59 protein-coding genes and 1 pseudogene (2 of these 60 running past the window's edge) are annotated in these 57,671 nt (G+C 42.4%); 29 read left to right on the top strand and 31 right to left on the bottom strand.

What is annotated here, in order from left to right:
• The 3 genes from FTU29_RS07295 to FTU29_RS07285 all read left to right on the top strand — a co-directional run.
• Positions 1–252, top strand: the 3' end of a protein-coding gene (locus FTU29_RS07295) for a TDT family transporter (protein ID WP_180121142.1). It extends 897 nt beyond the left edge of the window; the window shows 252 of its 1,149 coding nt (coding positions 898–1,149); its start codon lies off the left edge, out of view; its stop codon occupies positions 250–252.
• Positions 253–512: 260 nt separating this feature from the next.
• On the top strand, positions 513–1,589 hold the full coding sequence (locus tag FTU29_RS07290; RefSeq protein WP_078193281.1) for an aromatic ring-hydroxylating dioxygenase subunit alpha: 1,077 nt from the start codon (positions 513–515) through the stop codon (positions 1,587–1,589).
• A gap of 118 nt (positions 1,590–1,707) precedes the next feature.
• Positions 1,708–2,274 carry a 5'-nucleosidase gene (locus FTU29_RS07285; protein WP_180110314.1) on the top strand — a complete coding sequence of 189 codons (567 nt, stop codon included), beginning with the start codon at positions 1,708–1,710 and terminating at the stop codon, positions 2,272–2,274.
• A 69-nt stretch (positions 2,275–2,343) separates the two neighbouring features.
• Here FTU29_RS07285 and FTU29_RS07280 read toward each other — a convergent pair whose 3' ends face one another.
• The 14 genes from FTU29_RS07280 to ubiG form a co-directional block, all read right to left on the bottom strand.
• Entirely contained in the window at positions 2,344–2,964 is a 621-nt protein-coding gene (locus tag FTU29_RS07280; RefSeq protein ID WP_078190649.1) for a TetR/AcrR family transcriptional regulator, read from the bottom strand.
• A gap of 347 nt (positions 2,965–3,311) precedes the next feature.
• Complete coding sequence (locus FTU29_RS07275; RefSeq protein ID WP_180121140.1) at positions 3,312–4,118, bottom strand: ABC transporter ATP-binding protein; 807 nt, start codon at positions 4,116–4,118, stop codon at positions 3,312–3,314.
• A gap of 10 nt (positions 4,119–4,128) precedes the next feature.
• Positions 4,129–4,944, bottom strand: coding sequence for an aliphatic sulfonate ABC transporter permease SsuC (gene ssuC / locus FTU29_RS07270; RefSeq protein ID WP_180121138.1), 816 nt, complete (start codon positions 4,942–4,944; stop codon positions 4,129–4,131).
• Positions 4,944–6,119, bottom strand: coding sequence for an FMNH2-dependent alkanesulfonate monooxygenase (gene ssuD, locus FTU29_RS07265; RefSeq protein WP_180116183.1), 1,176 nt, complete (start codon positions 6,117–6,119; stop codon positions 4,944–4,946). The genes ssuC and ssuD overlap by 1 nt, the downstream gene beginning before the upstream one ends.
• 33 nt (positions 6,120–6,152) lie before the next feature.
• Positions 6,153–7,142 (bottom strand): aliphatic sulfonate ABC transporter substrate-binding protein, encoded by a 990-nt coding sequence (locus tag FTU29_RS07260; protein WP_180121137.1) that lies wholly within the window; start codon positions 7,140–7,142, stop codon positions 6,153–6,155.
• Between the two features lie 26 nt (positions 7,143–7,168).
• Positions 7,169–8,131 carry a sulfonate ABC transporter substrate-binding protein gene (locus tag FTU29_RS07255; RefSeq protein WP_180121135.1) on the bottom strand — a complete coding sequence of 321 codons (963 nt, stop codon included), beginning with the start codon at positions 8,129–8,131 and terminating at the stop codon, positions 7,169–7,171.
• Positions 8,132–8,469: 338 nt separating this feature from the next.
• Positions 8,470–9,822, bottom strand: a complete 1,353-nt coding sequence (argA, locus tag FTU29_RS07250) for an amino-acid N-acetyltransferase (protein ID WP_180121133.1) — start codon at positions 9,820–9,822, stop codon at positions 8,470–8,472.
• A 131-nt stretch (positions 9,823–9,953) separates the two neighbouring features.
• Positions 9,954–10,364 (bottom strand): RcnB family protein, encoded by a 411-nt coding sequence (locus tag FTU29_RS07245; protein WP_168379728.1) that lies wholly within the window; start codon positions 10,362–10,364, stop codon positions 9,954–9,956.
• A gap of 242 nt (positions 10,365–10,606) precedes the next feature.
• Positions 10,607–11,017, bottom strand: coding sequence for an RcnB family protein (locus FTU29_RS07240; protein WP_078193274.1), 411 nt, complete (start codon positions 11,015–11,017; stop codon positions 10,607–10,609).
• A gap of 311 nt (positions 11,018–11,328) precedes the next feature.
• Complete coding sequence (locus FTU29_RS07235) at positions 11,329–11,484, bottom strand: hypothetical protein (RefSeq protein WP_168379727.1); 156 nt, start codon at positions 11,482–11,484, stop codon at positions 11,329–11,331.
• A gap of 232 nt (positions 11,485–11,716) precedes the next feature.
• Complete coding sequence (locus FTU29_RS07230) at positions 11,717–12,136, bottom strand: hypothetical protein (RefSeq protein WP_180121132.1); 420 nt, start codon at positions 12,134–12,136, stop codon at positions 11,717–11,719.
• Between the two features lie 168 nt (positions 12,137–12,304).
• The gene (locus tag FTU29_RS07225; RefSeq protein ID WP_180022987.1) at positions 12,305–13,054 is read right to left on the bottom strand and encodes a YciK family oxidoreductase; all 750 of its coding nucleotides are present in this window, start codon (positions 13,052–13,054) and stop codon (positions 12,305–12,307) included.
• A 36-nt stretch (positions 13,055–13,090) separates the two neighbouring features.
• Complete coding sequence (locus tag FTU29_RS07220; RefSeq protein WP_078193272.1) at positions 13,091–13,789, bottom strand: HAD family hydrolase; 699 nt, start codon at positions 13,787–13,789, stop codon at positions 13,091–13,093.
• Positions 13,789–14,499: a bifunctional 2-polyprenyl-6-hydroxyphenol methylase/3-demethylubiquinol 3-O-methyltransferase UbiG gene (gene ubiG / locus FTU29_RS07215; protein WP_078190637.1), complete on the bottom strand. Its 711-nt coding sequence runs from the start codon at positions 14,497–14,499 to the stop codon at positions 13,789–13,791. Before ubiG ends, FTU29_RS07220 begins: the two co-directional genes overlap by 1 nt.
• Before the next feature lie 182 nt (positions 14,500–14,681).
• Between ubiG and FTU29_RS07210 the strand changes: the two genes are divergently transcribed.
• A complete protein-coding gene (locus FTU29_RS07210; RefSeq protein WP_078193271.1) occupies positions 14,682–15,299 on the top strand; it encodes a thiol:disulfide interchange protein DsbA/DsbL in 618 nt (205 codons plus the stop codon).
• 60 nt (positions 15,300–15,359) lie between these two features.
• Here FTU29_RS07210 and FTU29_RS07205 read toward each other — a convergent pair whose 3' ends face one another.
• Positions 15,360–16,037: a TetR family transcriptional regulator gene (locus FTU29_RS07205; protein WP_180121129.1), complete on the bottom strand. Its 678-nt coding sequence runs from the start codon at positions 16,035–16,037 to the stop codon at positions 15,360–15,362.
• 176 nt (positions 16,038–16,213) lie between these two features.
• On the opposite strand from FTU29_RS07205, the gene rph reads away from it, so the two are divergent.
• Complete coding sequence (gene rph / locus FTU29_RS07200) at positions 16,214–16,930, top strand: ribonuclease PH (protein WP_111885099.1); 717 nt, start codon at positions 16,214–16,216, stop codon at positions 16,928–16,930.
• A gap of 150 nt (positions 16,931–17,080) precedes the next feature.
• Positions 17,081–17,320, top strand: a complete 240-nt coding sequence (locus tag FTU29_RS07195) for a hypothetical protein (protein ID WP_180121127.1) — start codon at positions 17,081–17,083, stop codon at positions 17,318–17,320.
• Positions 17,321–17,392: 72 nt separating this feature from the next.
• Here FTU29_RS07195 and nadC read toward each other — a convergent pair whose 3' ends face one another.
• A complete protein-coding gene (nadC, locus tag FTU29_RS07190; RefSeq protein WP_180121126.1) occupies positions 17,393–18,238 on the bottom strand; it encodes a carboxylating nicotinate-nucleotide diphosphorylase in 846 nt (281 codons plus the stop codon).
• Positions 18,239–18,436: 198 nt separating this feature from the next.
• Between nadC and ampD the strand changes: the two genes are divergently transcribed.
• Together ampD and murJ are read left to right on the top strand one after the other, a co-directional pair.
• Entirely contained in the window at positions 18,437–19,009 is a 573-nt protein-coding gene (gene ampD / locus FTU29_RS07185; RefSeq protein WP_180121124.1) for a 1,6-anhydro-N-acetylmuramyl-L-alanine amidase AmpD, read from the top strand.
• An 86-nt stretch (positions 19,010–19,095) separates the two neighbouring features.
• The gene (gene murJ, locus FTU29_RS07180; RefSeq protein ID WP_180121122.1) at positions 19,096–20,637 is read left to right on the top strand and encodes a murein biosynthesis integral membrane protein MurJ; all 1,542 of its coding nucleotides are present in this window, start codon (positions 19,096–19,098) and stop codon (positions 20,635–20,637) included.
• A 165-nt stretch (positions 20,638–20,802) separates the two neighbouring features.
• On the opposite strand, the gene FTU29_RS07175 is transcribed toward murJ, so the two are convergent.
• Positions 20,803–20,961: a DUF1328 domain-containing protein gene (locus FTU29_RS07175; RefSeq protein ID WP_005006601.1), complete on the bottom strand. Its 159-nt coding sequence runs from the start codon at positions 20,959–20,961 to the stop codon at positions 20,803–20,805.
• A gap of 167 nt (positions 20,962–21,128) precedes the next feature.
• Here FTU29_RS07175 and FTU29_RS07170 point away from each other — a divergent pair, with 167 nt between their 5' ends.
• Complete coding sequence (locus FTU29_RS07170; protein WP_180121168.1) at positions 21,129–21,581, top strand: YcgN family cysteine cluster protein; 453 nt, start codon at positions 21,129–21,131, stop codon at positions 21,579–21,581.
• Between the two features lie 27 nt (positions 21,582–21,608).
• Here FTU29_RS07170 and FTU29_RS07165 read toward each other — a convergent pair whose 3' ends face one another.
• Together FTU29_RS07165 and FTU29_RS07160 are read right to left on the bottom strand one after the other, a co-directional pair.
• Positions 21,609–22,085 (bottom strand): DUF523 domain-containing protein, encoded by a 477-nt coding sequence (locus FTU29_RS07165; RefSeq protein ID WP_180121120.1) that lies wholly within the window; start codon positions 22,083–22,085, stop codon positions 21,609–21,611.
• 20 nt (positions 22,086–22,105) lie between these two features.
• Complete coding sequence (locus tag FTU29_RS07160; protein WP_180121118.1) at positions 22,106–23,902, bottom strand: EAL domain-containing protein; 1,797 nt, start codon at positions 23,900–23,902, stop codon at positions 22,106–22,108.
• 252 nt (positions 23,903–24,154) lie between these two features.
• On the opposite strand from FTU29_RS07160, the gene FTU29_RS07155 reads away from it, so the two are divergent.
• Complete coding sequence (locus tag FTU29_RS07155) at positions 24,155–25,423, top strand: replication-associated recombination protein A (RefSeq protein WP_180121116.1); 1,269 nt, start codon at positions 24,155–24,157, stop codon at positions 25,421–25,423.
• A gap of 338 nt (positions 25,424–25,761) precedes the next feature.
• On the opposite strand, the gene purC is transcribed toward FTU29_RS07155, so the two are convergent.
• The 3 genes from purC to dapA are packed head-to-tail and all read right to left on the bottom strand — an operon-like array spanning position 25,762 to position 28,038.
• On the bottom strand, positions 25,762–26,481 hold the full coding sequence (gene purC, locus FTU29_RS07150) for a phosphoribosylaminoimidazolesuccinocarboxamide synthase (RefSeq protein ID WP_078190626.1): 720 nt from the start codon (positions 26,479–26,481) through the stop codon (positions 25,762–25,764).
• A gap of 36 nt (positions 26,482–26,517) precedes the next feature.
• Positions 26,518–27,123, bottom strand: a complete 606-nt coding sequence (locus FTU29_RS07145) for a lipoprotein-34 precursor (NlpB) (RefSeq protein WP_078193263.1) — start codon at positions 27,121–27,123, stop codon at positions 26,518–26,520.
• Between the two features lie 15 nt (positions 27,124–27,138).
• Complete coding sequence (gene dapA, locus FTU29_RS07140) at positions 27,139–28,038, bottom strand: 4-hydroxy-tetrahydrodipicolinate synthase (protein ID WP_180121114.1); 900 nt, start codon at positions 28,036–28,038, stop codon at positions 27,139–27,141.
• 723 nt (positions 28,039–28,761) lie between these two features.
• On the opposite strand from dapA, the gene mhpT reads away from it, so the two are divergent.
• From mhpT to ppk1, 5 genes are all read left to right on the top strand, one after another.
• Entirely contained in the window at positions 28,762–29,973 is a 1,212-nt protein-coding gene (gene mhpT / locus FTU29_RS07135; protein WP_078193261.1) for a 3-(3-hydroxy-phenyl)propionate transporter MhpT, read from the top strand.
• A gap of 153 nt (positions 29,974–30,126) precedes the next feature.
• A complete protein-coding gene (locus FTU29_RS07130) occupies positions 30,127–30,516 on the top strand; it encodes a hypothetical protein (RefSeq protein WP_180121112.1) in 390 nt (129 codons plus the stop codon).
• Between the two features lie 70 nt (positions 30,517–30,586).
• On the top strand, positions 30,587–31,237 hold the full coding sequence (gene pncA / locus FTU29_RS07125; RefSeq protein ID WP_180121166.1) for a bifunctional nicotinamidase/pyrazinamidase: 651 nt from the start codon (positions 30,587–30,589) through the stop codon (positions 31,235–31,237).
• A gap of 73 nt (positions 31,238–31,310) precedes the next feature.
• Positions 31,311–32,279, top strand: coding sequence for a bile acid:sodium symporter family protein (locus FTU29_RS07120; protein WP_180121110.1), 969 nt, complete (start codon positions 31,311–31,313; stop codon positions 32,277–32,279).
• Between the two features lie 205 nt (positions 32,280–32,484).
• Positions 32,485–34,548, top strand: a complete 2,064-nt coding sequence (ppk1, locus tag FTU29_RS07115; protein ID WP_180121109.1) for a polyphosphate kinase 1 — start codon at positions 32,485–32,487, stop codon at positions 34,546–34,548.
• Between the two features lie 49 nt (positions 34,549–34,597).
• Here the strand turns inward: ppk1 and FTU29_RS07110 are convergent, their stop codons facing one another.
• Positions 34,598–35,854 (bottom strand): hypothetical protein, encoded by a 1,257-nt coding sequence (locus FTU29_RS07110; RefSeq protein ID WP_078190618.1) that lies wholly within the window; start codon positions 35,852–35,854, stop codon positions 34,598–34,600.
• Between the two features lie 77 nt (positions 35,855–35,931).
• Between FTU29_RS07110 and serB the strand changes: the two genes are divergently transcribed.
• The 4 genes from serB (at position 35,932) to FTU29_RS07090 (ending at position 39,111) form a co-directional block, all read left to right on the top strand.
• Positions 35,932–37,152, top strand: a complete 1,221-nt coding sequence (gene serB / locus FTU29_RS07105) for a phosphoserine phosphatase SerB (RefSeq protein ID WP_180121107.1) — start codon at positions 35,932–35,934, stop codon at positions 37,150–37,152.
• A gap of 413 nt (positions 37,153–37,565) precedes the next feature.
• A complete protein-coding gene (gene aciT / locus FTU29_RS07100; protein WP_078193317.1) occupies positions 37,566–37,898 on the top strand; it encodes an AciT family ciprofloxacin tolerance protein in 333 nt (110 codons plus the stop codon).
• A gap of 156 nt (positions 37,899–38,054) precedes the next feature.
• Positions 38,055–38,534 carry an SCP2 sterol-binding domain-containing protein gene (locus FTU29_RS07095; protein WP_078190615.1) on the top strand — a complete coding sequence of 160 codons (480 nt, stop codon included), beginning with the start codon at positions 38,055–38,057 and terminating at the stop codon, positions 38,532–38,534.
• A gap of 67 nt (positions 38,535–38,601) precedes the next feature.
• Positions 38,602–39,111: a hypothetical protein gene (locus tag FTU29_RS07090; protein WP_111885110.1), complete on the top strand. Its 510-nt coding sequence runs from the start codon at positions 38,602–38,604 to the stop codon at positions 39,109–39,111.
• Between the two features lie 61 nt (positions 39,112–39,172).
• On the opposite strand, the gene dtd is transcribed toward FTU29_RS07090, so the two are convergent.
• The gene (gene dtd / locus FTU29_RS07085; protein ID WP_180036027.1) at positions 39,173–39,613 is read right to left on the bottom strand and encodes a D-aminoacyl-tRNA deacylase; all 441 of its coding nucleotides are present in this window, start codon (positions 39,611–39,613) and stop codon (positions 39,173–39,175) included.
• Positions 39,614–39,842: 229 nt separating this feature from the next.
• Here dtd and FTU29_RS07080 point away from each other — a divergent pair, with 229 nt between their 5' ends.
• The 5 genes from FTU29_RS07080 (at position 39,843) to asd (ending at position 45,247) form a co-directional block, all read left to right on the top strand.
• On the top strand, positions 39,843–41,360 hold the full coding sequence (locus FTU29_RS07080) for a catalase (RefSeq protein ID WP_180121105.1): 1,518 nt from the start codon (positions 39,843–39,845) through the stop codon (positions 41,358–41,360).
• A 181-nt stretch (positions 41,361–41,541) separates the two neighbouring features.
• Positions 41,542–42,042, top strand: a complete 501-nt coding sequence (locus tag FTU29_RS07075; protein WP_180121103.1) for an ankyrin repeat domain-containing protein — start codon at positions 41,542–41,544, stop codon at positions 42,040–42,042.
• A gap of 146 nt (positions 42,043–42,188) precedes the next feature.
• Positions 42,189–43,397, top strand: a complete 1,209-nt coding sequence (gene pncB, locus FTU29_RS07070; protein WP_111885113.1) for a nicotinate phosphoribosyltransferase — start codon at positions 42,189–42,191, stop codon at positions 43,395–43,397.
• Positions 43,398–43,550: 153 nt separating this feature from the next.
• A complete protein-coding gene (locus FTU29_RS07065) occupies positions 43,551–44,399 on the top strand; it encodes a sulfurtransferase (protein WP_180121164.1) in 849 nt (282 codons plus the stop codon).
• Positions 44,396–45,247, top strand: a complete 852-nt coding sequence (gene asd / locus FTU29_RS07060) for an archaetidylserine decarboxylase (protein ID WP_180092672.1) — start codon at positions 44,396–44,398, stop codon at positions 45,245–45,247. Before FTU29_RS07065 ends, asd begins: the two co-directional genes overlap by 4 nt.
• Positions 45,248–45,392: 145 nt before the next feature.
• On the opposite strand, the gene FTU29_RS07055 is transcribed toward asd, so the two are convergent.
• Both FTU29_RS07055 and argS read right to left on the bottom strand, forming a co-directional pair.
• Positions 45,393–45,992 carry an SPOR domain-containing protein gene (locus FTU29_RS07055; RefSeq protein WP_180041413.1) on the bottom strand — a complete coding sequence of 200 codons (600 nt, stop codon included), beginning with the start codon at positions 45,990–45,992 and terminating at the stop codon, positions 45,393–45,395.
• 245 nt (positions 45,993–46,237) lie between these two features.
• On the bottom strand, positions 46,238–48,028 hold the full coding sequence (argS, locus tag FTU29_RS07050; protein ID WP_180024652.1) for an arginine--tRNA ligase: 1,791 nt from the start codon (positions 48,026–48,028) through the stop codon (positions 46,238–46,240).
• 177 nt (positions 48,029–48,205) lie between these two features.
• On the opposite strand from argS, the gene FTU29_RS07045 reads away from it, so the two are divergent.
• Positions 48,206–48,493 (top strand): DUF2798 domain-containing protein, encoded by a 288-nt coding sequence (locus FTU29_RS07045; protein ID WP_372491143.1) that lies wholly within the window; start codon positions 48,206–48,208, stop codon positions 48,491–48,493.
• 59 nt (positions 48,494–48,552) lie between these two features.
• On the opposite strand, the gene FTU29_RS07040 is transcribed toward FTU29_RS07045, so the two are convergent.
• The 4 genes from FTU29_RS07040 to FTU29_RS07025 form a co-directional block, all read right to left on the bottom strand.
• Positions 48,553–49,146 (bottom strand): hypothetical protein, encoded by a 594-nt coding sequence (locus tag FTU29_RS07040; RefSeq protein WP_180121101.1) that lies wholly within the window; start codon positions 49,144–49,146, stop codon positions 48,553–48,555.
• 106 nt (positions 49,147–49,252) lie between these two features.
• The gene (locus FTU29_RS07035) at positions 49,253–50,563 is read right to left on the bottom strand and encodes a DUF445 domain-containing protein (RefSeq protein WP_180121099.1); all 1,311 of its coding nucleotides are present in this window, start codon (positions 50,561–50,563) and stop codon (positions 49,253–49,255) included.
• Positions 50,564–50,589: 26 nt separating this feature from the next.
• Positions 50,590–51,147 (bottom strand): hypothetical protein, encoded by a 558-nt coding sequence (locus tag FTU29_RS07030; RefSeq protein ID WP_180121097.1) that lies wholly within the window; start codon positions 51,145–51,147, stop codon positions 50,590–50,592.
• A 59-nt stretch (positions 51,148–51,206) separates the two neighbouring features.
• On the bottom strand, positions 51,207–51,746 hold the full coding sequence (locus FTU29_RS07025) for a DUF924 family protein (RefSeq protein WP_078190604.1): 540 nt from the start codon (positions 51,744–51,746) through the stop codon (positions 51,207–51,209).
• A 210-nt stretch (positions 51,747–51,956) separates the two neighbouring features.
• On the opposite strand from FTU29_RS07025, the gene gshA reads away from it, so the two are divergent.
• Both gshA and FTU29_RS07015 read left to right on the top strand, forming a co-directional pair.
• The gene (gshA, locus tag FTU29_RS07020) at positions 51,957–53,534 is read left to right on the top strand and encodes a glutamate--cysteine ligase (protein ID WP_180121095.1); all 1,578 of its coding nucleotides are present in this window, start codon (positions 51,957–51,959) and stop codon (positions 53,532–53,534) included.
• A 21-nt stretch (positions 53,535–53,555) separates the two neighbouring features.
• The gene (locus FTU29_RS07015) at positions 53,556–54,083 is read left to right on the top strand and encodes a disulfide bond formation protein B (protein WP_180073350.1); all 528 of its coding nucleotides are present in this window, start codon (positions 53,556–53,558) and stop codon (positions 54,081–54,083) included.
• Positions 54,084–54,151: 68 nt separating this feature from the next.
• On the opposite strand, the gene FTU29_RS07010 is transcribed toward FTU29_RS07015, so the two are convergent.
• A complete protein-coding gene (locus tag FTU29_RS07010; protein WP_180121094.1) occupies positions 54,152–55,483 on the bottom strand; it encodes an alpha/beta hydrolase in 1,332 nt (443 codons plus the stop codon).
• Positions 55,484–55,726: 243 nt separating this feature from the next.
• Here FTU29_RS07010 and FTU29_RS07005 point away from each other — a divergent pair.
• Positions 55,727–56,327 (top strand): annotated as a pseudogene (locus tag FTU29_RS07005) (YqiA/YcfP family alpha/beta fold hydrolase).
• A 187-nt stretch (positions 56,328–56,514) separates the two neighbouring features.
• On the top strand, positions 56,515–57,671 hold the 5' portion of the coding sequence (parE, locus tag FTU29_RS07000) for a DNA topoisomerase IV subunit B (protein ID WP_180066486.1). Its footprint extends 724 nt past the window's final position; only the first 1,157 of its 1,881 coding nucleotides appear in the window; the start codon lies at positions 56,515–56,517; the stop codon falls past the right edge of the window.

Raw genomic sequence — 57,671 nt, 5'->3', positions numbered from 1 at the left:
TTACGAGATTTACCCTTTAATCTCGGGTGGTGGGCGATGACGTTTCCATTCGGCGTTTTTAGTTTGGCGGTCATCCATTTGGCGGAACAAACGCAGTTACACGCTATTCAACAGTTCGGTACTTTTTTTGCAGTATTGCTCTGTACGCTTTGGACATTGGTGATGCTGAAAACCATACAAGGGTTTTATCGCGGCAGCTTATTTTTTTCTCCGTGTTTAAAAGCGTATTGTGATGCTCAGCGCGCATCTTAAATGATGTCGGGTGAATGTAAATCCGTTGAAGAAAAATATAGCGCGATGGCTTTGACGGATTTCAGCAAACAAATATAGAGCTTCTGCAAGCGTGTGATGCAGTTACGTTATTTTGCTATCCAAGCAAAACATTCATGTATAAAATTTGCGCGTATTTTCGAGAGATCAACTGGCTTCGAGATATAAACTTGCTTGTAGTAGTAGGTGCTAGAGCAAGGCATATGGATTAAAACAAAAAAGATAAAAATAAGGATCGAATTATGTGTAATCAAACCAGTTTTTGGGATGATGCCAAAGGATTATTAGAAGAATGGTACGTTGCTTGTACCTCTAAAGAACTCAAAAAAGATCAACCTTTTTCAGCCACCCTGTATGGTAAAAAAATTGTCCTGTTCCGACAAAAAGATGGAACAGCCGCTGCATTGCTTGATCAATGTGTGCATCGTGGCGTACCTTTGTCTCAGGGTAAAATGACTGATGGCTGCGTGACATGTCCATATCATGGTTGGTCGTATCAGGGTGATGGGCATGTGGCGCATATTCCTAGTGTCAATGGACAATTTTTTCCAGAAAAACCGCATCCTTTTAAACAGCGTAGTTTTGATGTGTGTGAGCAAGATGGGGTGGTATGGATTTATCTCGGTGAAAAGCCAAAACAAGAACGCCCAGAAATATTTAAATTACCGTTTTATGATCAAGCCGGCTGGGTCAGCTATTACATGGTCGGCAGTTATGATGGCGAGATGGGCGCTGTTGCACAAAATATTATGGATGTGACCCATACCATATTTGTCCATGAAGGCTGGTTTCGTTCAGAGTCGGGAAAAGCCGTGGATGCCACCATAGATGTCGGGCCGCGCAAAGTAGTCGTTGACTATCATGACCATGATGCAGATGTTGGCATGATGCCATGGCTGACCAATCCGCATGGTGCTGAACAAGTCCACCGCGACAGTTTTATCGCGCCGAATATTACCTTGGTGGAATACCATTGGGGAGAGCCGTCGGGCATGGTGTTTAATAGTCTGATTAGCCCTGTGGGACCGTATGAGTCAAGGGTTTATACCTGTGTTAGTTATAAATTTCCGATTCCAAAATTGTTGTCTAAGGCATTGATGCCGGCTGTGAATGCCTATACTTGGGTGGTCAACAAACAAGACATTAAAATTTTGTCAGCGCGAAGAGCTGGCATCGAGCATATGCCGATGACCCATTCGCATAGTGTACGAGGGGATATGGCACATATTGCCTTAGAGAAGATTTTAGATGCCTTACGTCACGACCAACAATTGGCACCATCTTTTATTGGCAAACGTCCGATGCAATTTCAAATTTGATAGCAGTTGAATCTGCTTGAGGAGTTTATTTTTCTGAGCAATGTGATTTTTGAAGCTGATTTTTTCTGCGCACGTGCAAATGTATGCTATATGAAGGCATCAATTTGAGGAGACCGCTATGCGTCAGCAAATCGCTTTAATTATGGCACTGCCGAGTGAATCTAAAGGCTTGTTTGAAGCCGCAGGCATTGAAGTGCATTACAGTGGTATTGGTAAAGTCAATGCCGCATTTAAAGCCTTTGATGTGATTCAAAAAACCGGATGTCGTACTTTACTGAATTTGGGCACAGCGGGAAGTTCACATTTTGATGCACATGCTTTGGTTGAAGTGGCTCAATTTGTACAACGGGATATGGATGTATCGCCTTTGGGTTTTGATGTCGGGGTGACGCCGATGGATACCGATCATCCTGCTGAAATTCAGCCAGAGAGCATGTTTAGCCATTTGCCTAAAGGAATTTGTGGTACAGGCGACAGCTTTGAAACTGGGCTGCCGAAAGTACCGTGTAATCTTGTCGATATGGAAGGCTACGCAATCGCTAAAGTATGTAAAAAACTGGGTGTTCGCTTTGTGTCGGTAAAATATATTACCGATGGTGCGAATGACACAGCACATCTGGATTGGGAAGAAAATTTATTATTCGGCGCAAAGAAATTATTGGAATTATATCAAACAGTAAAATAAGGCATTCAGCTAATTTCGGTCGGCGACCATAGAATGCTATGGTCGTATGCCAATTCGACCCAATTCAATTTACTTTTCTGGGCGTGGAATTACACCGTAAAGCATCATATGGACGGTATGTTGAATAATCCGTTGTTGCATACTGCGATTACGTAAGGTTTTTCCAGTGACCATTTCCATTTGGGTTGCAAAGTCAGCATAGTTTTGCGTGATTGCCCAAATGTTCAGAATTAAAAGTTCTGGATCAATATCTTTTGAAATTTTGCCTTGTTCTTGCCAGTTGCTAATGACTTTGGCTTTGCGTTTCACTAATTTTTTTAGTGGACCTTTTAAAATTTCAAGAATGTGTGGTGCGCCCTGAATGACTTCAAGTGCGAACAAACGTGAGGCTTTCGGTTGGGTACGAGATACTTCAATTTTCTGCAATAGATAATTGGTGATCGCTTCTTCAGGCTCAAGGTCTGCTTCCAACATTTGTAGCGGAGCAAGCCACTTTTGTAGAACCGTTGTCAGAACTTCAACATAAAGCGCTTCTTTATTTTCATAGTAATAGAAAATATTCGATTTATGCATTTCTGCAATCTGTGCGATCTCATCCAAGCTGGCGCCATTGAAGCCATACAGGGAAAAGACATCCAGTGCTGCATTAAGCAACTGGTGGCGTTTCTGGGTACTCTTTTTTTGTTCCATTAGCTCTTTTAAGAAAATGAAAAGGGAATATTGAATTGTACGGCAAATCAACAGATTTGTGCACAATCATCGTTTTTAATTTTATGAATTTTGGCAGTTTATTCTGTTCAACGGTCAAATAAATACGACGAATGCCATAATATTTCAAATAATCATTTTAGGGTGAAATTTAAATAAATCATTATTTTTAGTCATGGATTTATATGATTTGTCGTAATTTTTGTGATGTATTTGTCAACAGGCGATAAATCTACCCTCAATGCTAAATATGGTTTTGTTGCGATATTGTTCTTGAATAGTACAGGAAGTCACACGGTTTAAGTGATGATTTCCTGCACAAGTACAGCTTAAGTGGCCAAGACCGCTTGTAAGACTTGTTGTTCAAGTTCAGTAAATTCAATGTCTTTTTTTCGTGGGCGGGTCAAATCGACACTAAATTCTTTGGCAATATGGCCTTTATCGAGCAAGATTATACGGTCTGCCAACTGCACGGCTTCACTTACATCATGCGTGACCAAAATCGCGGTAAACCCTTGTTCAGTCCAGAGTTTTTCAATCAAATTCTGCATATCTAAACGTGTTAAGGCATCGAGCGCACCCAGTGGTTCATCTAGCAGCAAAATGCGTGGTTTATGTGACAAAGCACGTGCCAGTGCAGTACGTTGACGTTGCCCCCCTGATAGCTGTGTTGGCCAAAGCCCCGCTTTGTCTTTTAAACCAACTTTCTCGAGGAGTGCTGTGGCATTGGCATGTTGGTCTTTGCTTAAACCGAGTTGCACATTTTTCTCAATGCTACGCCAAGGCAGGAGGCGAGGGTCTTGGAACATCACACGAATATCATCACTGGTGATGCCTTCACGAATATGACGTGCAGACTTAAATTTAATTTCGCCATAACTCGGTTTTTCTAAGTCGGCGATGAGGCGAAGCAGGGTACTTTTACCACAGCCACTACGACCGACAATCGCCAAGAATTCACCGGGTTGAATATGTAGGTCAAGGTCTTCAAGGACTTTAACATCGCCATAAAATTTGTGTAGTTGTTCAATCAGGATCTCTGCGCCCAACACCGCATGGGGGTTGATATCCTCGACTGAAGAACGCTGAGGTTGGGTTGAGTCGTCTGCATGACGGCTTATGCTTAAATCGGTCATCACATGCTCCTTATTTTTGGTAACCCGAGTGCCAACGGAGTAAATATTTTTCTAAGGCAACAGCCAGTACATCGGCTAATTTACCGAGTAGGGCATACAATAAAATCCCGACCAAGACGATATCGGTTTGTAGAAATTCGCGTGCGTTCATGGTCATATAACCGATGCCGGCTTGTGCAGAAATGGTTTCTGCCACAATCAACAAAACCCAAACGAGCCCGAGTGAAAAACGCAGACCAACTAAAATAGACGGCATCGCCCCCGGTAGAATGATTTCTTTATACAGTTGCCAGCCACTCAAACCGTAGCTTTTGCCCATTTCAATCAGTTGAGGATCTACAGAGCGAATACCATAATAGGTGTTGATATAAATGGGAAAGAATACGCCAATAGCAACTAAAAAAAGCTTGGCCGATTCATCGATCCCAAACCATAAAATCACCAAGGGAATCAGGGCAAGAGCAGGAATGTTACGGATCATTTGCAGCGTGGTATCAAGTAGCGTCGATGCTGTTTTGGATGAACCATTCAGCAGCCCTAAAAAAAGACCTAATCCACCACCGACTAAAAGCCCAACCAAAGCACGACCCGCACTGATTTGAACATGCTTCCACAGTTCACCACTGATCAGTAAGTTCCAAAAGGCCACCACCACCGCACTTGGCGCAGGCAAAATACGACTTTCTAACAGCCCTGTAACAGAGGCAATTTGCCACACGATAATTAATGCAATAGGAAACAACCAAGGCAGCAAACGCTGCCCGAGTTGTGTTCCACGTGAAACCTTCGGTGCTTTGAAGGTTTCAACAGAAACAGTTTTGGACATTAGGCCGGCTCCTGAATCTTTTCAGCTTTTTTATTTTCATCTGGGGTGTAGTTGTTCGCGACGATCTCACCAAATGGGCCGGTTAAGTTAGGTTGAACCAATTTTTGACGTGTTTCCAATGGCAGTAATGGGAACACCAATTCTGCAAAACGGATCGACTCTTCAAGGTGTGGGTAACCAGAGAAAATAAAGGTATTAATCCCGAGATCGGCATATTCTTGGATACGTGCGGCTACAGTTTCAGGATCACCAACGAGTGCCGTACCTGCACCACCACGAACCAATCCAACACCTGCCCATAAGTTTGGCGATACTTCTAATTTGCTACGGTCGCCATTGTGCAGTTCAGCCATACGGCGTTGACCAACAGAGTCCATGGTTTTGAACTTGGCTTGCGCGGCTGCAATGGTGGCATCGTCGACATATTGGATCAGCTCTTCTGCTGCTTTCCATGCTTCTTCATTGGTTTCGCGCACAATGACATGTAAACGAATGCCATAATTCAGTTCACGTCCTTTGGCTTTGGCTTTTTCACGCACCACTGCAATTTTTTCTTTTACCGCAGCAGGTGGCTCACCCCAAGTTAAATAGGTGTCAACTTGATCTGTCGCGAGTTCAACAGCAGCTTCTGACGAACCGCCAAACCATAGTGGTGGATAAGGTTTTTGTACCGGTGGATAGAGTAATTTGGCGTCGTCTACACTCAAACGTTCGCCATGGAAGGTATAGCTTTCACCAGTATGTGAACGGGTTAAAATTTCACGCCAAATTGTGGTGTATTCCGCGGCAGTTTGGTAACGCGTTGCGTGATCTTCATAGACACCATCACCCTTGAGTTCTTGCTCATCACCGCCTGTAACTAAATTCAGTAAGATACGACCGCCAGATAAACGGTCAAATGTTGCAGCCATACGTGCAGTCAGTGCAGGCGTTGTCACCCCTGGGCGTAGCGCGACTAGAAATTTTAGATTTTTAGTGGCATCAATCAAGCTTGCAGCTGTAAGCCATGGATCTTCACATGAACGACCTGTCGGAATCAGAACGCCTTCATAGCCAAGATTATCCACCGCTACCGCAATTTGCTTCATGTAGGCATGATCGACTTGGCGTGCACCTTTACTTGTTCCTAAGTAGCGACTGTCACCGTGGGTAGGGATAAACCAGAAAATTTTCATGTTCAGTTCCTTGTATTTTTGATGGCTCGGGTATCAATGTGATGAAGGTGTCCAAACTTGCTTTTGGACTTGAATGTTGTTTGGAATCAGTTGGACTTGTTTAAATAAGTCCGCAATATTTTGCTGTGCTTGTATGACCTCGGGTGTCAGTGGGCGCACAGGAGATGGTTTAGATCGGCGAGAAAAGGCTTGCGCAGCAATATTCTTTTGCAGCCCAGTGCTGTTTTGATAAACCTCTAAAGCCACATTTTGGTTCTTCACAATCCACTGATCGGAAGCGTCTAGGGCCTTTAAAAATTTAGCTGGGGCATCAGGGTGCGCTTGAACGACTTTTGGATTTGCCACATAAAATGAATAGGTCTTTGGAAAATCACCAGATTGAATCAGCACTTTAGCCTGAGCATCCAACTCCGCTGCAGATAAAAACGGGTCCCAAATGGCCCATGCATCAATTGATTTTTTATCAAATGCGGCCCGTGCATCTGCTGGTGGAATCCAAATCGGTTGAATGTCATTCCAAGTCAAACCGGCTTTTTCTAAAGTTTTGGCTAATAACTCATGCGCACTCGAGCCTTTTTGTACAGCAACGCGTTTGCCACGTAATTCTTGAATGGTTTTGATTGAGCTATCCGCTGGAATCACGACAGCAAGCGACTGTTCAGGCACCACTTCATAGCCAATATAATTCAGGTCTTTATTGGCAGCTTGGGCAAAAATAGGCGGGGTGTTGCCGACATAGCCATAATCCACCGCACCGACCGCAAGAGCTTCTAACATTTGTGGGCCAGCAGGGAATTCCTTCCATTCAATCTGAGCGCCGGGAAATTGTTGTTCAAAGAGCTTTTGTTCACGGGCAACCAGCAAATTTAATGCTGATTTTTGAAAACCGATAACCAAGGTTTTTACGGCAGTTTCAGTTGGTTTTTCACGATCCTGCTGTGCTGTTTCTTGTTTTTGGCAGGCACTGAGCCCAAGGCCTAAGGTGGCTAAAGTCAGTATGGAAAATGTTCTTAGAATACGCATGGCATCGCCCTTATGCTGTGGTCGGCTTATTTGATAATGGCCGACTCAATATTTAATTTATTTGGAATTAATTTTTCGTTATAAAACGCATCAGCGACTTGCTGCTGCTCTTGTGCCACTTGTGCAGTAATCGGCGTCACTTGATTGCCTAAGCGAGAAATTGATGTTTTAAGTACATCTAGACCTAAGCCGGTTTTGCCTTCGAGTAACTTGGCCGCTTCATCTTGATTTTTTGAGACCCATTGCGTGGTCAAATTCAACTCATTCACCACAGCTTGCAGGACTTTTGGATTTTCCTGAGCAAATTTGCGATCGGCCAAATAGAACTGGTAGTTCTTCACCAAGTTTTCGCCATTGGCAATGGTGCGAGCATTAAGTTGATGCTCAGCGGCAGAAAGGAACGGGTCCCAAATTACCCATGCATCGACTGCACCTTTTTCAAAGGCAGCTCGTGCATCGGCAGGCGGTAAATACACGACATTGATGTCGCTAAATTTAAGCTGATTGGCTTCCAACAACTTGAGCAACAGGTAATGCACGTTTGAGCCTTTGTTTAAGGCCACACGTTTACCTTTTAAGTCCTGAATACTGTGAATAGCCGAATCTTTTTGCACAATTAACGCTTCAGCTTTTGGAACAGCAGATTGGTTGGCAATGTAAACCAAATCGGTTTGAGCGGCTTGAGCAAAGATAGGTGGTGCTTCACCGACTTCACCAAATGAAACACTGCCCACATTGAGGCCTTCAAGCAGCTGTGGACCCGCAGGAAATTCCACCCATTTGATATTTACACCTTGGCTTTTTAAGGCTGTTTCTAAGGTTCCACGTTCTTTTAAAATTGGCAATAAGCCATATTTTTGGAAACCAATATTTAAGGTGACATTTTCTTCAGCCTCTTTTTTGCCACAGCCCGACATCATCATGGCACCCACAACCGCTGTAGACAGTACAAGTGTTTTTGTCCAGAGTTTTGCTTTGTGAGTACGCATGTGTTGCTCCTATAAAGGTCTAAATGTGCAGAACTGTTGATTTATGAACACATAAGCTAAAGATTTTTCTTTTTTGAAAAAAATAAGAAAACTTAAATTTAAAATTAGGAAAAAAGATAAATAAAAATCAGCAAAACTTATGAGAAATTATGATTTTAGAAAAACATATAATGTGTCGAAGTATTATTTTAAGTTATTGAAATTATTTTATTTATTTGGGTTATTTAAATGGTAGATATGGTTATTCTATGGCTTGCAAAGTGATTTGAGGGGATAGCCAAGGGATTCGGCATAACCTTATGCAAAATAATGCTATTCAGCGCATAAAAAAAGCCACTTTAAAGTGACTTTTTACAAACCAATGAGTTTCTTTGGTAGTTATATAAGGCCTGACGGGCACTCGGTAAGTCATCGACACTGACTTGTTCAAAACCTTGTTCAAGGAACCAATGCGCTGTCCGTGTGGTCAAAATAAACAATTGTTCAATACCTAAATCTCGCGCTTTTTCTTCTAAATAATGCAAAATTTGGCTACCGCGATTCGATTTTCGATAACCCGGATGCACAGCCACACATGCGATTTCAGCAGAGCGTTTTTCATCCCCTGTGATAGGAATCGGGTACAACGCAGCGCAGGCCAAAATCGTACCGTCACGTTCAATCACTGCAAATTGTCCAATTTCATTTTCCAGACGTTCGCGTGAGCGATAAACCAAGATGCCTTCTTGTTCGAGAGGGCGTAAGAGATTGATTAAGCCACCCACATCTTGAATATCGGCAGTACGCACTTCTTCATAATGCGCATCCGTGATCATGGTGCCAGAACCGTCACGCGTGAACAGTTCTTCGATCAATGCGCCATCATAGGCATATGAAATAAGATGAACACGGTGTACGCCTTGTAAAGAAGCATCTTTAGCAACGCTTAAATGCAGGGCAATATCGGGATTAGAATCTTGATATTGCAAAATATGCTGATCAAGTTGATGAGGTGTAATTTCGCGTTGTAGCTGCCCATGTTCATTGTGCAAACCGTGTTGTTTGCCCAAGAAAATTAACTTATCCGCTTTTAAACTGATCGCAGTTTTGGTCGCAACTTCTTCAGCCAATAAATTAAACACTTCACCTGTAGTGGAATAACCTGTCGGCCCAAGCACCACAATGTTTTGGCTCTCTAAATGACGTTGAATCGCATCAATATCGACGGAACGAACTTCACCAGACAGTTGAAAATCGATACCGTCACGAATGCCATACGGTTTTGCCGTGACCAAATTACCTGAGACCACATCAATACGCGCGCCGTACATCGGTGAGTTGGCTAAACCCATAGATAGGAGGGCTTCAATTTGCAGACGAATGGAGCCAACAGCATTCATCACAGCAGGTAAAGATTCGCGAGTGGTGATGCGACGATGATGATGAAATGGTGTCTGGATGCCGCTGCTTTGTAAATTATGATTGATTTGCGGACGGGCACCATGCACCAAAATTAGACGAATACCAAGCGAGTGTAATAAGGCAATATCGTGAATAATGTGTTGAAAATTTTCATGTTGCAGCGCTTCACCATCAAACATGATGACAAAGGTTTTGTTGCGATGCGCATTAATATAGGGTGCAGAATGACGGAACCAATGCACATACTGTAAGGTTGTGCTGGAAGATGGTTCAGTGATATTCGTTTGCATGCCTATGCCTGTTTATTCGCTTTGGTATGGATGATTCTAAACAAAAACATATGACAGCGGAAAGCAAATATAAAAAAACACCTGAACAGTGTTCAGGTGTTGGGAAAGGGACTTAAGAGATCGTCGAATGATTAGCCATTCTTAATGCGAATGATGCGATCGGTACGATCATTGACTAGCACGTAGTCACCATTGATTTTGTACCATTGTTGATAACGACCGGTGTTCGGTAAGCGGCGCGCTTCACGATCACTCACTTTGTAGCGGCTTGAATCGAAATAACGAGGAAAGCTTTGACCAACACGCCAATCGCGGCTTGGATTTACACGACGAAAGTCATTACGGTCGTAGCGATTATTGTCATAACGGTTGTTGTTATTCCAATTGCTCGGACGGTGATCTTTGTCCCAACGGTTGTCTTGATGTTGGTATGACGGATGGTAACGGCGGTCATCTTGACGATGGTCTGGCGCAGCAATGGCTGCTGTTGTTGCCATCAAAGCCGATACGGAAAGAACTAAACTCGATACGATTTTGTTCATGGGACACCTCTATACATTTCTAATCTGTTTTTCGATGATTCAAAATTAGCGAGAAAGTTCAGAGAAAGCGTGGGGGCAATATAGTTGAATTGTGAAATGTATGGAGGAAATTTGAAGGTGTGTAAATGATCTGAACGCTAGGCAGCATCAGCTTTTGCGGTTAAACATTAAAAAAACCTCATAAAAAAAGCCCAGAGTTGATCTGGGCTTTAAAAATATGGCGAAATTAAATTCAAAAAGGCTTACATACCTAAAATTTTCAGAATACTGTTACTATCTGAGTTGACCAATATGTAGTCATTATTGATTTTATACCATTGCTGATTACGCGATGGTTTAGGTAAGTTATGGTCTTTATAATCGACTTTATAACCATTACCACGATAATGCTGTGGCATCACATAGCCCGTTTGCCATTTATGTTGTTGCAAACGTTTGACTCCACGTTGTTCACGCATACGGCGTCGATCTTCAAGATCGTCATCGTCCTGATAACCACGGAAATCACGATCTTTTTTCATTTGACCATATGCATTGCCGCGTGGGCCATCAAAGCCACGTTCATCGTTCTTGAAGTGAGGCGCTGCAGACGTGATGCTGCTTGCTATTAAAGCACTGAAAGAAATAGCCAAAATTGGCAAAATCTTTTTCATGTTCAACCCTCATGAGTAATTTATCTTCAATATCACTACTGTACGCATTAAATGCAGAGAAACTGTGAAGAAAGATGAATATTTCTTTAAATAAAACGAAGAGATTGCGGATATTATGCGATAAATTTCGCGCTGAGAACAATCTTTCCATCTTGGAAGAGATGGTCCGATAATGCGCGCTTTTTATCCTTGCAATTCAGCTTTGATTAAATTTGAGGTCTATTGTAAGCACGATCAAAACAGCCCATCAAGTCTTGACAGGCAAATGAGGGGAGAGATGAAAGACTGAAAATGTTGAGTAACTTCGGGTTTTAGTACCACTGCTCGTTTAGGCATTGGAGTGAATAAATTGCTTGAGCCACAGATTCAGCTTGCTCGGCATCGTCCATTGCAGAGATCAAATTTTCAGTCAGTTGTAAGTTTTCAATTGAACGAATGGTTTCAATTTTACGTGTTTGATCAGCCATTTGGGTCTCCTTGCCGTCGGTCTATGTCATGGCCAACAGTCTATGCTTTTATACTTAATTTGAAAAACCGAATATTATTATAAAAATAATTTAAAAATACGATCAATGGCAAATTGGGTAATGAAGCTGTCTATTGATCAAAGCTTATTGAATTTCAAATGCTAATCTAAGAGTTTAAAAAAAGGGCATCAAATGGCCCTTTTTAGTTCTAAATGTGTCACTTGGAACTTAATTAGTATGCGTATTTCAGGTCGGTATAATCTGTTAATGATTTTTGAATATGAGCTTGAATAAATTCATTAATATCTTCAGGTGTCATTGCTGCACCTTGTTTGGTAATCACATGCTCAAACGGTGCTTGATCTTGCGCAATGATGCGATAAACAAAGTTAGTGATCACTTGATAGCCTGCTTCTTGCTTTTGAATGCAAGTGACATAGAAATAGGCATGCTCAAAGTTTAAGTCAGTATGCGAAAAAATAAATTGTTCAAATAATTTTGCATTTTGACCGACATCTAAGCCTTTTAAATCGTCCACGATACTCGGGTCGAATTTCATGCCATATTTTGCTGAAATCGGTTGACCATCGACCAGTAGGTTAACCATGCCGTCCTCAGTTGGAGTCACTGTAATATTGCTAAAGTCAGACATGTATCAATCCAATGTTTTTAAAGAATGCCTCAAGTATCGGCAAATTTGCTAAAAACTCAAGTCGACTTTCGCGTGGACACCGCGAAATCAGTCGGTTAATGATGTCTTGTAGGCATTCAATACATAAAAAAAGAAGCTCGCGCTTCCTTTTTTAAATTGGCTTTCAGCTTATTCATCTTGAGCATCTATGCTGGCACCGGTTAAATGCAAGCTGTCATCACCCATCAAATATAAATACGCAGGCATGATACTTTCAGGCGTAGGCAAAGTTTTTGGATCTTCGTCTGGATACGCCTTTGCACGCATGGCAGTACGTGTCGCACCGGGATTAATGCAGTTGAAGCGAATATTCGGATGTACATTTTCTTTTGCGAATAAAGTGCTGACCGCTTCAATGGCAATTTTTGAGACCGAGTACGCGCCCCAACGTTCACGGGCTTCACGCCCCACACCTGAACTGGCAAAGACTACTGAGGCATGCTCAGATTTTTGCAGTAGGGGCATCAGCTCTTGAGTCAGTACAAAGGGCGCACGAAGGTTCACCGCCATAACATCATCCCATACATCCACAGGATAATGTTCTAGTTCAGTTCGCTCACCCAAGATCCCTGCATTATGCAAAATGCCGTCTAGGCGACCAAATTGCTTTTCTAAGGTGTCGACCAATAGCTCATAGTCACGAGGAGAGGCACTAGACAGTTGTAGCGGTAAAATCGCCGGTTGGGGGGCACCCAATCCTTCAATTTCATCGTAAATCACTTCTAGTTTATTCAGTGTGCGTCCATGTAAAACCACGGTTGCGCCATGTAAGGCATAGCTGAGGGCAGCCGCACGGCCAATACCATCGCCCGCACCTGTAATCAGGATAATGCGATCTTTGAGCAGATCGGGGCGAGGTTGATATTCTGAATATTTCATCCGTACCTCCTCGTTTTATTGTGTTGTGTTCTATCGTTATAAAGTCGCAGTGTTTAGCGTTTTCGGTTTGATGACCAAATCATGAATGACTTCATGCAATTCAGCAACAGTCTTCACTATACAATCTGCATGCCAAGCTGTTAAGTCATCTTTGTGTTGTAAAGGTAAATAGCCATAAGCCGCAAGAATTGTGTACATCTGCGCATTACGACCGGCATCGATATCACGTGGATGATCACCGACATAGATACAGTCTTGAGCATCTAGATGAATGTGCTTGGCTGCTAAATACATCGGCTCTGGGTCTGGCTTGGTTTTACTGACATCATCTGGGCAAACCAATACCGAGCAGCGCTCAGTCAAATTCAACGCTTTGAGCAACGCTTCACTGAGTGAACGCGGCTTATTGGTGACAATGCCCCACGGAATTTGATGTTGTTCTAACTCTGCGAGTAGTGGATACATGCCTTCAAACAGATCGGTATCAACTGCAATATCAGCACCATACAGATCTAGAAAGCGTTGACGATGTGCCAGAAAGACAGGATCTTCAACGTCTAACTCTGGATAGACCAGTTTGACCATCGCCCGCGCGCCTTCAGATACTTGTACACGAATGTCTTCTGCACTGACCACCGCAATGCCTTTGTCACGGCACATGTCTTGGATAATACGAATAAAATCAGCCGCGGTGTCAATCAGTGTACCGTCAAGATCAAAGAGTACAGCTTTCATTAGGCTTCTTTCACCGTATGAACCATGTAGTTAACATCCACATTCGGTGCGAGCCAATAGCGTTTGGTGATCGGGTTATAATGTAAACCTGTCATATCTTTGAGTTTTAACTCGGCTTGACGAATATCATGAGCTAATTCTGAAGGTTTAATAAACTTTGAATAATCATGAGTGCCTTTCGCCAACATGCGTAAAACATATTCCGCACCAATAATCGCAAACAAATAGGCTTTAGGATTACGGTTAATGGTCGAGAAGAATACATGACCACCCGGTTTTACCAGTTTTTGACACGCTAAAATAATTGATGCTGGATCAGGTACATGTTCGAGCATTTCCATACAGGTAACGACGTCATATTGACCTGCTTGTTCTTCTGCCAATTGCTCTACAGGCACTTGGCGATATTCAATATTTTGCACATTTTCTTGTTCGGCATGTAGGCGTGCAACATTTAATGGCGCTTCGCCCATGTCGATACCCAATACTTGCGCGCCACGACGTGCCATGCTTTCAGCTAAAATACCGCCGCCACAGCCTACATCTAATACTTTCTTGCCAGTGATACCATTTGAATGCTCATCAATCCAGTTCAAACGCAGGGGATTAATCATGTGCAAAGGGCGGAACTCAGAATGCTGATCCCACCATATGGCTGCGAAAGCTTCAAATTTGGCAATTTCTTGTGGATCAACATTCAATTGCGACATCGGTTGCACCTCAATCAAGTCTTTATATTTTAGAAAAAAGTTTATGGGAGTTAGTGTAGCGCGTCCTGAAAAAAAAGCGATAAAAGCCTTAAAAAAGTTCACAGAATGAAAACGAAATCGACAGATTTGATTTATAGTGTTGCCATAAACTAATCATAATGATTTTGAGGACGATAAGTTCAATGAAAAAATTCCTTTTAGGCACGATTACAACAGCTATTTTGGCTTTTTCCGGCAGTGCGATGGCAGCACAATTTGTCGCGGGGACTGATTACACGGTTATTCCAAAACCGATTAAAGTCGAACGTCCGGGTAAAATCGAAGTCCGTGAGTTCTTTTGGTATGGCTGCCCACATTGTTTTACATTAGAACCGCATATGCAAACGTGGTTAAAGCAATTGCCTAAAGATGTACGTTTTGTCCGTACACCTGCAGCAATGAATCCACTTTGGGAACAAGGCGCGCGTGCTTACTATGCATCGGAAGCACTGGGTGTTCGTCAAAAAGCACATTTACAATTGTTCCATGACATTCATGTGGGTCAAAAAAATATCTTAGAACAAGGCGCATTTGCTAAGTTCTACACCCGTTATGGTGTTCCTGAAGCGAAATTTAACAGCACATTTAAATCATTTGCTGTGTCTTCAAAAATTGCTCAAGCGAAAAACTTAGCGGCTCAATATCAATTGAGCGGCGTGCCTGCGATTACCGTCAATGGTAAATACATCGTACAAGGTGAAGATGCACGTACTGTTGAAATCGTGAAATTCCTTGTTGATAAAGAACGCAAAGCGAAATAACAGATGTCATAAAAAAGCCGCACTCGATGCGGCTTTTTTTATGACGGTACATTTTGCGTTTTATGGCGATAAATTTTGTGGATCAGAGATTTGAGCCAAAGATCGATCCCAATGCAAGATGCCACGAAATAAGAGCTGAACTTGAGTCTGAGCTTGGCGGCGAAATTGTTTTAGCGCATCCGTACGTTGTGGAAGGTCAATATGTCGATGTAAGTCAATCCATTGCATTGCCCAACTTAAGGCCAATTCAAACAAAATTTGTCCCAATACTTTTAGGTCTTGTTCGGATTGAATATGTTGAGTCGCTTCAACTTGAGCCAGTGCATGGGCCAAATCGGTACTGAGAAAATTAAACTCACGTGTAATGGCTTGTCTTAAGGAAGCTGAACCACCCCAACGCTCTGCAATGAGAAACATCCATGCCTCAGGAAATTGCTCAACGGCATGAAATAAATAATCCAGACTTTGTCGTGTGCGTGCATCTGGTGCTTGAAAGCATTGCTGACTCAGTTGATTGAGGACATTCCGAAGGTGCAGGGCCATTTGGTCGACTAGTTCCAAACCGAGTTCGTCCATGTCTTGAAAATGGCGATAAAACGCAGCAGGAACCAAGCCGACATGACGGGAAATTTCGCGTAAGCTCAGACTGCTAAAAGAACGGCCTGTGGTACTCAATGCAAGCGCTGCATCAAGTATGGCTTTACGACTTTGTTGCTTACGTTCTTCCCGTATCGACATGCAATTCGTCCTGAATTTTGCGTGGCTTCAGTCTAACAAATTTCCTGATGACGTACGACGGGCCTATCAAAACTTGGTTGAATGGATTTTGTAAATGCACACGAATGCGTCCCGAATCTGGCTGTACCTTCTGTTATAATGTGCCGCAATCAATTTTGTCAGATTAAGGACTCATCATGCGTATCGACCAACGAGCATTAGATCAATTACGTGAAGTAAAAATTACCCGTAACTACACACGTTATGCGGAAGGTTCTGTATTGGTTGAATTTGGTCATACAAAAGTTCTTTGTACTGCAAGTGTCGACAACTCAGTGCCACGTTTCCTTAAAGGGAAAGGTCAAGGCTGGGTAACTGCGGAATACGGCATGCTTCCACGTTCTACACATACCCGTAGTGACCGTGAAGCAGCACGTGGTAAACAAAGTGGCCGTACACAAGAAATCCAACGTCTGATTGGTCGTAGCTTACGTGCCATGGTTGATTTGAAAAAATTGGGTGAAAATACAATTAGCATCGACTGTGATGTGATTCAAGCAGATGGCGGTACACGCACAGCATCGATCACAGGTGCAGCAGTTGCCTTGGTCGATGCGATGAATGTCTTGCTTGAAAATAAAAAAATCAAACAAGATCCGCTTAAAGGCTTAGTTGCAGCAGTTTCTGTAGGTATGTATCAAGATGAAGCATTACTTGATCTTTGCTATGAAGAAGATTCGAACTGCCAAACTGACTTAAATGTGGTCATGACACAAGCAGGTGAGTTCATTGAACTTCAAGGCACAGCTGAAGACAAACCATTTACGCGTGCACAGTGTAATGAAATGCTTGAATTGGCTGAAAAAGGCATTCAAGAATTGATCAAAAAACAACAAGAAGCTTTAGGCTGGTAAGTTGTTTGATTCAGTTTAAACTGAATAAAGAGCGCATCTTCGGATGCGTTTTTTTATGCGCTGAATATAGAAAATCCAACAAGAATCGGCTATTAAGTAGCGTGTCTTTGACTCAAATTAATAGGATCAGAATGCTTTGAAGGACTAAAAATGAAAAATTGGATGATGTATTTTTCTTTATTCAGCGTATTTTTGATCAGTGGTTGTGATTTTTTGGGGAATCAGGATCAAGAGCGTGAAGGTGGTCGTTTTTCTGAACAAAGTGAAAACTCAAAAGATCAGGACGATGATCAAGATGAGCGCGAGCAGCATGAAGACGATGCGGAGCATGAAAAGGACTCTGAACATGAAGATCAACGAGGTGCAAAACAACAGCAAGATGATGATTAAGTCATGCTAGAGGTTAAGCAGAAAAAAGGGTGCGACAGCACCCTTTATTTATGTTTAGAGTAAGCCTAGAGCTTAGGCATTAAAGCGCATCGATAAATCAATCGCTGTGACATCTTTGGTAAGCACACCCATCGAGATATAATCGACCCCTGTCGTTGCCACTTCACGTAAGTTTGCAATGGTGATATTGCCTGAGGCTTCAAGTTTGCAGCGACCATTCACATGTTTGACGGCATCAATCATTTGTTGCTGACTAAAGTTATCCAACATCACAATATCCGCACCTGCTTCTAACGCTTGGTTGAGTTCATCCCAAGTTTCTACTTCCACTTCAACGGGTTTACCCGGAGCAATGGTATGCGCTTTAGCAATAGCTTGGCTAATGCCACCAGCAGCCATGATGTGGTTTTCTTTAATCAAAAAGGCATCAAATAAACCTAAGCGATGGTTTTGACCACCTCCGACAGCAACTGCATATTTTTGTGCAATACGTAGGCCTGGTAAGGTTTTACGGGTATCGAGTAAACGAGTATTCAAACCTTCAAGCTGCTGGACATAGGCAGCAGTTTTAGTCGCTACTGCAGATAATGTTTGTATAAAATTTAAGGCTGGACGCTCAACCGTGAGTAAACTACGCGCAGAACCTGCGAGTTTTAAAAAGGCTTCGCCTGCGGCAACACGGTCACCGTCATTTTTTAACCATGTGACTTGTACACTTGCATCAAAAGTTTGAATGAGCGCATTGACCCACGGTTGCCCTGCTAGCACCATATCTTCACGACTAATAATTGTTGCGGTCGCTTGTTCATCTTCTGGAGTTAAAAGGGCAGTGATATCGCCTTCGCCAATATCTTCTTGTAGTGCGTGTTGAATATTGATTTGGATAGATTGTTCAAGCAAAGATTGCGATATGCTCATAAGAAATTCCGTATCTTTTTAACCCGAGAAAATGTGCGCGTTATATTAGCATTGTTCCTTAAAAATGAGCGATTTTTAACTCCTTTCACAGACTTGAATTGAGATTTCAATGTGAAAGTTTTAGCATTAAACCTTTCAAGTAGGGCTCGGCGTTTTGATCTGCAGCATTGCAGGCCGGCTTAGACACAGGATTTTTTTATGTCACAAGCAACAACATTTCAGGTGCAGGATGGGCAACTTATCGGTGCACGGCAAGTTCCATCACCGAACTTTAATCAGCGTCCCGCAGATACTGAAATTCAGCTTGTGGTGATTCACAATATTAGCTTGCCACCTTCTCAGTTCGGCGGTGGTTATATCGAACAATTTTTCCAAAATCAGTTGGATTGGTCGAAACATCCTTATTTTCAAACTATTGAAGGGATGCAAGTATCGACACATTTATTGATCCTGCGCACAGGCGAAGTTCTACAGTTTGTCAATTTTAATGATCGAGCTTGGCATGCAGGTCGCTCAACCTATTTAGCACAAAAAGAATGCAATGATTATTCGATAGGCATCGAACTCGAAGGAAGTGATGATTTACCTTTTGAAGCTGCACAATATGCCGTGCTGACCGAGGTCGTGGCGTGTTTACAACAGGCTTATCCTAAAATTCAACAACATATTGCAGGGCATTCAGATATTGCACCGGGACGTAAAACTGATCCAGGTCCATTTTTTGAGTGGAACACTTTTCGTCAACAGCTGCATCATTTTAAAAACAAATAAACAATACATACTGCGTTTAATAAACCAATGAAATTCCTTGACGAGTTTCATTACAATAGGCGCACTTTCAAAAGTGAGAAATACCGATGGCGCTTTGGCGTTCGACAGTTATTGTCAGTGCAATGACTATGTTGTCCCGTGTATTGGGACTGGTACGGGATATTGTCCTGTTAAATGTATTTGGTGCAGGTAAAGACTTCGATACCTTCGTGGTTGCCTTTCGTATTCCTAACTTTTTTAGGCGCTTATTCGCAGAAGGGGCATTTTCACAAGCCTTTATTCCTGTATTGACTGAATATAAAACCAGTCGAACCCATGCCGAAGTCCAGATTCTGATTAGCCGTGTTTTTGGCTGTTTAGGTCTGGTGATGACTAGTTTGACCTTCGTTGCAATGGTGGCGGCACCCGCGATTATTTATATCTATGCACCGGGTTTCCATGGTGATGCAGACAAATTTGCGTTAGCTACCGATATGTTCCGCCTAACGATTCCTTACTTATTGTTTATGTCCTTAACGGCATTTGCCAGCAGTATTTTGAACAGTTATGGCTCATTCAGTACACCTGCGTTCGCTCCAGTGTTACTCAATGTCGCGATGATTGCCGGTGCGCTGTGGTTAACCCCTTATATGGCCGAGCCAATTATGGCTTTGGGTTGGTCTGTTGTCGCGGCAGGCTTCTTGCAATTGGCGATTCAGATTCCTGAGCTATGGCGTAAAAAATTACTGATTCCACCGAAAGTCGATTTCAAACATGAAGGTGTTGATCGCATCATGAAGTTGATGCTGCCAGCGCTGTTTGGTGTCTCAGTGACGCAGATCAACCTACTGTTGAACACCATTTGGGCGTCTTTCATGCAAGATGGTTCAGTGTCATGGCTGTATAGTGCTGAACGTATGACCGAGCTGCCTTTAGGTTTGATTGGGGTAGCTATTGGTACCGTGATTTTACCGTCATTGTCTGCACGCCACGCTGAACAAGATCAGGACAAATTCCGCCGTATGATTGATTGGGCAGCTAAGGTCATTATCTTGGTGGGTGTGCCTGCCAGTATTGCGCTTTTCATGCTCTCTACACCTATTATTCAGGCCTTATTTGAACGTGGTCAATTTAGCTTTGAAGATACACAGATGACCGCATTGGCATTGCAATGTATGAGTGCCGGTGTGATTTCATTCATGCTCATTAAAGTGTTTGCACCAGGGTTTTATGCGCAACAAGATACCAAAACTCCAGTACGTGTAGGTTTAATGGCGGTCGCAGCCAATGCCATTCTTAATGTGGTGTTTATTGGATTCTTTAAACTGATTGATTGGCATGCTGAGCATATGGCCTTGGCATTGGCATCCTCTGGTTCCGCATTAGTGAATGCAGGGATGCTGTATTTTTATTTACATAAGCGCAATATTTTCCGTTTTGGGGCGCATTGGAAAAAATTGGTGATTCAGTTTGCGATTGCCAATGCTGTGATGATTGCTGCACTGTGGTACGGCTTAACATGGTACAACGGTGATGTGTCTGCGTGGATGCGTGTCGCGGAAGTGATCATCTTATGTGTGATTGGTGTTGCTGCTTATGGTATCGCCTTAATTGCAACAGGCTTTAGACCACGTCATTTAAAACCATAAAGCTAGAACCATACAACGTAGTAAGTTTACGTGGATGTAAAAAAATAAGAGCTCATAGGCTCTTATTTTTTTCATTGACACTCAAGATGATAAAAACGTACGTTTCTTATCCATGAGTCTAAGGGGGGGGTAATTTGTAGTTTAAAACGACATACAATCCGTCGCCTAAACTTTTCCTCGAGAGAGGAAACCAACAATTGCAAGGATAACTGCAATAACCAAAAGAATAACAGCAAAGTCTTTGGATAAGCCTGCCACACCACCAAAACCTAGCAGACTCGCAATCAATGCAATTACAGCGAAAATAATAGCCCAGCGGAACATAGTTTTATCTCCATGTGATTTTTTATTCTGTATGCCCATTATAAGAGGCTAAAAAAACCTACTATGTAGTCTTTTGTTTATTTAATGTTCAATATTCGGTAACTTAAACAAAGAATTAATGTGCAGGTTCAGTTAATATGCCTGCCACCTTTGTTGCGAGCGAGAAGATGACCGATACTCTACGCCCACATTTTTGGAAAAAGCATGCTTTGACTGAACTCACCCATTTGGAGTGGGAGTCACTCTGTGATGGTTGCGGACTTTGCTGTTTAATTAAGCTTGAAGATGAAGATACTCATGAGGTTGCCTACACCAAAGTGGCATGCAAACTTTTAGATTGTGAAAAGGCATCTTGCTCCGATTATCCAAATCGTCAATCACATGTTCCAGACTGTATACAGCTGACGCCACATCAGATTCACCAATTTCATTGGCTACCACCGAGCTGTGCTTATCGTAGAATTTCTGAAGGTAAAGATTTACCACGTTGGCATTATCTAGTGACGGGAAATCGTGACAGTATTTTGAAGGCACGAAAGTCTGCCGCAGGGCGTTGCATCAGTGAAGAAGACGTCAACCCTGACGATATTGAAGATTATATTGTACGTTGGGTACGCTAAAGGACACAGATACGCTCTATCTTGGATCTAGAGTTGATCTTGTATCATAGCCAGAAAGTCTTGTTCTGACAGAACCTGAAAACCGTGCTGTTTGAGGAGTGCTGTGGTTACTCCATAGCCTTCAATTTTCGTACGGGTAAAGCTACCGTCATAAATATAATGGCTGCCGCAAGACGGGCTGCGATCTTTCAAGACAACAACATCAACTTTGTGTAATTGTGCCAATTCTAACATTCGTTGAGCACCTGCAATAAATTCAGCACTAACGTCTGTCCCCAAAACATCTTTAACTTGAGCTGTACCATTGAGCACATCAGTGGCTTGACCATTTTGAATTTCTGCAGGAAAACGTGGACAGCTCAGGCCGCCCATCATTTCTGGGCAGGCCGTAATGACTTGGTGAGTCTGCATCAGGTGGCAAATCGCTTGTTGTGTATTTGATTTGGCATCATAACGAACGGGTTGGCCTGCCAGACAGGCACTGACTAAATACTTCAGTGTCATCGTGTCTTGCTCCACAAGTTTTAGTGACTCAAAAGTTCCATCGCATGGTCATAACTGAGCGGACGATAAAAGTAAAAACCTTGTCCAGTATGACAATTACATTCTTTTAAGGTATCGACCTGTTCCGGTTTCTCTATACCTTCGACTAATATATTCAGGGAAACACTCGCACCAATTTGTGTAATCGCTTTGACAATGGCAAGTGCTGAACAGTCGGTATGCATGCGTTCCACAAAATTACGGTCTATCTTAATACAGTCGACAGGGTAATTACTCAAACGTGTTAATGATGAATGACCTGTACCAAAATCATCTAGAGAAATGTGTATGCCATGCTCTTTTAATAAATGGAGAGCGCGAATCACATAATTTGAGCCACGTTCTGACAGGCTTTGCTCGGTAATTTCGACCTCAATAATGTCTGGTGAGATACCAAACTGCTTTAAGCGATTCAGTAATTTTTCCGCATAATCATCACGTAAAAATTCGACAGGTGCAGCATTTATTGAAATCGGTAGCGGTTGCAGTCCAAGTTCAATCCATTTTTGAATATCTTGAAAGATTTTAATTTGCATTGTTTCACTAATGCGTGAAGCCAATTCATAATCTTGAAATGCAGCAAAAATTTGAGAAGGTAATTGTAATTGTTGGTCTTTATCATACCAACGTAACAACGCTTCAAAGCCGATAACTTGACTGTCAGACAGACGAACTTTGGGTTGATAAAACGGAATAATTTGATTGGACTTAATCAAGCTGCGTGCAAGCGTTAATTGGCGAGTAGTATTTTCAAGGGTTTTGAACATAGTATGGTTGAACATTCGTACACCACCACGACCACTGCTTTTTAAATCATTTAGCGCAATATCAGCACATTTAAGTAAATTGGAGGTATTTTGTGCATCGCGAGGGTAGATCGCACAGCCAATACTCATACCAATATTGATACTTTGCCCATTATAGAAAATGGGCATGTCCATTTGCTGACAGGCGATGCTGGCAAAATTCTGTAATTGTTGTTGCGATTTTAAATTTGGAATAGAAATGGCAAATTCATCGCCACCTAAACGTGAAACTACAATATTTGTATCAAAACATTGCTGAAAACGCTGCCCAAGGGTATGCAGTAAATGGTCTCCTGCACTATGACCTAAGGTGTCGTTAATATGCTTAAAATAATCTAGATCGATTAATAACAAACCCAGTTGTTGCTGATGTTCTCGCGCCACTTTTAATTGGCTTTTAAATACTCGACTAAACGCACGGCGGTTTAATAAACCTGTTAAATCATCTTGTTCAATGATGCGTTGAAGTTTATTTTCTGCAAGTCGCTGTATCGTAATATCACGAGATACACAGAGGATTTCTTTGACTTGGCCATATTCGTTGAATACTGGGCTGAGCATATTATCCCAATAAGCCAAGGGTTCATCTGCTACTTGGCTCATGCCGACAAAGCGAGATATTTTGCCTTCTTTGGCTTCGGCAAAAGCATTCAAACACGCGTCACGGACTTCTTCAGGCAGTAATTTATGCCAAGACATACCAAACTCAGTTTTATTTGGAGATACGCCGAGAGCTAAACATCCCGCGCGGTTCATATGCAGAACATGACCGTCTAGACTTAATAATTTTATACAGTCGACACTGGCATCTAACATTTGATTACGACTATTCAGTTTTTCTCGTAATTCAGCGCATTGATTATCTTGTAATTGTATATTCTTGGCTTGGGGCATTTTTTGAAATAAATTTATAGGTAGATCAATGCCTTGTTGAACTTGAACGATTCGCTTTTGCTTTGTTGATTGCTTCATACAATCTGTCCAATTGGGTCAGGCAAGTCTAAAATGGGATATCTTGCCGATGATACTTTAATTTGATCAATAAGGGCTAGGATGTCTTGTTACATTATAGTTAACATTCGCCTAAGCTTTTTTACATGCAAGATACTTAAATAACGACATTAAACCACCCTCCTAAATTGAATACCGAATAAAGCAAAGATTCTGCCAAGGCAGTGTTAGAATAGAAAAAACGTCCCCAATTGCCGGAAACGAAATAATAAGATGTCAGACAGCCAAATTCCTCTTCCTGAACGCATGCGTCCTCATGATTTATCTCAAATTATTGGACAAGATCACCTTCTGGGTGAAGATGCACCGTTACGCCAGATGATTGACCAAGGGCATTTGCCATCGATTATTTTTTGGGGACCTCCGGGTGTAGGTAAAACCACGATTGCATTGTTGCTGGCGCAGGCTGTTGACCGACCATTTATTAGTTTATCTGCGCTCAATACTGGGGTGAAAGAGTTACGTGAAATCATCGCCGATGGTGGAGATTTATTGACACCTGTGGTGTTTATTGATGAAATTCATCGTTTTAATAAGTCACAACAAGATGCATTACTGAATGCAGTTGAAAAGGGCAAAATTACCCTGATTGGTGCAACCACAGAAAACCCTTCATTTGAAGTTAATAATGCCTTATTGTCCCGTTGTCAGGTGTATACCTTAAATGCTCTGGATAATGACGCAATTCAGTGCTTATTGGATCAAGCCATTCAGCAAGATTCGTTTTTAAAAGAGCGTTATATTCAAATCGAAGAATATGAAGCTTTATTTCAATTTGCCGCAGGTGACGCTCGTAAAGCATTAAATCTTTTAGATTTAATCGCCAGTACGTTTGAGCCAGACTTAGAGAATATCATTAACAATGCGGTGGTAGTCAAAGTTGCGCAGCAAAATATTGCACGCTATGACAAATCGGGCGAACAGCATTATGATCTAGTTTCGGCTTTTATTAAGTCGATTCGAGGCAGTGATCCAGATGCCGCTTTGTATTGGATGGCTCGAATGCTCAAAGGTGGTGAAGATCCGGTCTTTATTGCCCGTCGTATGTTGATTGCGGCATCTGAAGATATTGGCAACTCAAATCCAAATGCTTTACTGTTGGCTGGAGAATGTTTCCGATCTGTGCAGGCAATTGGTATGCCTGAATGTCGAATCATTTTGGGGCAATGTGCGGTGTATTTGGCAACCAGTGCTAAAAGTAACAGTACTTATTTGGCCATCAACAAAGCCTTAGATTTGGCAGAAAAAACCTCGAATCTACCTGTGCCACTACATTTGAGAAATGCACCAACCAAATTGATGAAAGAGCAAGGCTATGGCGTGGACTATTTATATCCACATAATTATCCTGAGCATTTTGTCATGCAGGATTATATGCCGCCTGAACTGAAAGGCACTAAGCTGTATGAGTCTGCACGTAATAAACGTGAAGTTGAAGGTGAGCGTTTGCAGCAACGACGTTGGATGCAACAACAGCAGTAATAATTTGAATGATCATAATGGGAAGGCGCTTCGGCGCCCTTTTTTATGTCTATTTCATGCAAAAAAAAGCCCAACTCAAGGCGAGCTGGGCTGAAAAAATAGGATGTCTTTGGGGAGATACATCCTAGAGGGTAGATGGAAAATCTGGTCGGCATACACATTGGAAACTTATAGATCCTAGTGCTGCCTGGTATGTAGCTATCTTAGTGTGAACGTGGGTAAATGTGAAACAGAGGATTTTTATGGTTAACATTTGTTTTTTCGATCATGGATTAATCGAGTAATATTTCATTAAAAAACCGAGCTAAAGAGCTCGGTTTTTATAATCGATAGACGATTTAGATATCAGAAAGGTCGATACCTAAACGTGCAGCAACTTCTTCATAAGCTTCAACTACACCGCCTAAACCTTGACGGAAACGGTCTTTGTCGAGTTTTTTCTTAGTGTCTTTGTCCCATAGACGGCAGCCGTCTGGAGAGAATTCGTCACCTAGTACGATACGGTCGTGGAACACGCCAAATTCAAGTTTAAAGTCAACAAGCAGCATGTTACCTGCATCGAATAGACCTTTAAGTACTTCGTTTACTTTATAAGTCAATTCTTTCATTTGAGCGAGTTGTTCTGCAGTCGCCCAACCTAATGCAATCGCTTGTGATTCATTCACCATTGGGTCGCCTAACGCATCGTCTTTGAAGAACAATTCGAAAGTTGGCGGAGTAAGTTCTTTACCTTCTTCAACGCCTAAACGACGGCAAAGTGAACCTGCTGCATAGTTACGAATTACGCACTCTACAGGAACCATGGTTAATTTTTTCACTAAAACTTCAGTTGGAGAAAGAAGTTTTTCGAAATGAGTTTCGATACCAGCCGCAGCCAATTTTTCCATGATAAAGGCGTTAAAACGGTTGTTCACCTTACCTTTGCGATCCAGTTGTTCAATTTTTTCACCGTTGAATGCAGAAGCATCGTCACGGAAAACTAGGATGAGGTGGTCAGAACTATCTGTTTCATAAACAGATTTCGCTTTACCAGTATAGAGCAAGGTTTGTTTTAACATGAGGGAACCTTTTTCGAGAAAAAATGCCTAGTACGACTAGGCTGGCCAATTTTGGTAAATCTGAGCTAACAGATCTGCAGCTTTTTCTTTGTCTGCAAAACTGTTATCGGCATTGAACACAGCGATGTTATTGCTTGAACCTACAGAAGAAAGTCTTAAGACATAGGTCTGCTGATCGACCTTGACGGTTACTTCGTAACGGTTTTTGCTCTGACCAACAATGGTATGGTTAAGGCTGCTGAGGGTAGCAAGTGTGTATTGCCAAATTGTAGCAGAATTTCCTTCAACTTTGATCAGTGGATTTTGATTTCCATCCACCAATAGTTGAGGGCGGCTAATATTTGTACTGTCTGTTGAGGAATCTGCAACGACATTATTTTTTTCCGCGGCTGGACGCGGAAGGGCATAGCGATTGCCGCGCTTATTTTCAAGCTTTGGTGCATGCTCAATTGCTAGTGGGTCAACTGATGGAGCAGGATACAAAGGCGTTGCAGGACGAACCATTGACCCTTCAGGGTATTTCAGCGGTTCAACATCTGTGGTTTGTTTATAGTCCAGTGTGCCATTATTAAAGGCAAGTGAACTACAACCGGCTAATGTAAATACTGAAAGTGCCAGGCTAAGTCCTAAACGTAATTGCATGATGTTTGCTCTTCTTTATTTGATAACGCCCGCAGTGATGAGTGCTTCACGAAGCGGAGTACGATATTGTTCTGCAAGGGGTGTTAATGGTAAGCGAATGCCTGTTTCAATCAGGTTCATCTCATGAAGTGCCCATTTCACAGGAATTGGGTTCGATTCGCAAAATAAAATTTGATGTAAATTTGCAACAGTATTGTTTTGTTGCTCGGCTTGGACTGCGTCACCCGCCAAAGCGCTTGCACACACTTCGCTCATTTCTTTTGGCGCCACGTTCGCAGTAACCGAAATGTTGCCTTTAGCACCTATACCCATTAACTGATAAGCCGTTGCATCATCACCTGAGTACACCACCATATCTTTGCCTTTAAGGCCTTCAATGAGTTCTTGACCACGAGGAACATCGCCAGTGGCATCTTTAATGCCCACGATTTGTGGAATATCAGCAAGACGGATCACGGTGTCGTTGTGCATGTCTACACCGGTTCTGCCAGGTACATTGTACAAAATTTGAGGTAAATCAACAGCTTCAGCAATCGCTTTGTAGTGTTGATACAGGCCTTCTTGGGTAGGTTTGTTATAGTATGGTGTAACTAATAATGCCGCATCTGCACCTAATTCTTTGGCTTCTTTGGTGAGTTCAATTGCTTCGTGGGTTGAGTTTGCACCTGTGCCGGCAATAATTGGAATGCGTTTGTTCGCCACACGGATGATTTCTTTGATCACCTGAGTGTGTTCGGCCATGCTCAAGGTAGAAGCTTCACCTGTAGTCCCTACAGCAACAATACTGTTAGTGCCTTGCTTTATATGCCACTCAACCAGCTTCTCGAGGCTCTTCCAATCTACGCTGCCATCTTCAAACATTGGGGTGACGATTGCGACAATTGAACCTTGAATGGTCTGAGCTTGCTGAGTCATTTTGAAAAGCTATCCTATTTGTCCATCCGACAAGATGAAATATTGATTTCTGGATGGTTTCGAATTTTGATTTGTAGCATGTTCATTGGGCTATACCCAAATTGAATAATGCTTACGCAAATTATGACTGATCAAACGCATAAGAACAATATGCTTTGGTCAAAGCCATAAAATTCTTTATACAAATCAAACTTAAAACAATCAAGTGTAAAATAGCGGTTTTTTTGCAGCCTGAAAATTGTTCAACAAGGGCTGAATCTTGAAAATGTGTTATTCAATCGAGAGGGTTGGCATGGTTGATGGGATTGATTAAATCATCAGCAAAAGGTTGATCTATGTGTATTCCGTGCTTTTTAATCAGAATTTAAGATTAAATAACAATGACTAAAGATTTAAAAACTATATCAATTCGCTCGGGTTTTATTACAAATGATTGTTAAAAACTTGGGTAATAATCTTTTTTATATCTAATAGAAATAGACATGTTTTTATGAGTGTTTAAAAAGATCGCTTGATTTGACTGTTCATTGCACGATTCATATTTTTTTATTTTAAATTTTTAATTGTTTTTACGACTTTGTGACTTAAAGCACAAAAACTATTACACCATGCACGTAATCCAATTTTGGACGAAAGGCTTCAACTTATTGGTAGTTATATCCTTTATAAGGCTCAGCGATGATGCGACTTAATTTGAACGCTGATGACAACAAGGATTCTCCAATGGAAAAGTCAGATAATAAGCATGCTATTGTCACGGTAGCAATCTGCTTCCTTATTGCCGTAATCGAAGGTCTGGATATTCAGGCTGCAGGTATTGCAGCAGCAGGGATTCGTGAATATTTCGGGCTGGATAGCTCGCAGCTAGGGGTGTTTTTTAGTGCCGGTATTTTAGGATTATTACCTGGTGCTTTGTTGGGTGGTCGGATTGCAGACCGAATGGGCCGTAAAAAAGTATTAATTTGGTCTACGGGGATGTTCGCCATCTTTACCTTATGTACGGTATGGGTAAATAGCTTCCATAGCTTACTCGCTGTACGTTTTCTTGCAGGTGCAGGTTTAGGTGCAGCAATGCCAATTTTAATTACCTTGGCATCTGAAGCGGTAACGCCACAAAATCGTGGTCGTGCAGTCGGTTTGATGTACTGTGGTATGCCTGTGGGTGCGGCAATCTTATCATTGGTCGCAATGACGGACTTCGGTGCAAACTGGAAAAATATTTTCTATTTAGGCGGTTTATTACCGATTGTTGTGATTCCATTGATGATTTGGTTCCTGCCCGAATCGCGTGAATTCTTGAAAGCCAAAGATCAAGCGGTTCAAGCGACCGCCAATGGCGAAGTGCAACAAGGTGCTTTCAAAAACCTCTTTAACACAGAAAACCGTTTACGTACTTTCTCAATTTGGGTGAGCTACTTCTTCACCTTGATGGTGGTGTACATCATGTTGAGCTGGTTACCGTCGTTGTTCACCGAACTCGGTTTCACTCGTAAAGATGGTGCAACTGCGCAGTTCTACTTCATGGTGAGTGCAACCATTGGTACGATCATTTTAGGTATGTTGACTGATCGTTGGAAGAAAGCTTATGTGATCATTTTGATGTACGGCGGTATTTTGGCAGGTCTATTTGCGCTGAATGGTGCAGGTTCATTGACTCAAATGTACATGGCGTCAGCTTTAGTCGGTGCATTCGTGATTGGTTGCCAAGGTGTATTGTATGCCTTCGGTGGTATCGTGTATCCGACACAGTTACGTGGTACGGGTGTTGGTGTAGCTTCAGCCGTTGGTCGTGTCGGTGCAATGTTAGGCCCTGCAATTGCGGGTCAGTTATTGGCAGCAGGTTTTGGTGCGGCAGGGGTGATTACCGCGGCAATTCCATGTATCGCAATCTCTGCAATATTTATGTTGTTATTGGTACGTCGTATTCCATCATAAGGAACATGCCATATCAAAAAAAGCCCGCATCATGCGGGCTTTTTTTATGGCGACAATAGAAGTCGCACTAATGCTCTAAACCAATTTAAATAAATGTATTTTATGTAAAAATACAGCAGAAAGAAAAAACAAAAAAATCAACGTAGAGGGGCTATGTCAGCAAGAAAACTGGTCGCAATTTTTAAAGTTGATCAACGTGAATTCAGTTTGTATCTATATCAATACGAATTTATCTTGGAACTCAAACCTGTATTTCAAAGAAATCGCCATCAGCCTAGACAAAATGCGTGGTTGGCCTTTGCCGATGAACCTACCCTAGAAGATGTTGCTGAAAATATTAATGCATTTGAGGTCATGCAACAGACACGCCGCCATTTATTAAAATATATCTTTCAACATCAACCGCGATATTTTTATTTTCATGCTTCGACTCGGCGAAAAGCCCGTATTTACCCACGATTTGCACAGCGGCTGGTTGAGCATTTGCCCAAGTATCGGTATTGTCAGGAAGGACAGTCATTTTATTTTTATGCACAGGACTGAATACTAAGGCTTTTAAAATATGAGCGAATCAGTAGAGTCGCCGACAATGCATGACAACGGATGGAGAGATATGCAAAAAAATACAGCGCTGATTGTGGTCGATGTACAAAATGGTTTTACCCCAGGTGGTCAGTTGGCTGTTGCCAATGCCGATCAAATTATTTCAGGGATTAATCAACTGGGGCAATACTTTACGAATATTGTGCTGACTCAAGATTGGCATCCAGCCGACCATATCTCTTTTGCTGAAAATCATCCTGAGCATGTACCTTATGACAGCATAGAGCTGAATTATGGAACGCAAGTATTGTGGCCGACGCATTGTGTACAAGGCACACAGGATGCCGAATTGCATCCTGATTTAAATTTACCAACGGCGCAGCTAATTATCCGTAAAGGTTTTCATCAGCATATCGACAGCTACTCTGCTTTTATGGAAGCAGATCAGAAAACTTCAACAGGTTTGGCGGGCTATTTGCGCGAACGTGGTATTGATACAGTCTTTGTGGTGGGCATTGCCACGGATTTCTGTGTTGCATGGACGGCAATGGATGCACGTAAGCTTGGTTTTGAAACTTTTGTGATTGCTGATTTGACCAAAGGGATCGATTTACAGGGTTCTTTACAGCATGCATGGCAAGACATGTTGGCGAATGGGGTGAAGCGTATTTACCTGAAAGATATTGTGCAGCAGCATGCACAGGCATTATCTTTGGCATGACCCAGTGGGCTCAGTTGAGAAAAGGCACAAGGGTGTGCCTTTTTTTGTCCCTGTATTTAAATGGAAGATGCCTATGTCGGCTTTCTTAAAATTCACTCAATTTGTGCAGAAAACATTTGCGATTTGGGTGGTGCTGTTTGCAGCGCTCGCCATGTTTTTTCCCGATGTATTTGTTTGGTTAAAAGCATATATCCCATGGATGCTAGGCATCATTATGTTGGGTATGGGCATGACCATGACACTGCAAGATTTTAAAAGTGTATTGCAAAGCCCTAAAGCTGTGATGATCGGGGTTTTGGCACAGTTTATTGTGATGCCGGGATTGGCTTTTTTCTTGTGTAAATTATTACAACTGCCGACAGAGATCGCGATCGGGGTCATTCTTGTCGGTTGCTGTCCAGGTGGAACGGCCTCTAATGTCATCACCTATATGGCAAAAGGTAATACCGCATTATCTGTTGCCTGTACCTCTGTTTCGACATTACTCGCACCGGTTTTAACCCCTGCGATTTTCTATTTGTTAGCAAGCCAATGGATCGAAATTAATGCGGCATCGATGTTGGTTTCAATTTTACAAGTGGTTTTATTTCCGATCATTGTGGGGTTAATGATTCGAACTGTCTTTAAGCACCGAGTGGATGCCTATATACAGGTCATGCCACTGGTTTCTGTTGTGGCAATTGTGGCGATTGTGGCGGCAATCATTGCGGGTAGCCGAACACAGATTTTGCAATCAGGTTTACTGATTCTGGGGGTAGTGGCCTTACATAATGGCTTGGGCTATCTATTGGGTTTTTGGGCCAGCCGACTATTTAAATTGCCCTATGCAGACTGTAAAGCAGTATCAATTGAAGTCGGGATGCAAAACTCAGGTTTGGGTGTGACATTGGCGGCGACCCATTTTGCTGCTTCACCTTTGACCGCTGTGCCGAGTGCGATTTTTAGTTTGTGGCACAATATCTCGGGTCCTGCACTGGCAACCTATTGGGCAGCACGGACGAGTGAGCCCAAAGCATCGGAACAAGACAAGCCAGCACAATAAACAAAAAAACAATGCAGTAAAAAAGAGGGCAATGTCCCTCTTTTTTATGTCGAAAATAAATTTTACGATTTGATGAACAGTGTTTTAGGGAATTGCATGCTTTTTTAATTGATTAATGCTATTTGTAACATAAGTGTCATCTCCGCTGCCTAACATGCCGGCAACCACTTTAGATATAGACTGTTTCAAGCAGCATTGAGAGGGTATGCAACATTTTCAGCATTCATCAGAGACCTATTATAATCGTGAATTGTCGCTTTTAGATTTTAATCGGCGGGTCTTGGCTCAGGCACTCGATTCAAGTTTACCTTTACTTGAACGCTTGAATTTTCTCATCATTTTTTCACGCAATTTAGATGAATTCTTTGAAATTCGCATTGCGGGGCTAATGAAACAACGAGATTTGAATGCAATTGCACGGACGCCAGATGCCATTCCGACTGAAGTGGTCTTAGATGAACTTTCCCAAGTGATTCATGACACGGTTGCACAGCAATACCAAACCCTCAATCATGCTGTATTGCCTGCACTACAAAGTGAAGGCATTCGTTTTATTCAATTTAAAGATATTTTAGAAAAACATCGGGCGTGGATTAGCCATTATTTTAGTAAAGAAGTTCAACCGGTCTTAACGCCGATTAGCTTAGATCCATCGCATCCGTTTCCACGCTTGGTCAATAAAAGCCTCAACTTTATTGTGAGTCTAGAAGGCAAAGATGCCTTTGGTCGTGCCATTGAAATGGCAATTGTGCCTGCGCCACGCTCATTGCCGCGTTTAATCAAAATGCCCGCCGAGGTTGAAGGCAGTGCAGAGACACAAATTTTCCTGACCGCCATTATTCAGCAACACATTAATGACCTATTTCCGGGGATGAAAGCGACGGGCTGTTATGCCTTTCGAGTGACACGCAACGCGGATTTGGTTCTGGCTGAAGATGTGGATGACTTGGCGGTGGCATTAAAAGATGAATTGTCTTCACGGCGTTTTGGTCGGGCAGTTCGCTTAGAAATTGAAGATGATTGTCCGCAAAGCATTATTGATTATTTGTTAGATGAATTTGATTTGAGTGAGCAGGAGCTCTATCGCATTGACGGCCCGATCAATTTATCGCGTCTCAGTACTAGTTTTAATCGATCTGAACTGAAATATCCGGTCTATACGCCGATTATTCCTAAAGTTTTTCGTAAACAAACTGCGATTTTTGATGTATTAAAAACACAAGATGTCTTGTTACATCATCCGTTTGACTCCTTTCAACCGGTTATTAACCTATTACGTGAAGCTGCAAAAGACCCTCAGGTTTTAGCCATTAAGCAGACGCTTTATCGCAGTGGGCCAGATTCGGACATCGTACAAGTTTTGGCGGAGGCGGCTCGCAACGGTAAGGAAGTAACCGCAGTTATAGAACTTCGGGCGCGGTTTGATGAAGAATCCAATATTACCGTGGCCAATTTATTGCAAGAAGCGGGCGCTGTAGTGGTGTATGGCATTGTGGGCTATAAAACCCATGCCAAGATGATTTTGATTGTACGCCGTGAAAATAATCAGCTGTTACGCTACGCCCATTTGGGAACAGGTAACTATCACGCAGGCAATGCACGGATGTATACCGATTATGGCCTGATGACGACGCATCCCGATATTTGCGAAGATGTGCATCGCATGTTTCAGGAACTGACAGGCATGGGCAAGATGGCGAAGCTGAAAGCGTTATTGCATGCACCATTTACCCTGCATACTGAATTACTGAAACTGATTGAACAGGAAATTGTTGCCGCACAAGCGGGAAAATACGCAAGAATTATTGTGAAGGTCAATGCACTCACGGAACCGCAACTGATCGCTGCTTTGTATCGTGCATCGCAAGCAGGGGTACGTGTAGATTTAATTATCCGTTCGATTTGTTGTTTGATTCCTCAGGTCAAAGGTATGTCTGAGAATATTCATGTGAGATCTATCGTTGGGCGCTTTTTAGAGCATACACGAGTGTATTATTTTGAGCATGCAGGCGAAAAACGATTGTACTGTGCCAGTGCCGATTGGATGGGACGTAACTTATTTTCACGGGTCGAAACCTGTTTTCCCATTTTAGAAAGCCGTTTGAAAAAACGCATTATGAAAGATGGTCTACTTAACTATTTGGACGATAATCAAAATGCATGGGAAATGCAGTCAAATGGGCAATGGGAGAAAGTCACGGTTGAAGCAGGTACCGAATCGCATAACGCGCAAAAATATTTGATTGCACAGAAAATTTCGACTGTTTAAGACAAAAAAATCCCGACTTAAGTCGGGATTTTTGGTTTCGCTAAAACCATTACGAGGCTTTTGACTGTTTGGATTTTAAAATTTCAGTTCTGAAGTTTTGAGCCAATTCAGCGGCATCACTGTCCATACCATTGAGCATAAACGCATGACGCGTCAACACATTGGTCGGATTTGGCAAGCTGACCAATTGGAAATGATCTGAAATCTCTTTGAGCAAAGTTGTCGGCACATGAATGGCACTTTCTTTGGCAACCAATTGTTGGACTAAACGCTCAGCCGCTTGTACAGAAGACAATTGCATGGCTTCGACAGAGCTTGAAATCGCGCTACGGGTTTGTAAAACGAAACGTTTTTCTTCACGGTAGCGTTTATATAAAACATCAGAAAGCAATTGGAATACTGAGCTGATCATGGTGAGGCAACGCAGCGCATCTGGAGTGTCAGCAGTCATGCTGATGGTTGCGCCATGTTCATCAAACTTATGCACTGTACTGATGTCAGAACTGTTCAATTTATAATGTTGAACACAGAGTTCTGTGGTTTTATTCAAGAAAATTTGGCAGAGATTAAAATACGGCACAGACACGGTTTTGTTGACGCTATCGAGCAGCTGTTTCGGATCATAAAATTGAATATTTAATGCCAAGCTGTTGCTGTCGAGAACCACTGGTTTCATGTCTTTATGCTGTTTTGCTTTGGCTTGCGCATTTTGCTGCGCTTGAGCAATCGCCACAGCGGCATTATGTTTTTCTTGTTCTAAAGCCTGCGCTAGCGTTTGAATTTCGTGTTTTAGACGTGATTCATTGTTGATTCGCGCTAAATATTCAGTACGACTTGGACGTGCAATTGCACGATACGCCAACCATAACAAGCCATGCAAGAATAATGAAAATAGAATCGCGGCCCATTGCGTACGTAAGATTTCACCAATACTTGGTTTAATTAAAGTGATTTCAACCGTTCCGACTTTCTTTTCGTTTTGCAGCGCATCACGAACAAAGATTTCACCGTCACGGGTTTTGGTCAAACCGCCTGTAGCCAAGACTTGATTATTGGCATTTAAGATGCGGATGGAAGCCACGCTCGGGTTGGTTGCATAGCGGTCAGCAAGTAAGGCTAATGATACGGTATTGGCCGGCTCAAGCTCAGATAGGCTGTCTGTAACCAATTGACTGGTCATCAGTTGTCCCTGACTGGCACGGTTTTCGTTCAGTTGGTGGGTTGTTGCCAATACCAATAAAAAGGTATGCAAAGCAAAACAAACTACTAATAGGCTAGCAAATAGCCCTTGTCTAGGCGCATTCAACGTAAACTTCCAAGGCAATTCTATTCAATTTAGATTATGATTCTTACATTAGTTGTAGCTCAGACCCGAGTCAATTCATGCGAGAAATCATTCTTATATCACTTTTAGGACCTGACCAACCTAATCAATTTACACGATTAATGCAGGTTTTGTCCGCACATTCCTTACAGATTTTAGATGTCGGACAAGCAGTCATCCACAATCAGCTGACTTTAGGTATTGTTGTTTCGTCGGAAGACCAGACTGCGACAGCATTAGCCATGAAGGAGATGTTGATTTTAGCACATGATATTGGCTTAACTGTGCGCTTTAAACCAATCTCTACAACAGAATATCAACAATGGGTAAATGAGGGAGGCCGCACACGCTATATCGTTACGGCTCTTGCGCCAGAATTACAGGCGTCTCATTTACAGGCAGTTACAAATATTGTGTCGAGCCAAGGCTTTAATATTGAAACTGTGACTCGTTTATCTGGCCGTCCAGAGTTAGATGGATCAAGCGAAGGTCCGCGCCGTGCCTGCGTTCAATTTGGTTTAAAAGGCCAGATGTTGGATGCCACTGCGATGCGTGCAGCATGTTTACGCCTATCTACCGAACTAGGGGTAGATGTTGCCGTGCAAGAAGACAATGCTTACCGTCGTAATCGTCGTTTGGTCTGCTTTGATATGGACTCGACGCTGATTGAGCAAGAAGTGATTGACGAATTGGCGATTGAAGCGGGTGTCGGCGCTCAAGTGGCTGAAATCACTGAACGTGCTATGCAAGGTGAACTCGATTTCCAACAAAGTTTCCGTGCACGTGTGGCACTGCTCAAAGGTATGGATGCTTCGGTATTGCCTAAGATTGCAGAACGTCTGACCATTACAGAAGGTGCGGAACGTCTGATTTCAACGCTGAAATCCCTGGGATATCGCACAGCTATTTTGTCAGGTGGTTTTCAGTATTTTGCTGAATACTTACAAGCAAAACTGGGTATCGATGAAGTCCATGCCAATGTACTGGACGTCCAAGATGGCGCGGTAACCGGTGAAGTGAAAGGCCATATTGTGGATGGTGCCCGCAAAGCCTACTTGTTGACTCAAATCGCTGAAGAAATGGGGATTTCATTAGAACAAGCTATTGCAGTCGGTGATGGTGCGAATGACTTACCTATGTTGTCTTTAGCCGGCTTAGGCGTTGCCTTCCGTGCGAAACCTTTGGTGCGTCAAAATGCTAATCAAGCCATTTCAAGCGTGGGTCTAGATGGTGTTCTTTACCTGCTTGGGGTGCATGATAAAGATTTAAATCGTGCTTAAAAGCATTTAATTCATACTAAAAAACGTAGCCAAAAGGCTGCGTTTTTTATGCCAAGAATTCAGCTCATCCGATGAGCGGTAGAAGAAAATTGTCGATAAAAACAACGATTAACAGCATTCGAAAAATTAATTTTTTTAGCCTAAAACCAGCTGTTTTTTTTGTAATGACACTCGAAACGAGATGCCATCATTGTTCCAGAAATTCTTTAAAAAGAAAAAATGTAATGACAAAATAATGTTGCGACAAGGTGTGTCGCATTAACAAAAAACGAGACTTTTTTTATGCAAAAAACTCAGCATAATGCTTGCAAGAGATTGAGATCGACCAAATCTATTTACTGAAGATACAGTAGTGAGACGGCTCAGCATCCTGTAAGACAAGAGATGTCAGCTGTCAAATGACGGAGGTTTTTATGTTAACAGCGAATTTAGCAACAATCGTTGGCCTGAGCTTGGTATCGGCGGCTGTGATTGCTGTTTTCTTCTCGCCTTATCGTCGCTGGTTAAGTTTTATGCTGGCGGGGATGCTGGTGTGGGGACTCATTGAAGTAATTCGATTTGGTACACAAACCATGTTTGAATTATCAGTGACTTATAGTTATTTAACGGCATTAATGACCGCAATGGTAGTATTCACTTTAGTATTATTACGTGAAGACCGCCGTGCAGAGCGTGCGATGGCAAAGCGCCAATGTATAGAGCACACGCCTGTATATGATGAAGAACAGCAATGTTCGAGCCGATAAGTGCCAGAACAAAATTTCAATGAAAATGCGCCTAAGGGCGCATTTTTTTATGAACGCATTAGTCCGATTTGAGATACAAAGCCTTACTTCTCAAAAGCCAAGTTATGGTAGGATGAAGCCAGTCAATTTTCCAACAATTACAATAGGCTTTAAGTCATGAAACTATCATCAATTCCTGTCGTAAAACTACCTTTAGTTGATGTCAGTACGGATCCACTTGATTTACTCGTGGCAGGTTTAGCGCTTCGTATGAAACAGCTTGCACGTACTAGCCCTAAATTCATTGAATTGGTTCATGAACGTCAATTCCGTATTCAAATCGGCACGGATTTAGGTGTTGCACGTCAAATTATTGTAAATAATGGGCAGATTGATACTGTTTCAGGCGATGCTGAAAAAGCAGACTTTATTTTGCAATTTGCGGACAGCGAACAGGGCGTGAAAACCCTAATGAAAGGTGACCCAACAGCATTTATGACGGGTATGCAAAATGGCAGTATTAAAATGGAAGGTGATTTTGGTCTACTGGTTTGGTTTAACCAAGTGGCGAAGTTAATTCCACCTAAACTTCCAAAACCGGTTAAAGAAAAAATCAAAATCGCACGTGCGTTTATTAAAGAGAAAACCGGTAAATAAATTTAATTTTCATTGAAATTTAACGCTTTTTTGGTAACAATACCTCCGCTTTTTAGGGGGTATTTTTATGAAAAAATTAATTACATCGGGTTTAATTGCCGCATCATTAACAATGACAGGTTGTGCAAGCATTATTTCGGGGTCAACTCAAACTTTAACCTTTAAGTCAGTGCCAGATGAAGCATCGATTTCGATTACAAATAAAGCTGGAGAAAAAGTACATACTGGCATCACACCTGCAACTGTAACTTTAAAACGCGGTACAGGATATTTTAAACCAGCAGCTTATGAAGTAACGTTCAAAAAAGATGGTTTTCAAACAAAAACTGTGCAGGTAACAGGGACAGTAAATGGTTGGTATGTAGCCAATATTATTTTTGGTGGATTAATTGGTTTATTAATTGTTGATCCAGCTACTGGTGCAATGTATACATTGAATCCCGCTGATGTAAATGCTGTTCTAGACGCAAATCAAACAACAACGTCAAAGAAAAATGATCAGTCATTAACAGTCATGCTTGTGAAAGATATCCCTGTGGAAGTAATGCAACGTGCAAAACTGATTACAACCATTTAAGACCGTATTATTCTAGCTTGTGAAAAGCCCTCAAAAGAGGGCTTTTTTAATGCTTCAGTGGTTATTCAACTTCTAAATTAAAGGTCACTGGACCGTCATTGACCAAATGCACTTTCATGTCGGCAGCAAAGATACCTGTTTGTACATGGTCATATTGGCGCTTGGTGTAATCGACCAACTGTTCATACAGTGCTTTGGCATCGCTTGGCGGCATGGCAGGGCCAAAATCAGGGCGCAGGCCTTTTTGCGTTTGTGCCATCAGAGTAAATTGAGACACCAAGAGGATACCGCCGCCAGCTTGACTGACATTCCAGCCCATCTTGCCTTGTTCATCATCAAAAAAACGGTATTTCAAGATCTTATCGATCAGTTTTTTGCCCTTTTCTAAATCGTCAGCTTTACCAAGTCCTAAAAACACTAAAATACCGTGATTGATTTCACCCGTGATCTCACCATCGACCACCACTTTGGCTTCCAAAACACGTTGTAACAAGGCCCGCATAAATTCTTCCGAGTAGAAAATTGAACATAGGGCAGGGATTGTAGCAAAGACAGCATTCTTTCGAAGCGATGTTTAGAAAATTTTGGGCTCAAACATTTGAAAATGAAATGTATATTTTTTATAAATCTAATAATACGATTGAATTTATAAAAATAATCTGTTTTATCTATTTATTAAGTATCAGTATCTTTGCGGGGCAGGAAAGGTATTTAACAGAGAGATTAAGACGATGTTTAAGCGTTCTTTATTGGTTGCGATGTTAGCAACAGCAACAGTGGCGACTCAAGCAGCGCCATTAACAAAAGACAATGGTGCACCAGTAGGCGATAACCAAAACTCGATTACTGCGGGTCCAAATGGTTCAGTTCTACTTCAAGACGTACAATTGGTTCAAAAATTACAACGTTTTGGTCGTGAGCGTATTCCTGAGCGTGTGGTACATGCCCGTGGTACAGGTGCGTATGGTGAATTCGTTGCAACTAAAGATTTATCTGATCTCACCATTGCTTCATTGTTCAAAGCAGGTACTAAGACTCCAGTTTTCTTACGTTTCTCGACTGTAATTCACGGTAAACATTCTCCAGAAACTCTACGTGACCCGCACGGTTTCGCGATCAAGTTCTATACGCAAGAAGGCAACTGGGATTTAGTGGGTAACCAAACTCCAGTCTTCTTCATTCGTGATGCAATTAAATTCCCTGACTTCATTCACGCAATGAAGCCAAGCCCAATTGACAACGTTCAAGACGCGAACCGCGTATTTGACTTCTTGTCTAGCCAACCATGGGCAACCAACATGTTGACTTATGTGTATGGTAACCAAGGTGTTCCAACTAGCTACCGTGAGCAAGATGGTTTCGGTGTACACGCATTCAAACTGTACAACGACAAAGGCGAATATAAATACGTGAAGTTCAACTTCCGCTCTAAACAAGGCGTGAAAGGTCTGAACGTTAAAGAAGCGATGGAGCTGCAAGGTAAAGACTTCAACCACTTAACCAACGATCTTTACAAAAACATCAACGCGGGCAACTTCCCGAAATGGGATCTTTACATCCAAGTGTTAGATCCTAAAGATTTAAACAGCTTTGATTTTGATCCGCTAGATCCAACTAAAATCTGGCCAACGAACTTAGTTCCAGAAACTAAAGTGGGTACATTGACGCTGAACCGTATGCCGAAAAACTTCTTCCAGGAAACGGAACAAGTGGCATTGGCTCCAGGTAACTTAGTCCCAGGTATCGAGCCATCAGAAGACCGTCTGCTACAAGGCCGTATCTTTTCTTACTCAGATACACAAATGTACCGTTTAGGTGCGAACCACCAACAAATTCCAGTCAACCGTCCATTAGTTGCTGTAAACAACAACAATCAAGATGGTTACATGAATGTTGGTGGCACTTCATCAAATGTGAACTACGAGCCAAGCCGTATTGAGCCAAAACCAGCGACTGCGAAAGCGCGTGCGGTTGAAACGCCGCTTTCTGGCACAGTTCAGCAAAAAGGCGTGAAAGAGCAAAACTTCAAGCAGGCGGGTGAACTTTATCGTTCATACTCTGCGAAAGAGAAAGAAAACTTAATCATGAACTTGGCGGCTGACCTTGGCAACGTGAAAGATTCGGAAACGAAACACATCATGTTGTCTTACTTCTATAAAGCAGATGCAGACTACGGTACACGTATGACTAAAGCAGTAAACGGTAACCTTGCAACTGTAAAAGCTAAAGCAGCACAACTGAAAGACTAATTTCGATCAGTCTGAAGGATTGGTAACTAGGGTCTAGAACGTTACCTCAAAAAAGTCCTATGAAGCTCCATACCTTTCCTGCACCCTAGGGGGAGTTTCATAGGCACTCCTTAAATATTCATTTTTATGAAATGAATTATTTCTAATTCAATTCTACATTCGATTTCTGTTGGAGTTCATCATGAAAGTTATGCAACATTTGACTTTAGCCAGTCTTCTAGCGTTTGGTTCCGCATTCGCAAACGTGGCAATCGCGGAAGATATCTCCCCCGCTAAAGCAACTGCAAGCGATCAGATGACCTCACAACAGGAATTGATCGCAATTTTCTTTGCTGCAGCCAAAACTGGCAATGAAGAAGTCATCAATGAATTTCTTAAGCACGGTTTTCCGGTCGATGTGCGCAATGCTTCGGGTTTTACACCACTGATGATGGCGACCTATTATGGTCATCAAAATATTGTGAATCGTTTGCTAGAACAAGGTGCAGACCGCTGCGCACGTGACAATAAAGGCAACACCGCATTGATGGGTGCCATGTTTAAATTAGAATGGGCGATTGCAAAGCAATTACGCCAAGTGGATTGCGATGCAAATGCCAAAAAAATGGGGCAAAAGACTGCAGAACAGTTTGCGCGTGAATTTGGTCAAGAAGAAAAATATCGACAGTTACTCAAAAAATAATGAGCTTGATCGCGCTCAGCTTCAGCAAAAAAATTGAAAAAAGTCGATGAATCGCGGTGATTTATAAGTTATTCCACTAAATCAATCGGCTTTTTATCAATAAAGTATGCTTTAATGCAAAGAGTTGATAAAAACTGAAAGTCTTTATGTCTCCAATCATCCAATCCTTATTAGACACAGATCTGTATAAATTCACCATGCTTCAGGTGGTGTTACACAAATTTCCGCAAACCCATAGTGTGTATCACTTTCGCTGCCGTAACTTGGACGATACAGCCTATCCACTGGTTGAAATTTTGGATGATTTAAACATGCAGCTCGACATGCTTTGTCAGTTGAAGTTTAAAGAAGATGAATTGCAGTATTTACGCAGTTTACGTTTTATTAAAAGCGATTTTGTTGATTATCTTGAATTATTTCAGCTTAAACGCCGTTTTATTAAAGCGGGTATTGATGATGAAGGTCGACTCGACATTTGGGTAGAAGGCCCAATGGTTCAAGCGATGATGTTTGAAATCTTTGTTTTAGCCATCGTCAATGAATTATATTTCCAACGTATTCGTACACCCGAAGTTTTAGCCGAAGGTGAGCGCCGTTTGCAACATAAGATTGCCTTGCTGAAGCAGTATGAAGCACGGCAAAATCCAAATGATCCACCATTCTTGGTCTCTGATTTTGGCACGCGTCGTCGTTATAGTTATGCATGGCAAAAGCATGTAATTGAAGAATTAAATCAGGCTTCACCGTATATTTTCCGCGGTACAAGTAATGTTCTGATTGCCAAAGACTTGAACATTACTCCAATTGGTACGATGGCGCATGAGTTCCTACAAGCATTCCAAGCGCTTGATGTTCGTCTACGTAACTTCCAGAAGTCTGCGCTAGAAACATGGGTGCAGGAATACCGTGGTGACTTAGGAATAGCCTTAACGGACGTTGTCGGTATGGATGCGTTCCTACGTGACTTCGATTTGTACTTTGCCAAACTATTCGACGGTTTACGTCATGACAGTGGCGACCCGTATGAATGGGGCGATAAAGCCTATGCACATTACAAAAAGCTTAAAGTCGATAGCAAAAGTAAAATGCTGACCTTTAGTGATGGTCTAAATATCGAAAAAGCGTGGGATTTGCATAATTACTTCAAAGACCGTTTCCAAGTGAGTTTTGGTATTGGCACCAACTTGACCAATGATATGGGGCAAACTGCGCTGAATATCGTACTGAAACTGGTTGAATGTAATGGTCAATCTGTGGCAAAAATTTCAGATAGTCCGGGTAAAACCATGACGGATAATGATACTTTCTTAGCGTATCTGCGTCAGGTGTTTGACATCTCTGAAGTTAGCGCTTAAACACAGCATTAGATAAAACTAAAAAAGCCGAATCAATGATTCGGCTTTTTTATATCTAAAATATTGCTAAAGGAATGCAAAAATTCAGAATAATAGTGAAAATGACTTATGCTAAGATCGAATTTAATCGCACAAAATACAACACGAACAACGATGACAGCATCTACACTGAATTTTGGTCTGCTGATTGAAGCGGAAGAATTGGTTCCACATCTGGGCAATGAAAAACTACGGATCGTCGATTTGAGTCGTCGTTCGGTGTATGACCAATTGCATGTTCCACATGCACTGCATGTGCAGCCGAAACTGTTAGTGCGCCAAGAAGAACAAGCGATGGGACTTTTACCTGACCAAGCCGGTTTAGAACAGCTCATCAGCTATCTGAATATCAGTCCAGAACATCATGTAGTAGTGTATGACGATGAAGGTGGGGCATGGGCTGGTCGACTGATTTGGAACTTACATTGCCTCGGTTTTGAAAATACCAGTCTCCTCAATGGTGGCATCCATGCTTGGCTTGGGGCAGGCTTACCGACCTCGTCTGAAATTGAGCAATTTGAACCCGTGAGCCCGTTAGTTGAAGTAAGTGCAGAGGCGCGTGCTCAGTATCAAACAGATTATGATGAGCTATTGGCTCGTGTGCAGCAGGAGCAGATCCAAGTATGGGACTGCCGTACCGAAGATGAATATACAGGCCTACGTTTGGCTGCGCGACGCGGCGGTCACATTCCGGGGGCACGACATTTCGAATGGAGTACTGCCCTTAACCGGGAAAATCATTTAAAATTGCATCCTTTAGAACGCACACAACAACGCTTAGAACAATTGGGATTCAATTTAAACGAACCTGTGGTGGTATATTGTCAGTCCCATCATCGGTCGGGCCTAGCTTATATACTGGGACGTTTACTCGGTTGGAATATTCGAGCTTATGATGGTGCGTGGAGCGAGTGGGGCAACCGACTCGATAGTCCTGTGATCACCGGAGAGTTGCCGTCTTGAGCCTTACATCTCAGTTAAAAAAACAAATTTTTATTCAAGCTCAGCGTGTTGTTCCACAGCACAAATTATCACGTATCGTCGGTAAATTGGCTGCGAGTGAAAACCCTGTGGTGAAAAATGCTGTGATTACCGCATTTAAAGCACAGTATGGCATCGACATGTCGATTGCTGAGCAAAGTAATGCCCTGAAATTTAAATCATTCAATGAATTTTTCACTCGTTCTTTAAAAGAAGGCGTACGTGTAGTTGATGCAAATGCCAACAGTGTTGTTTCACCCGCAGATGGTGCGATTTCACAACTAGGTAAAATTGAAAATGGTGACGTATTTCAGGCCAAAGGGCAGAAGTTCACCGTTGAAAACCTGATTGCCGATCCACAATTGGCAGAGCCGTTTAAAAATGGGCAGTTTGCTACGGTTTATTTGTCACCAAAAGACTACCACCGTGTACATATGCCATTTGCAGGAACATTGACAGAAACCCTGTATGTACCGGGTGAATTGTTCTCAGTAAACCAGACCACTGCTGAAAATATTCCGGGTTTATTTGCCCGTAATGAACGTATGGTCTGCTTATTTGATACAGAAGTCGGTCGTATGGCGGTTGTATTAGTGGGCGCAATGATCGTGGCAGGTATTGAAACCGTGGCTACAGGTAAAGTTAAACCTACAGGGCGTTTGGAACTGAATCAACACGATTTATTTTTAGAAAAAGGTGCAGAATTGGGCCGTTTCTATTTAGGTTCAACAGCGGTAGTGTTGTTTGAAGAAAACAAAATGCAATGGGATGCGACCTTTAAAGCCAACTCGTCTGTGGTGATGGGCGAAGCTATAGGGCATACCATTTAAGCAATTCCCTCTCCTTTTAGGAGAGGGTTAGGGAGAGGTTTTTGAGCTAAGCTGATGTATTCAAAAAAGAATCCCTTCTAACCTCCCTTTATTGAAGGAATGAATAAAAAAAAGCGCCATCAGGCGCTTTTTTTAATTGCAAAATTTAGCGTTTTACGACAATCGAGTCGATACTGCTATGACGTAAAGTTTGCTGTGCAATCACAGCAGCTTCTTGTGAATCATAGGGGCCAGACACGACGCGATACCAAACTTTGCCATTTTCATTACTTTGGATCACATCGGCAGATAAGCCATTTAAAATAATTTCTGCACGACGGGCATCGGCTTGGTCAGGGTCATCATAGCTACGCACTTGCAAAATATAGCTTGCAGGGGCAGGTGTTGTTTCTGTGGCTTCAATACCCGGCTCAGTCGGTGCAGTGGTAGCCGTTTCAGGTGCTTCAACGATCACCACGGTTTCTTTGGTATCTGTTTCAGGCACAGCTTGATCTGGAATCGGGGTGACTTGTTGCTGAGGCAACAGATCATAAAAACGGTAATCTTTATTGGTTTCTTCTTGGTAGTGTTCAGAGGTAATTTGACCTTTCGGTTTTACCGGCTCCCATGGTTTCCATAACATCAAGGCCACCAAGAAACTCAACACGATTAAAATGATCACAAGTGTACCTAACCATGCAGGAATCAATGGTTTTTTAGGCTGATTTGGCCGCTCTGATACACCGCGTTGCGTTTTTCCAAACACGAGGAAACCTCTTTAATTGTAATTGTTACGAACCTAGTGGGAACTGACCCAAAACCAAGTTCTGATTATTATATATTACATGACTGTCATGCTGTTTATGTTTAATTTTCACAATTTCAACATCTTCAAGTTTTCATTAAAAGATGACTGAATATCCATGAAAATACAGGCTCATAAAGAGCCTGTATAGGCGTCAATGTATATGGTTCATACATGGACGGATTCTAACGTATACTAAGAATGGCTTACATTGATTCAGGCGCACTCACACCCAATAATTCAAGACCATTGCGTAAAACTTGCTGTACGTTTACAGACAGTAATAAGCGCGCTTGAGTCAGTTCTGCATCATCACCCAAGACTTTATTTTCGTTGTACCAACCATGGAACAACGCCGCTAATTCTTTCAAGTAGTTACCCACTTGGTGTGGTTCATAGCTGTTTGCTGCACGAACCACAATTTCAGGGTAAGCCGCAAGTTTAGCAAGAACTTCAGTTTCAGCTTCTAACTCAAGTTTAGCTGCAAATTGACGTGCAGCTTCAGCAGAGAATTGAACGTCTGTCGCAGCGGCTTTTTCGAGCATACGGCAGATACGTGCGTGTGCGTATTGGATGTAGTACACCGCATTGTCTTTGCTTTGAGACACAGCAAGGTCTAAGTCGAAGTCAATGTGTTGTTCTGATTTACGCATGACATAGTAGAAACGAGCAGCATCGTTGCCTACTTCTTTACGTAAGTCGCGTAAAGTCACGAATTGACCTGAACGAGATGACATTTGAACCATCTCGCCGCCACGCCATAGGCTCACAAATTGAACCAAAAGTACGGTCAATTTTTTAGAATCATAGCCAAGCGCATCAATCGCTGCTTTCACACGTGCGATATAACCGTGGTGGTCTGAACCCCAGATATCAACGATATCGGTATAGCCGCGTTGTAGTTTATTTAAGTGATAAGCAATGTCGGATGCGAAGTATGTAGTTTGACCATTACGACGTTTCACAACACGGTCTTTTTCATCACCAAAATCAGTTGATTTGAACCAGATGTTGCCATCTTTTTCGTATAAGAAACCACGTTGATCGAGCATTTGTAATGCTTCATCAATTTTTTCAGTCAAGGTTGCTTCGCTGAACCATTGATTGAAAGTCACGCCAAATTCACCGAGGTCATCTTTAATGTCATCAAGAATGGCTTTCAGCGCAGCTTGATGGAACACACGGTAACCCGCAGCCAAATGGTTTTGTGAATTATGAATTAGGCCATCAATGTGTTTTTCTTTATCGCCTGAAACAACGACTTTATTGCCTTCGCTATCGAGTTCAGCAGCATATTGCACATCTTCAGGAACATCTTTGTAGATGTCGGCAACAGGGCGTACATAAGCATCACCATCTTTGTCGATAATGCTTTGTGCGATTTCTTTAACGTAGTCGCCTTGATATGCATTTTTAGGGAAGACCAGTTGTTGACCGGTCAATTCTAAATAACGCAAGTAAGTCGATGTCGCCAAGATATCCATTTGACGGCCAGCATCGTTGACATAGTATTCACGGTCAACTTTAGCACCTGTTGCTTCAAGAAGATTGGCAACGGTCATACCGTAAGCTGCGCCACGACCATGACCAACGTGTAGGCTAGACGTTGGGTTGGCTGAAACGAATTCCACTTGAACACGTTTTTCAGCATTGGCCTGAGTGCGACCGAACTGATCTTTCTGAGCTTGAATTTGGTCTAAGACAGCAAAACGTTGGTCAGCATTTAAAAAGAAGTTAATAAAGCCAGGACCTGCAATTTCTGCTTTGCTGATATCTGCGACTTCTGGAAGATTTGCCAGAATTTTTTCGGCTAAATCACGCGGCTTCATACCTGCAGCTTTAGAGGCAATCATGGCAATGTTTGACGCAAAGTCACCGTGGCTTCGGTCTTTGGTTCGGGTCAAATTGCTAGTATTGTTCCAGTCAGTTGGGAGTACACCTTCAGCTTGAAGGGATTGCACTGCATGATCGAGCGCTGCTTGTATTGCCGTATTCATAATCAGTCGAAAAATAAATGTCGCAGAAAAACGGTAAATATAGCAAATTTCAGGCTCTTTAGGTGAACCCATTTGTTGCGAATAAAAAATATTCGATAAAAGTGAAGCATTGCTTATATCGAAGTAAAACGATATAAGTAGTTTAGCGATTCAGGATCACTGCTTGAGTATATGGACATGTCACAACCCACCCCTAAAATTTTTGGCAATGTGCCGAAGTTAGCTGCACGCTGGGCGCTGATTATTGTGCCGTTTATTTTATCCTGTCTCATGAGCGGTATTATTTCGTTTATTAATATGCTCAGAAATTTAGGGTGGTTTGAGGGATTTCTGACTCTATGGCTGCATAATTGGATGATTTCTTGGGCTATTGCTTTTCCCATTGTGCTGATTTTATTGCCGTTTGTTCGAAAATTTACAGGCCTGTTGGTCGATATGTCAGGGCCACAGCCACCTGCAAAATAAGACTGCATGTAAGTCACAGTTGAGTAAAACGGTGACTTACTGCATTTCGCTTTAAACATTTATAGGCTATCGCGACAACTTACTGCTTTAGAGAGTAATTCGGCTTTGTTGTTTTGGAAGGTATAGAGTTTTGAGGCATTAAACACTTTGATGACTTTGGCCTGACCGACAGCGGTTTTAAAGCTTTGGAACTTTTGCTGATGGGCTATCTCAAACGGATTTCCAAAGTTTTTATTGTCGAGCAAAATTTGAATTTGCCCCACATTCGTGTCATGTGCTTTTAGGATGTCTTGGCCATCTGCATTGCTTAAACTGAAAGTAGGGCGCTGAGTGCTGATTTTGCAATTCAATTTGAGGCTCAAGGTGAAATTGTCTGCCGATTTATTTTTGAGGGTAGATGTGCCTTGTTGATCATTTTCAATATAGACCCACTGATTTTTCGGCATATTGGTCAGTAGGGTTTCTAACTGTTGTTGGGTACTTTTGCTGATATCGACAGTGCCTTTTTTATCGATTTCAGGGGCTTTTTCTTTACCGAGCATGCCCATCACTTTGTCGCTGACTGTGCTACTGGTTTTGGAAATGGTCTGGCAAGCGCTTAAGCTACTGATGATTAGAATGAATGGTAGTGTATAGATGGCAGGTAAATGCATAGATTTTATTGTTCTATTAAATTTTCGGATCGGCAAAGTTTAACGGTTCTACGCATAAAGCTCAAACCTGCGGCCAATCTCCTTTGAGGAGGACTGCTGCAGGCGGCTAAAGCAGCCATTCTACACAGGCACGAATAATCCCCAGTGCGAGGCCAATAAAACCACCGACCACGACACCATTGACTCGAATCATATGCAAGTCGCCACCGACTTCGTTTTCGATCTTATCGATCATTTCACGTGAATCCCATTCATGTATACGTTCACTGATAAACCGAATGACTTTTTCGCTATATTGATCGGAGAGATTGATGGCAATATCACTCATTTTTTCATTCAGCAATTGGCGTACAGCAACGTTAGAGACAATATTTTCGCCCACTTGTTGAATGGCGACGCGTAGGTTTTGTGCAATACCTGAGTCCGGCTTTTGTAGATCAGATTTAATCGCATCACATAAAATCACCACTGCACCACTGATAAAATTCAACATTTGTGGACTATCGAGCATGGCATCTTTGGTGCTATTCAAACGTTGGCTGGCTACACTTTGATTGTCTGCCAACTCATGCATGAGTTGCTGTGCCATTTCTTCAATTTTTCGACGCCAAGGATGTTCTGGATCGGCCAACATAGATTCGACACGGCTCACCAATGAATCAATGGTGCGTTGTTGTACATCAATGCCGATCCAGCTGGCGCCTTTAGCTAACTTCCATACCCCAAGTTCTTTAAACAACTGGCGTGAAAGGTCGCGGGTTTGTTCTGGATGCTGTGTGACCCAATCATGGGCTAAATCGAGCCCGCGCTGTAACACATCTTGATGGAAGTCATTTTCTAAAACTGCCCGTAGCATTTCACTGGCAAGATGGTTGACTTGCGTATTGCGTACCCATTGCACGCTGTTATTTTGGATAAATTGTCCAATTTGTTCCTGACCGACAAATTCGAAAATTTTCGGTACCGTTTGCTGAATGACTTGGGTCACTTGAGCATTATTGTGCGGATTGGCCAACCATTTCCCGACGGCAAGAGAGAGATCCGTCTCCGCTAAGCTTTTTTCAACCACTTGTGGTGAAAGAAAATTCTCCTGAACAAAGCGGCCCATCGACTCGGCAATGCGTGCTTTATTACGAGGAATAATTTCTGTGTGGTCACGTAAAAATTTAGGAATCGGAATCCGACCAAAGGGATTGCGAAATAAAACGGTTATCGCATACCAGTCTGCCAAACCACCAACCACTCCAGCTTCTGCTGAAAGCATCAAAATATGAATGAGCCAGACGTATTCAGGCAGCAATTTAGCTGCGATCATCAATGTAATCCACGCCAGCACCGCCACGACCAAAGCAATCGTGGCGAAGCGTTTACTGCGTTGCAGACTAGGTGAAACAGCGGGCTGTTCAGTTGGGTTCATCAATGATCGGGTCTCTATGGGTTGACTTATTTGGCGGTAGGCTCAGCGGCTACAGGTAAAGGATTTCCTTGGCTGTCTAAACCATATTTAGCCCCGAGTGACTGCAAAATCAAGCGAGCATCAAAGGCATCCTGAGGGGCTTTGGCACGATCTTTATAGCAAGTAATACTGTAGGAAACTTGAGTCGGATCGAGTGTGACCACCTGTGGAACGTCATAAAACGGGCCTGGCCAAAAGCCGGGATGGCGACGGTAATAGCCATATGGATAAGGCATTGGGTCTGGGTAAATCACCGCTTGGCGCGGCGGTTTTTGACTCCGGTTACTCGGGTCATCCATGACTTTAAAATATTGAAAGCCATTGTGTAGGGTGGTTTGAGCAGCTTTAACCAAGGTGATTTCTTCGGCAGTGCCATAGCTCATATTGGGTCTAGCTTGGAAGCTAATCCGATAGCTTTGAGCATTTAATGGCGTTGCAGCATAACGACCCAATTGTTCGAAGGTTAAAGGCTTCGATGGGGTGCTTGCACAGCCGGTGAGGCCCAGTGCTGCGGTTATGGCTGCTGCGATAATGAGTTTGTTCATGCGCATACTCCTGTTTAGTCGGTTCATGGCAAGGGGAGATACTGGCCAAAAGCCGTCAATTAAAAGCTAGAATTGGGCTGGGTTAAAAATTCCAATTCCTCTGCTGTAGATGTTCTGCCCAATACCGCATTGCGATGCGGGTAACGTCCAAATCGATCGATAATCACTTTATGCTTTTTTTCAAATTCTAAGTTGATCGGATTGCCCAGTTGCTCAAATAATTTTAACGCGCTTTGATGGATTTTTGTCGATTCGCTATGCATAAAGGGCATATATAAAAATGAGCGCTGTTCAGGGCTTAATTGTAGATCTAAACCCTGCGCGATGGCTTCTTGTGCAAGCGCCAAAGCCAGTGCATCTTGGGCAAAAGCCAAGCCAGAGTCACGGAATAAATTTCGCGAAAACTGATCTAAAACAATAATTTCAGCCAAGCGACCTTCGGCTGTGGTGCGCCATTGCCACAGTTCTGCTTGACTGGCCGCTTGATGGATGTCTTTAAACTTTTTTTCGATTAAAACATCAAAATTATTGCTTTTAGCGAACCAATTAGGCTGATTTTCTGGGTTAAACCAAAATTCGAGAATATCTTGATAATTCATATGTTTTAAGCATTATTAGCATATATTTGTTTATAAAATCACAAATTTCAAATGTCATATAGAGTAAGTTTGTGATAAAAAATTGCCAAAATAAAATCACGGTTTGTCTCAAAACTATACAGTGCGTCATATGCCCACTTCAAATCGCGTTATACTGATATAAACTGATGATTTTATTTTAGTAGTTTCTTCCATTTAAGCGAGATAGCAATGAGTCAACCCGAATCGACCTCTCAAGACATTTTACCGACTTGGGTAGATTCTTCGCTGATTAAAGGAATGTTGCGCGGTATTGAGCGTGAAAGCTTACGTATGCAAAGCAACGGTTTCTTGTCTCAGGCCGACCATCCCCAAGCCTTGGGTGCGGCTTTGACTCATCCGCATATTACGACAGACTATTCTGAAGCTTTGATGGAATTTATCACGCCGCCAAAAGAAACCATTACAGAGGCGTTGAACTATCTGCAAGATATTCATGCTGTTGCGCATACGCATTTAGAACATGGTGAAAAACTTTGGCCGTTGTCGATGCCATGCATGTTGGATAAAGACGAAGACAGTATTCGTTTAGCGCAATATGGCAGCTCGAATATAGGACGTTTTAAAACCTTGTACCGTCGTGGTTTAGGGGTGCGTTATGGTCGCCGGATGCAGACCATTTCAGGGGTGCATTATAATTTATCCTTCCCAGATCATTTCTTTGAAGCATTACAACAACACGAAACTGACGACGCCCTCAAGGCATTGAGCTTACAGGATTATCGCAGTCATCGTTATTTTGGCCTGATCCGTAATTTTATTCGTTTAACGCCATTGGTGATGTTTTTGGTTGGAGCGAGCCCGTCGGTGTGTAAATGTTTTATGACTGGACGAGAACATCAGCTGTTACCGCTTTTAAAAGGCACGCTATTTTTACCTTATGCGACGGCACTGCGTATGGGAAATTTTGGCTATCAAAATTCAGCACAAAAACAGTTAGGGATTCACTACAACGACATTCAGGCGTATTTGGAAGGTTTGCAAAAAGCGGTGCATACCCCGTATGCCGCATTTAGTCATTTAGGTTTAAATGATGAACACGGTGATCCGATTCAAATTAATGACCATGTATTGCAAATTGAAAATGAGTACTACAGTTTGGTTCGTCCGAAACAAGTGCCGCAGGATGGTGAAACACCGTCTGAAGCCCTGCAAAATCGTGGCGTAGGTTATGTTGAATTACGCGCGGTAGATGTCAATCCTTATAGCCCGATTGGGATCAATGAAGACACGGCAGGCTTGCTCGAAGTGGTGGCTTTGTACTGTTTATTGCAAGACAGTCCAGCATTGTTAGATGCCGAACAAAATGAAATTGAGAAAAATCAGGCGGAAGTGGTAAACCGTGGTCGTGCGCCAAACGCAGTGATTTTACAGCAAGGGCAAGCGATTCCAATTGAAACATGGTGTCGTACACATGTCGCTGCGATGCAACCGTTGGCTGAATTGCTGGATGATTCTTACAATACAGATATTTACACTCAGGCAATGGCTGTGATGCAATCACGCATCGATGAAGTCGATGAAACATTGTCGGCACGTATGATTAGCGATACTTTAGAACAAGGTGGAACTTGGGGCTTTGGTAGCTTTATGGCCTTACAACATGCTGAAGTGTATGAGCAGCATGTCTTGAGCCCTGAAACTGCTGCATACTTTGCACAAGCTGCTGAGCAGTCTTTAGAAAAACAGGCTGAACTTGAGCAAGACTGTACCTTGAGTTTTGAAGAATATTTGAAAAACTTCAGATAAAAAATTTTAAGAGGATTTACCATGAAATGGAGTTTCCGCTTCGTGAGTGGTTTGTTGTTTTTAGCCAGCGTGATCGGTATGTCTTTTGCGCTGTTTTTAGAACATGTACAAGGCTTAGAACCTTGTCCGTTGTGCGTATTCCAACGTATTGGTTTGATTGGACTCGGCATCATTTCATTGATTGCATTGATTCACAATCCAGCATCGAATTGGGGTAAACGCATTTACGCATTGTTGGGGACACTATCAATTCTTTGGTCTGCTGGGGTGGCTGCGCGTCATATTTGGCTGCAAAATTTACCGCCAGACAAAGTACCGAGTTGTGGCCCAGGACTGGATTATTGGGTAGAAACGCTGCCGTTAAAATCGGTCTTTGAGCAAGTGCTGACTGGCTCTGGTGAATGTGCCAAAGTGGATTGGACCTTCTTGGGGCAATCATTACCGGTTTGGTCATTGGTGTTTTTTGCGGTCTTAACTTTGCTTAGCCTTTGGCAGTTATTACGTAAATACCCAAGCAGACCAGTGCCACGTTTACGTGATAAATTTTAATTTAGTGATACATAAAAAAGCCCTCAGTTGAGGGCTTTTTTATGTATACACATGGTGGAAATTTTACCTTAGGTTAGGGCAATGCCTTCTATACTTTCCAAGTCCATCATAAATTCATAAATGTGGTCACAAGCTTTATCGTCATTATTTGGATAGAACCAATGCACGATTTGCTCAGCCACTTGCGGGTGATGCTGAATTTCAAAATGGTTCAGGCCATAAAATATTGCTTTATGTGAGTCAGGTACTTTTAATTGGTAGCGTGGGTTTGGGTGTTCTCCTAACGCACTTTTCACACTGACCAAGTAATCTCCAATCACATGTCGCGTTTTATTGCGACGATGTTCATATTCGATGGTCCCTGCCACGAGGTAGGTATTGATATGCGATGGAATCGGGGCTGGTTTACGGTTGTCGTCCATGAGTCCAATACGGACATCATTATGTTCCCAATCATCATCACGCACGCTGCCATAGCGCAAATCTAAAATGCCGTTACTGCGAATATTCACCACGTGGCCCACGATTTTGACCAAAGGGAAACGCCCCAATTGATCTTGCAGATGAAATCCGATACGTTCAAGCACAGCACCATGATGCGGTGAGCCTAAGCAGACTAGATTTTCGACTTGATGAATCCATTGATACATATTTTGTTTGCCATAAAAAATGGCACTACGGGACACTAAGCCCCCCATACTATGACCAATTAAGTCGATACTGGTAATACCAGGGTTGCGACGGACCAAATCTTCTAATGTATTGGCAAGGCTGCGACCATTGGTCGAGATACGACGACCCGTGTTGTAATTTAAATACAGCATGGTGTTGTGGTCACGTTGTGACAGTAATTTTTCACCAATGCCGCCATATTTGGCTGTCGACCATGACAGATGATTCATGCACAGCCCATGAATTAACAGGGTAATACGACCGTTTAATTCGCCTTTTTGTACCGCACCATAATGGTCGTAAACCACCATCGGTAAGGCCATCGGGTTGTGATATTTCAGTAAATAGTCACCCAGCACCCCATTCAGCGCACCTACTAGAAAATGTAAAGACGGGGTGAGGGGTTTGTCGTGTAAGCGTGGGAATTTTTCAATAATGCTACGCAGCGTCGGTGCGAGTAAATAATTGCCATAATTGAAAAAGGTGTTGTAAGAAAATTCATAAATCCGTGCAATGGTCGGCTGCTTATGAAAGGCTTTCGAGCCTTGTTCGCTCATTCCAAAAATACTGATTAAAATTTCACGTTGAATGTTTTTGATCAAGTCATGCACGACATCACTAAAACGCATTGTCACGAGTTGTGCCAAACCTTCCAGCACATCTGCTTGACTGGGTGGAGTGCGGTCCCATTTACAATAGGTTTCATGCAATGGTGTTAAGCTAGGCATAATGTTCCTATCCTTACATTCAATGCTATCCCTCGATTGTATTTATTACTGGAATAGCCTGAAGTTTCATTGTTTATTTTATAAAATTCTCACGAACAGCTTTTACAATACCGATAACAGACCTGTCGGTGAATGCCTTTTGTCTGACAATTTTACTAAAAATTCAAATTTATAAAATGTGACGTAGTTAGCACTTATATGCCACTTTTAAAGCAATTTAAAGATCAATTTGGAATCAAAATGATGAATATTGTGTATTTGCATGGTTTTCAAAGTAACTCAAATTCAGTGAAAGGACAGATACTGCGGCGCCATTGCGCAGACTTAAATGGTGTGCACGTGCATTTGCCAGATTTGAATATGCCACCGCTACAGGTAATGCAGCAGATGTCAGAGCTGATTGAAGGTTTGGATGATGTGGTTTTAGTGGGGGAGTAGTTTGGGTGGTTTTTATGCGACGCAGTTGATGGCACGCCATCACATTCCTGCGGTGCTCATCAATCCTGTGGTCTATCCATGGCAATTATTTCGTGATTTATTTGGCGAGACGGCATTGCCTTATCAGGTGACTGAAACGTGGTGCTTGGATGATGCACAGCTCAATCAAATGCAGGCATTGGCTATATCTAAGGTTGAAAATGCAGATCAACTGTTGGTCTTGCTCCAACAAGGTGATGAAACCTTGGATTATCGTGATGCTGCTGATTTCTATAGTGCGGTTCAAGCCGGCACGGCTATGCTGATCACTGAGGTGGGTGGAACACATGGCATGGATGATTTTGCAGAAAAAATACCGATGCTCTTGCAGTTTTTATCTGATGCTGTCAAAAATATGCCTAAATAAAATGATCCAATACAAATGCTGATAAGCTAGATTCAACATACAAAAATAGGCAGTTACGACATCATTTGACGTTTAAATTGTTTAAGAAAATGGCGGCTGATCGCAAGAGATATGCATTTTAATAAAAAAGCATATACTGTAGCGCTTGAAGAAATGTTTTAACCAAAAAAGCAGGGAATTTTGCAACGTGACGCAATATACGGCTCAATCACTTGAAGTTTTATCTGGCCTAGATCCGGTACGTCGCCGTCCGGGTATGTATACAGACACTACACGACCAAACCATTTGGCGCAGGAAGTGATAGATAACTCCGTCGATGAAGCGCTTGCAGGTCATGCCAACAAAATTACTGTGACGGTTTATAAAGATGGTTCTTTGTCGGTAGAAGACAATGGACGCGGTATGCCTGTTGATATTCATCCTGAGTATGGTCAAAGCGGGATTGAAATTATTCTGACCAAATTACATGCCGGTGGTAAGTTCAGTACCGATAACTACCAATTCTCAGGTGGTTTACACGGTGTGGGTATTTCGGTGGTGAACGCACTGTCAGATCGTGTTGAAGTGGAAGTTCAGCGTCAAGGCAATCTATATAAAATGGCCTTTGAACATGGCGTTCCTGTGGCACCGCTTGAGGTGTTGGAAGGTAAATGCGCTAAACGTGCAACGGGTACTACCGTGCATTTTTGGCCTGAAGCCAAATATTTTGATTCGCCTAAATTTGCGCTGAAAGCCTTAAAACACAACTTAAAAGCCAAGGCTGTTTTGGCGGCAGGCTTGCAGATTATTTATATCGATCAAATCAACAACGAAAAGATCGAATGGCAATTTGAAAATGGTCTGGTCGACTATTTGATGGATGAGCTACAAGACCGTGACATCGTTCCTGTTCCTGCATTTGTGGCGACTGGTGAAGCTGAACGTGCTAGTGCTGAATTTGCCATTTGCTGGAACGTTGAAGGCGGCGAACAGATTCAAGAAAGTTATGTCAATTTGATTCCAACTGCGCAAGGCGGTACACATGTCAACGGTTTACGTTCGGGTGTGACAGATGCGATTCGTGAGTTCTGTGAATTACGTAACTTGTTGCCGCGTAATATGAAGCTGTCTGCCGAAGATGTGTGGGATGGTGTCAACTTTATTCTGTCTTTAAAATTCCAAGAGCCACAATTTTCGGGTCAAACTAAAGAACGACTTTCAAGCCGTGAAGCCTCTAGTGTGGTGTTAAATATTGCCAAAGATGCCTTTGCACTGTGGCTGAATCAAAACTCCGATATTGCTATGCAACTGGCAGAAATGGTGATTGCCAAGGCCGGTCGCCGTTTAAAAGCTGCGAAAAAAGT

It is taken from the genome of Acinetobacter sp. YH12086 (genome assembly GCF_013419345.1).
GTDB lineage: Bacteria > Pseudomonadota > Gammaproteobacteria > Pseudomonadales > Moraxellaceae > Acinetobacter > Acinetobacter amyesii.
The sequence above is the reverse complement of the archived record's forward strand: the minus strand, read 5'-3'. Positions and strand labels throughout refer to the sequence as shown.

Bases quoted from the DNA above. Each gene is read 5' to 3' on its own strand.
- FTU29_RS07290 (WP_078193281.1), top strand. From the start codon at position 513: ATGTGTAATCAAACCAGTTTTTGGGATGATGCCAAAGGATTATTAGAA.
- FTU29_RS07285 (WP_180110314.1), top strand. From the start codon at position 1,708: ATGCGTCAGCAAATCGCTTTAATTATGGCACTGCCGAGTGAATCTAAA.
- FTU29_RS07280 (WP_078190649.1), bottom strand. From the start codon at position 2,964: ATGGAACAAAAAAAGAGTACCCAGAAACGCCACCAGTTGCTTAATGCA.
- FTU29_RS07275 (WP_180121140.1), bottom strand. From the start codon at position 4,118: ATGACCGATTTAAGCATAAGCCGTCATGCAGACGACTCAACCCAACCT.
- ssuC (WP_180121138.1), bottom strand. From the start codon at position 4,944: ATGTCCAAAACTGTTTCTGTTGAAACCTTCAAAGCACCGAAGGTTTCA.
- ssuD (WP_180116183.1), bottom strand. From the start codon at position 6,119: ATGAAAATTTTCTGGTTTATCCCTACCCACGGTGACAGTCGCTACTTA.
- FTU29_RS07260 (WP_180121137.1), bottom strand. From the start codon at position 7,142: ATGCGTATTCTAAGAACATTTTCCATACTGACTTTAGCCACCTTAGGC.
- FTU29_RS07255 (WP_180121135.1), bottom strand. From the start codon at position 8,131: ATGCGTACTCACAAAGCAAAACTCTGGACAAAAACACTTGTACTGTCT.
- argA (WP_180121133.1), bottom strand. From the start codon at position 9,822: ATGCAAACGAATATCACTGAACCATCTTCCAGCACAACCTTACAGTAT.
- FTU29_RS07245 (WP_168379728.1), bottom strand. From the start codon at position 10,364: ATGAACAAAATCGTATCGAGTTTAGTTCTTTCCGTATCGGCTTTGATG.
- FTU29_RS07240 (WP_078193274.1), bottom strand. From the start codon at position 11,017: ATGAAAAAGATTTTGCCAATTTTGGCTATTTCTTTCAGTGCTTTAATA.
- FTU29_RS07235 (WP_168379727.1), bottom strand. From the start codon at position 11,484: ATGGCTGATCAAACACGTAAAATTGAAACCATTCGTTCAATTGAAAAC.
- FTU29_RS07230 (WP_180121132.1), bottom strand. From the start codon at position 12,136: ATGTCTGACTTTAGCAATATTACAGTGACTCCAACTGAGGACGGCATG.
- FTU29_RS07225 (WP_180022987.1), bottom strand. From the start codon at position 13,054: ATGAAATATTCAGAATATCAACCTCGCCCCGATCTGCTCAAAGATCGC.
- FTU29_RS07220 (WP_078193272.1), bottom strand. From the start codon at position 13,789: ATGAAAGCTGTACTCTTTGATCTTGACGGTACACTGATTGACACCGCG.
- ubiG (WP_078190637.1), bottom strand. From the start codon at position 14,499: ATGTCGCAATTGAATGTTGATCCACAAGAAATTGCCAAATTTGAAGCT.
- FTU29_RS07210 (WP_078193271.1), top strand. From the start codon at position 14,682: ATGAAAAAATTCCTTTTAGGCACGATTACAACAGCTATTTTGGCTTTT.
- FTU29_RS07205 (WP_180121129.1), bottom strand. From the start codon at position 16,037: ATGTCGATACGGGAAGAACGTAAGCAACAAAGTCGTAAAGCCATACTT.
- rph (WP_111885099.1), top strand. From the start codon at position 16,214: ATGCGTATCGACCAACGAGCATTAGATCAATTACGTGAAGTAAAAATT.
- FTU29_RS07195 (WP_180121127.1), top strand. From the start codon at position 17,081: ATGAAAAATTGGATGATGTATTTTTCTTTATTCAGCGTATTTTTGATC.
- nadC (WP_180121126.1), bottom strand. From the start codon at position 18,238: ATGAGCATATCGCAATCTTTGCTTGAACAATCTATCCAAATCAATATT.
- ampD (WP_180121124.1), top strand. From the start codon at position 18,437: ATGTCACAAGCAACAACATTTCAGGTGCAGGATGGGCAACTTATCGGT.
- murJ (WP_180121122.1), top strand. From the start codon at position 19,096: ATGGCGCTTTGGCGTTCGACAGTTATTGTCAGTGCAATGACTATGTTG.
- FTU29_RS07175 (WP_005006601.1), bottom strand. From the start codon at position 20,961: ATGTTCCGCTGGGCTATTATTTTCGCTGTAATTGCATTGATTGCGAGT.
- FTU29_RS07170 (WP_180121168.1), top strand. From the start codon at position 21,129: ATGACCGATACTCTACGCCCACATTTTTGGAAAAAGCATGCTTTGACT.
- FTU29_RS07165 (WP_180121120.1), bottom strand. From the start codon at position 22,085: ATGACACTGAAGTATTTAGTCAGTGCCTGTCTGGCAGGCCAACCCGTT.
- FTU29_RS07160 (WP_180121118.1), bottom strand. From the start codon at position 23,902: ATGAAGCAATCAACAAAGCAAAAGCGAATCGTTCAAGTTCAACAAGGC.
- FTU29_RS07155 (WP_180121116.1), top strand. From the start codon at position 24,155: ATGTCAGACAGCCAAATTCCTCTTCCTGAACGCATGCGTCCTCATGAT.
- purC (WP_078190626.1), bottom strand. From the start codon at position 26,481: ATGTTAAAACAAACCTTGCTCTATACTGGTAAAGCGAAATCTGTTTAT.
- FTU29_RS07145 (WP_078193263.1), bottom strand. From the start codon at position 27,123: ATGCAATTACGTTTAGGACTTAGCCTGGCACTTTCAGTATTTACATTA.
- dapA (WP_180121114.1), bottom strand. From the start codon at position 28,038: ATGACTCAGCAAGCTCAGACCATTCAAGGTTCAATTGTCGCAATCGTC.
- mhpT (WP_078193261.1), top strand. From the start codon at position 28,762: ATGGAAAAGTCAGATAATAAGCATGCTATTGTCACGGTAGCAATCTGC.
- FTU29_RS07130 (WP_180121112.1), top strand. From the start codon at position 30,127: ATGTCAGCAAGAAAACTGGTCGCAATTTTTAAAGTTGATCAACGTGAA.
- pncA (WP_180121166.1), top strand. From the start codon at position 30,587: ATGCAAAAAAATACAGCGCTGATTGTGGTCGATGTACAAAATGGTTTT.
- FTU29_RS07120 (WP_180121110.1), top strand. From the start codon at position 31,311: ATGTCGGCTTTCTTAAAATTCACTCAATTTGTGCAGAAAACATTTGCG.
- ppk1 (WP_180121109.1), top strand. From the start codon at position 32,485: ATGCAACATTTTCAGCATTCATCAGAGACCTATTATAATCGTGAATTG.
- serB (WP_180121107.1), top strand. From the start codon at position 35,932: ATGCGAGAAATCATTCTTATATCACTTTTAGGACCTGACCAACCTAAT.
- aciT (WP_078193317.1), top strand. From the start codon at position 37,566: ATGTTAACAGCGAATTTAGCAACAATCGTTGGCCTGAGCTTGGTATCG.
- FTU29_RS07095 (WP_078190615.1), top strand. From the start codon at position 38,055: ATGAAACTATCATCAATTCCTGTCGTAAAACTACCTTTAGTTGATGTC.
- FTU29_RS07090 (WP_111885110.1), top strand. From the start codon at position 38,602: ATGAAAAAATTAATTACATCGGGTTTAATTGCCGCATCATTAACAATG.
- dtd (WP_180036027.1), bottom strand. From the start codon at position 39,613: ATGCGGGCCTTGTTACAACGTGTTTTGGAAGCCAAAGTGGTGGTCGAT.
- FTU29_RS07080 (WP_180121105.1), top strand. From the start codon at position 39,843: ATGTTTAAGCGTTCTTTATTGGTTGCGATGTTAGCAACAGCAACAGTG.
- FTU29_RS07075 (WP_180121103.1), top strand. From the start codon at position 41,542: ATGAAAGTTATGCAACATTTGACTTTAGCCAGTCTTCTAGCGTTTGGT.
- pncB (WP_111885113.1), top strand. From the start codon at position 42,189: ATGTCTCCAATCATCCAATCCTTATTAGACACAGATCTGTATAAATTC.
- FTU29_RS07065 (WP_180121164.1), top strand. From the start codon at position 43,551: ATGACAGCATCTACACTGAATTTTGGTCTGCTGATTGAAGCGGAAGAA.
- argS (WP_180024652.1), bottom strand. From the start codon at position 48,028: ATGAATACGGCAATACAAGCAGCGCTCGATCATGCAGTGCAATCCCTT.
- FTU29_RS07045 (WP_372491143.1), top strand. From the start codon at position 48,206: ATGTCACAACCCACCCCTAAAATTTTTGGCAATGTGCCGAAGTTAGCT.
- FTU29_RS07040 (WP_180121101.1), bottom strand. From the start codon at position 49,146: ATGCATTTACCTGCCATCTATACACTACCATTCATTCTAATCATCAGT.
- FTU29_RS07035 (WP_180121099.1), bottom strand. From the start codon at position 50,563: ATGAACCCAACTGAACAGCCCGCTGTTTCACCTAGTCTGCAACGCAGT.
- FTU29_RS07030 (WP_180121097.1), bottom strand. From the start codon at position 51,147: ATGAACAAACTCATTATCGCAGCAGCCATAACCGCAGCACTGGGCCTC.
- FTU29_RS07025 (WP_078190604.1), bottom strand. From the start codon at position 51,746: ATGAATTATCAAGATATTCTCGAATTTTGGTTTAACCCAGAAAATCAG.
- gshA (WP_180121095.1), top strand. From the start codon at position 51,957: ATGAGTCAACCCGAATCGACCTCTCAAGACATTTTACCGACTTGGGTA.
- FTU29_RS07015 (WP_180073350.1), top strand. From the start codon at position 53,556: ATGAAATGGAGTTTCCGCTTCGTGAGTGGTTTGTTGTTTTTAGCCAGC.
- FTU29_RS07010 (WP_180121094.1), bottom strand. From the start codon at position 55,483: ATGCCTAGCTTAACACCATTGCATGAAACCTATTGTAAATGGGACCGC.